Raw genomic sequence first — 57,671 nt, forward strand, 5'->3', positions numbered from 1 at the left:
AATGCTCGCTCGCGCCCACCACGAAGGAGGCAGCTGATGCGCTGGATCCACCGCGACTCGGTGATCAGGTGCAGCCACGACGGCCGGGTCCGCAACCAGGCGTCCCAGGGATGGGTCACGGTGGCCGGCGTACCCGTGCTGGTGGCCGACGACCCGAAGGGCCGGGAGATCGTCGCGTGCCCGAACTACGGCGCCACGGTCAAGCCGTGCACCGGCACCGAGGCGGTCCGGGCCGGCTACAGCGACTGGGTGCGCGTGGACGGCCGGCGGATCGTGCTGTCGCACCTGTCCGGGTTCACCAACGGCAGTCCACCCGGCCAGTTCACCTACCGGGTACGCGATCCCCGGCAGCGTTTCGTGGGGGCCGACCGGTGAGGGCGATCCGGTTCGTCGGCGCCGGCTTCGACCCCGGTCAGGGCGGCGGGCTCGGGTTGACGGCAGCCGGCGGCCTGGCGATGACCGACGGTGACGAGACCGTACGCCAAGCGCTGTTCCTGCTGCTGTCCACCACGCCGGGCGAGCGGCTGATGCGACCGGGGTACGGCTCCCGCCTGCACCGGCTGGTCTTCGCGCCGAACGACGACACCACCGCCGGGTTGGCCATCCACTACGTCCGCGCGGCCATCGCACGCTGGGAACACCGGATCGACGTGCTCGACGTCGACGCCGGACCGGATCCCGACGACCCGTGGCGGCTGGTGATCCGGCTGGACTACCGGATCCGGGCCAGCCTCACCCCCGGCCAACTGGTCTTCTCGGTCGACCTGCTGCCCGCCGACGACGACCCGATCACCGGTTCCGCCGCCGACATCGAGGAGGCACGATGACGCTGCCCGTGCCGCACCTGGACGATCGGACCTTCCTCGACCTGGTCACCGAGGCCCGGGAGCGGATCCGGCAGTCCTGTCCAGGATGGACCGACCTGTCCGCGCACGACCCCGGCGTCGCGCTGCTGGAGGCGTTCGCGCATCTCACCGAGGTGATGATCTACCGGCTGAACCAGCTGCCGGAGAAGGCGTACGTCTCCTTCCTCAACCTGCTCGGGGTGACCCGGCACCCACCGGCGGCGGCCTGGGCGGACGTCCGGTTCACCCGCACCGGCCCGGACGATGCCCCGCTGCGGATCCCCGCCGGTACCCGGGTGGCCGCCGCCCGCGGAGCCGACCCACGCCCGGTGGTCTTCGTCACCTGCGAGCCGGCGCTGCTCGCCGCCGGGCAGCGTGAGGTGACCGTCCGGATGCACCACTGCGAGCCGGTGGAGGCGGAGTTGCTCGGTGTCGGCACCGGGCAACCGGGGCAGGTGCTGCGCGCCGGGCGCGCCCCGCTGGCCCGTACCGCCGAACCGCTGGACCTGCTGCTCGGTGTCGAGGTTCCGACCGGGTCGGTGGAACTGGGCGCCGCCGCGCGGGAACACGACGGGCGCACCTTCGAGATCTGGCGGGCGGTGGACAGCTTCGCCGGGCTCAGCCCGCAGGACAAGGCGTACCTGGTGGACCGGTGCTCCGGCACCGTGACCTTCGCCCCGGCGCTGGACCTGCGGGCCGCCGACGGCGGGACGCTGACCTTCGGCGACGGCGCGGTCGCGGCGGTGCCACCGGCCGGGCGGCAGGTCCGGCTGTGGTACCGCGCGGGCGGTGGACCGGCCGGCAACGTGGCCGCCGGCACCCTGACCAGCCTGCGTGACCCGCTGCCCGGAGTGAAGGTGGTCAACCCGCTGCCGGCGGCCGGTGGGCGGGAGCTGGAGGCCATGGAGTCCGTGCTGCTGCGCGGGCCGTACGCCTTCTTCGCCCAGCAGCGCGCGGTGACCGCCCGGGACTTCGAGGTGCTGGCCACCGCCGCCGGCGGGGTGAGCCGCGCCCGTGCCTTCACCCGGGCCGCCGTCTACAGCTTCGCCCGCCCCGGTGAGGTGGAGGTGGTGCTGGTGCCGTACGTGCCGGACGGGGCGCGGCCCGGTGGCCAACTGCCGGTGGCGGTGCTGCGCGATCACGAGGTGGAGGAGGTCCGGTTGCGGGTCGAGGCGGACCTGGAGCGCCGCCGTTCGCTGGGGACCACCTGCCGGGCCTCCTGGGCGCGGTACAAGGCGGTGTCGATCCGGGCCCGGGTGGTGGTTCGTCGGGAGGAGGACGTCGACGCGGTACGCCGACGCATCCACGACCGCCTGCACCAGACGTTGACTCCGCTGCCGACCACACTCAACCCGACCGGTTGGGCGTTCGGCGAGCCGCTGCGGGCGTCAAACGTGTATCGCCTGCTGGAGCACGCCGAGCCGGGCGTGCGCTACGTCGAGTCGGTGCGGTTCGAGGTCGACGAGGCGCCGGACAACCAGGTGCGTACCCTGGCGGCCGACCAGTACCAGCCCCGCACCTGGTACGCCGGCAGCGGGGCGGTGCTGTTCCGCTCCACAAACGCGGGCGCCGGTTGGGAGCCGGCGGGACGCTTCGACGGGGAGACCGTGCAGCGGGTGGTGCCGGCCCCCGCGCCGGTGCGACCCGGCATCGTGCCCCGGGCCGGTTCGGTCGCGGTGGCGACGGTACGCGCTGGCGGCGGGTCCCGGGTGCACCTGAGCACCGACCTGGGTGAGACCTGGTCGCTGCTGGCCGACCTGGACTCGCGGGTCGGCGACCTGGCCTGGATCGACCGGGACGGCGCCGGAGCGCTGCTGGTCGCCACCGACACCGGCCTGTACGAGGTGTCCCTGCTGCCGGACGCGGTGCCGTTGCAGATCCTGGTCGATCCGGCCGACGCCGATCGGGGTTTCTACGCGGTGCGGTCGTTCGTCTCCGAGCGCGGCGCGGCCGGGGTGGCGGTCGCCGCCCAGGCCGGTTTCGGGGTGTACCTGTCCCACAACGCCGGACGCCCCGGCAGCTTCAGCCACGTGGGCCTGGCCAACGTGGACAACCGGGTTCTCGCCGTGCAGTACGACGGACCGGCCACCCTGCTGTGGAGTGGGGCCGGCGAGCCCGATCCGAAAAGGCCCGGCCAGGGGTGCTTCCGCACCCGGCTGTTCGAGTCCGACGTGAAGTGGCAGGCGCTGTCGGCGGGCTGGCTCGGCGGCACCTGCCGGGACCTCGCCTTCAGCGGTTCGCTCGCGCTGGCCGCGACGCAGAGCGGCGGGGTGCTCCGGCTGGACACGCTCGCCGCGCAGCCGCAGTGGACGTCGGTGTCGGTCAACTGCGGGTTGCCGCTGCGTGACCGGACCCGGTTCATGCCGGTGGACGCGGTCGCCGCCACCGGCGCGGCGGAACGCCTGGTGCTGGCCGGCGGGGAACGCGGCGTGCACCGCAGCGAGGACGCGGTGGAGTGGTCGGCCAGCGCCAACCAGTCGACCGCCGACGTGGTGACCGTCCCGGACACCTGGCTGCTCTGCTCCGGCGAGCACGACATCGAGGTGGTGCGGCAGGATGCGACGAGCGGCCATTGAGCGGCTGCTGCCCGCGGCCTACCAGCGGGCGGCCGGGCCGGGCAGCGTGCTGTGGGCGTTGCTGGACGTGATGGAGGCGTTGCACGCCCCAGACGAGGCGGTGCTGTCCGAGGTGGACGCGCTTTTCGCGCCGTACCGGGCACCGGCGCCGATGGTGGCGTACCTGGCCCGGTGGGTGGCGATGGACCACCTGGTCAGCGCGCCCCGGCGGGACGTCCCCCTGCCGTTGCCCCTGAATCGGCTGCGCGACGTGGTGGCGCACGGCGCGGCGCTGGCCGCCTGGCGGGGCACCCCGGACGGTCTGCGGGTCGCTCTGGAGCTGGCCACCGGGGTCACCGGGTTCGTCCTCGACGAGCCGACCGAACGGCCGTTTCACCTGGTCGTCCGGGTGCCCGCCGACGCCGTCGATCAGTTGGCGCTGGTCGACCGGATCGTGGCCGCGGAGAAGCCGGCCGCGGTCACCGCCGAGATCACGGTCGGCGACACCCCGTCCGAGCGGGCGGTCGGCCGGGCCAGCGTGCCGTCGCCGGCCGTCGACCCGTCAGCTCCCGTCTCCCCCGTTTCCGCCGCCGAGGAGCCGTCATGACCACCGAATGGACCGTCGCCGCCGCCGCCGAGCAGTTCACCCTGGACGCCCGCAACGCCGGTGAGCTCACCTTCACCGTCTCCAACCCGGGCGTCGCACCGGACACCGTGGTGTTCGACGTGGCACCCGGCGAGGGCACCCAACGGTCGTGGTTCACCGTCACCGAGCCCCAGCGGGTGGTACCGGGCCAGGGTTCGGTGTCGTTCCTGGTCCGACTGTCCGTGCCGGCGGGCACGCCGCCCCGGCGCTACGACATGACCGGGTTCGCGTACTCGGCGAACACGGCGCCGGAGGAGAGTTCCCGCTCCAGCGGCCGGGTCACCTACGAGGTGCGCGCGGTCGCGCCGCCGAAGCGTACGCCCTGGCCCTGGATCGCCGCGGCGGCGGCGTTGGTGCTGGTGGTCTCGGCGGTGGTGGTCTTCCTGGTGGCCCGCGACGATGAGCCGCCACCGCAGGCGCAGGTGGTGACCGTCGAGGCGGAGACCCTGGTGACCGGGGCTCGGGTCGAGTCGCCCTCGGGTTCCGGTGCCACCGTTCAGGTGCAGCAGAACTGCTGCGAGGTGACCTGGTCGCAGGATGCTCAGCTGTTCTTCCTCGGCCGTGCGGTCAACGACCGGGTGACCGTGACGGTGGCGCTGCCCGCCGAGGCGACCTGGCAGTTCTCGGCCGTGCTGACCACCGCGTCCGACTACGCCAACACGGTCTTTTTGATCGATGGCCGGCAGGTCGGCGCCCCGTTCCTCGGGTTCACGCCGAAGGTGCAGGTGACCGACTGGGTCGAGGTGGGTCGGGTGCGGCTCGGCCCCGGAACGCACGAGATCACCCTGGTCGTGATCGGCAAGACGCAGAGCACGAACCGCTACTTCGCCGGTATCGATCTGCTCCGGTTCACCGAAGTCGCACCGGAGGACCAGCGATGAGCGAGCGGCAGCGAGCGAATCATCAACTCAGCGCGGCGATGCCTCATGACGGCACGCAGCGAAGCGAAGTGCCGACATGAGCGGGCAGCAGAAGGCGCTGCTGGCGGCGCTGGGCGTACTGCTGGTGGTGCTGTTCGCGGTGGCGGTGGGCGCGGGTAGCGACGACCGGGGCGACCCGGCGGCCCGGCATCCACTTGTCGACCTGCTGGGGCGAGCCGGAGGTGGGCGGAGCGCCGTCGATCCGGCCGGGGTGGACGCGGACTGCGCCGACGCCACCGGGCAGTTGGTGGTCAACGGCCGCTGCGAGTTGCGCATCGCCGACCCGGGCGGGCTGCGCACCCTGATCCTGCGCGGTCCGCAGGCATTCAGCGTAAGGGCCACCGCCCCGGGCGACGCCGACTTCACCGTCACCGACGAGGTGGATCCCGCCGACGACGGCAGCGGCGCCGTGGCCCGCGTCGCCGTCGACCGAGCCACCACGGTGCTTGTGAGTTGCCCGCCCGGGTGCCTCGTCACCATCGCGCAGGACTGAGGCAGGAGGTCGGCATGGGTGCGCTGCGCAAGCCGTTCCTGCTGCTGGCGATGCTGGCGCTGGTGCTGGCGGTCGGCCTGGAGGTGGGTGCCGGGCTGTTGCTGGGCGGCGGTGACGCCGGTGCGGAGTTGGCCGGCAGCGCCGCCGACCTCGGGGTGGAGGTCGGCGACGTACGAGAGGTCAGCGAACCGTCCGGCCGTGGTACGGGTTACCTGGCGCTTGTCGACACGGCGGCGCTCTGGACTACCGGGCTGTTCTGTCTGGGTCTGGTGCTGCCGGACCGGCTGCACGGCCGGATCCAGGGCGTCGCCACCCTGATCTTCTCCATCGTTCTGATCCTCGTGGCCCTGCTGGCGCTGGTGCTCGCGTTCATCGAACTCATGATCATGGTGTCGTTGTTCCTGGCGCCGCCGTTCGGCACGCTGGCGTACCTGGCGCTGTGGGGCTTCTTCCCGGTCGGTGACGCCGCGGTGCTACTCGCGCTGGTGCTGCTGCTCAAACTCGCCTGGGCCGGGTTGCTGATCCTGGCTCAACCGAAGTTCCTGCAGAACAAGGGGCTGGTTCTGCTGATCCTGACCAGCCTGCTCTGCACGGTGCTGCTGGAGTTCCTGCACCACCTGGTGCCGGTGATCCTGGTGAGCATCGTCGACTCCGTGGGCGCCGTCGTCTTCGCGATCATCGCGATCGTCTGGGCGCTGGTGCTGCTGATCGGAGCGATCCCGGCGATCGTCAAGGCGGTGCGGGCCACGGCCGCCCTGCGCGCCGAGCCGGACCCGCACGGCTGACGGCCGGCCTGAAGGAATGAGCTGTGCCGTCAGTCGGGACCGCTGGTCTGCGTGAAAACGCCGGCGTGGGCGGCTGCCGCTGCCGCTTCGGCGGCCCGGTCCGCCATGGCCTCGTCGATGGGGTCTCCGCTGACGAGCAGGCGGTAGTAGAGCGGTGCCGAGACGGCACGGATGACCTCGGCTGCGTCCGTGTCCGGGGGCAACTCCCCGCGCCGCACGGCCTGTTCCACGCAGGGGGCCCACTCGGCGATCCGGACGGCGTAGAAGCGATGCAGAGCATCGGCGGCGCGTAGGTCGCAGGTCGCGGCGACGATGACCGCCCGGAACAGGGCACCCTGACGCGAGTCGACCAGGGTTCGCTGCACGAGCCGGGCATTGGCACGCAGGTCTCCGATCAGGCTTCCGGTGTCGGCTCTCGGCAGCGACTGCTCCGCCATGTCTGCCAGCAGGTCGGTGACCAGGCCGGCGGCCGTACCCCAGCGGCGGTAGACAGTTGTCTTGCCCACCTCGGCACGGCGCGCCACGTCCGCGAGATCAAGACGATCGAAGCCGTGCTCGACGAGTGCGTCACCGGCAGCTTTCAGCACGGCGGCGCGGACCCGGGCGGTCCGTCCTCCGGGCCGGATCGCACCGACAGCCATAACGGGTCTCCAGTTCCCTTAACTGCGATTGACTGCTAGCGTAGCCGACGCGCTAACGAAACCCCAGTTCCCTTAGCGGAAGGATTCATCGTGGAGTACCGACGACTCGGGGCATCCGGCCTCACCGTGCCCGCCCTCAGCTTCGGCGCCGGCACCTTCGGCGGGTCCGGCCCGCTTTTCGGCGCCTGGGGCAACACGGACGCCCGAGAGGCGAGACGCCTCGTGGACATCTGCATCGAGGCCGGGATAACGATGTTCGACACTGCGGACGTGTACTCCGACGGCGCGTCCGAGGAGGTGCTGGGGCAGGCGATCAAGGGCCGACGCGACGCCGTCCTGATCTCGACCAAGAGCGGTCTGCCGACCGGTGACGGGCCGAACGACGCGGGAACCTCACGGGCTCGTCTCATCCGATCGGTCGATGTGGCGCTGCGCCGACTCGGGACCGATCACATCGACCTGTTTCAGCTACATGCCTTCGACGCCGCGACGCCCGTCGAAGAGGTCATCGCGACCCTTGACGACCTGGTGCGAGACGGCAAGATCCGTTATCTCGGCGTCTCCAACTTCGCCGGCTGGCAGCTCATGAAATCCCTCGCCGCAGCCGACCGGGAGCATCGCCGCCGCTACGTGGCACACCAGGTCTACTACTCGCTAGTCGGTCGGGACTACGAGTGGGAGCTGCTGCCCCTGGGCCTCGACCAAGGCGTCGGAGCCGTGGTGTGGAGCCCGCTCGGCTGGGGACGACTCACCGGCAAGATCCGCCGCGGCACACCGCCACCGGCCACGAGCCGGCTCCACGCGACCGCCGCCTTCGGCCCACCGGTCGAGGACGAGCACCTGTTCCGCGTCATGGACGTCCTCGACGAACTGTCCCGCGAGACCGGTCGAGCGGTGCCGCAGATCGCCGTCAACTGGCTACTGCAACGGCCCACGGTAGCCACCGTCATCATCGGCGCCCGCAACGAGGCACAGCTGAGGCAGACCATCGACGCTGCCGGTTGGTCACTCACGCCGGAACAGACAGCCCGGCTCGACACTGCCAGCAGCCGCACCGCACCCTATCCGTACTTCCCTTATCACCGACAGGAAGCCTTCGCCAGGCTCAACCCTTCGCCGGTCGCGACCACAGCCTGAACGCAGACCCAAGCCAGGGAGGCGGCAACAACCCTGTAGTTGCCGCCTCCCGCAGGCTGGACACCGCAACAACCCTGATGTTGCTGCGTCGGCGGCGGGGCGGCGTCCAGGGGGCGGTGGTCGAGATCCTGGACGCCCACCTTTTGCTTACGGCGGATATGGTTGCCCCGTGATCGGGCTCGGCCTGCTCTGGTACCTCGTCGGCGTGTTGGCCGACGTCGGTGCCACCAGCATGCTCTCCGGCACGGCGGCGGTGACCGGCGTGCTGCTGGCCGCCGTGCTCGCCGCCGGGGTCCTGCTCACCGGGGCGGTGGCCGATCCCGCCCTGCGGGTCACCCGTCGGATGCTGCGGGAGCGCTCCGACCGTACCGGGATACCCCGCCACCGCGATCCGGACGCTGCCGGCCGAGCTCGGCCCAGAGCCCCCACCGCCGCGACCCTCGCGGTCGCCTGAGCGCCTCTCCACTCACCCACCTCTGCCGCTCGTCGGCGACCGCTGGTGACCGTTCCTGCTCACATCAGCCTCAGGCCGTATCGAGGGGTGTTCCATGTCCATGATCTACCACGCCATCTCCGAGATCCTGTTGTTCTGGCACGCCGCCTGGCAACGGCTGCTCGGCGACGCGTCCGCGCTGGGCACCGACTGGTCCTGGGTGCTGGGCATCGTCTTCCTGGTGCTCACCGTCCGGATCATCCTGTTCCCCGTCTTCGTCAAGCAGATCCGGTCGCAGCGAGCGATGCAGGCGTTGCAGCCGAGGCTCGCCGAGCTCCAGGCCCGGCACCGCGACGACCGGGAGACCCTACAGAAGGAAATGGTCGAGCTGTACCGGGTGGAGAAGGCCAACCCGCTGATGGGTTGCCTGCCGATGCTGGTGCAGATCCCGGTCTTTCTCGGCCTGCTCCACGTGTTGCGACATCTCAAGCCGACGATGCCGGAGCACCTGAAGACGCTGTACGGCTGGTCGGTGACCCAGTTCGACAGCGCCTCGTCGGCCACGCTGTTCGGCGCCCCGATCGCAGGTTCCTTCGGCTCCAGCGGGCAGGAACTGGCCCTGCTCGGCGCGGGCGGCGCGACGGTCAGGATCGTGGCCGCCGTGCTGATCGCGACGATGATCGCCACGACCTACCTGTCCAGCCGTCAACTGATCCTGCGCAGCGGCTGGGCCACGGACCCGCGGCAGCGGCTGGTGCAGCGGCTGATGCTCTACGGCATCCCCGCCTCACTGCTCGTCTCCGGACTGATCTTCCCGATCGGCGTGATCATCTACTGGGTGACCACGAACCTCTTCTCGCTCGGCCAGCAGACCTGGATGCTGCGCAGGTACCCGCCACCCGCTACCGCGACGACCGGTCCGGGTACGCCGGCCAGCACGCCGACGGCTGCCCCGACCCGCGACGGGGACGCAGCTGGCCGTCCGGCCGCACCGAAGGTCGGGGCGAAGCCGACCAACCGCCGCCGGAGGCGGGCCACCTGAGTCACGGGGCAACCGCGCGGCGGACGTGCACCAGGGCAGTTCCCGATGATCGGGAACTGCCCTGGTGCAGGCGGTCGGCCACCATCGCGGCGGTGGCCGGTCAGCCCGGATTCAGCTGATCTCGGCGGTGGTCCAGCGGGCGGAGGCGTTGGTGACCGGCGCGACTTCGCCGACGAGCGTGGTGGACGCCTCGACGTCACGGCGCGCGCTGGTGCCGATCCAGAGGTCCACGTCGCCGGGCTCCACCACTCGCGTCAGCGTCCGGTCGGAGAAGGCCAGCCGGGTGGTGGGGACCGTGAAGGTGACCGTGACGGACCGGCCCGGCGCGAGGTGCACCCGTTGGTAGCCGAGCAGCTGCGCCACCGGTCGGGTCACCGACGCCACCAGGTCCCGGCCGTAGAGCTGCACCACGTCGTCGCCGGCCACCGCACCGGTGTTGGTGACGCGTACGCTCACCGTCAGCGCCCCGTCGGTCGGCGCCGTGGCCGGCACCGTCAGGTCCGTGTACCCGAACGTCGTGTAGGACAGGCCGTGACCGAACGGCGCCGCGGGCGTCGCCAGCAGGTTGGTCACCTCGTTGCCGTCGCCGAGCGTGGGATGCAGGTACGAGTACGGCTGCGCGCCCGCCGACCGGGGCAGACTGACCGGCAGCCGTCCCGACGGGTTGACCCGCCCGGAGAGCACACCGGCGATGGCGCCCGCCCCCTCCTCGCCGGGGAAGAACGTCTGCACCACCGCCGCGCAGCGGCTCAGCGCCCAGTCGATCGCGTACGGCCGGCCGGTGAGCAGCACCAGCACGACGGGCCGGCCCGTCGCCAGCACCGCCTCGACCAGGTCCCGCTGCACACCGGGCAGTTCCAGGTCGTCCCGGTCGCAGCCCTCGCCGACCGTGCCGCGACCGAACAGTCCCGCGTGGTCGCCGACGACCAGTACGGCGACATCCGCCGCAGTGGCCGCGGCGACCGCGGCGTCGAAGCCGGAGCGGTCGTCGTCGTCCACCTCGCAGCCGCGGGCCGAGGTGACCAGTTCGGCACCGAACTCGGCGCGCAGCGCGTCGAGCACCGTCGGCACCTCGATACCGGCCTCCACGTCGGGATGCTGCACGAGCACGTGGTTGAGGAAGGAATAGCACCCGAAGAGGGCACCCTGCCGGTCGGCGTTCGGCCCGATCACCGCGATCCGCCGGCCCGCCGGCAGCGGCAACGCGTCCTGGTTGGCGACCAGGACTATCGACTTCTCCGCGAGGCTGCGGGCGATCGCCCGGTGCTCGGGCGAGTCGAGGTCGACCACCGGGGCGGGCTCGTCGGTGAAGGTGGCGTCCAGCAGCCCGAGTTCCAGCTTCTGCCGCAACACCCGCAGGACCGCCTGGTCGATCACCGACTCCTCGATCCGGCCGGCGCGCACCGAATCCGCCAGGGTCAGGTACGCGTCACCGGTCGGCAGCTCGATGTCGACACCGGCGGTCAGCGCCTGCACGGCCGCGTCCGCGTGGTCACCGGCGACCTGGTGCAGCAGGTTCAGGAACGCCACACCGTAGTAGTCGGCAACCACCGTGCCGTCGAAGCCCCACCGGTCCCGGAGCAACCCGGTCAGGATCGTCGGATCGGCGGCCACGGGCACGCCGTCGATCTCGGCGTAGGAATGCATAACCGAGCGGGCGTCGCCGTCGAGGATCGCCATCTCGAACGGTACGAGCAGCACGTCGGCGAGTTCACGCGGACCGGCGTGCACCGGCGCGAAGTTGCGCCCGGCGCGGGAGGCTGAGTAGCCGACGAAGTGCTTGAGCGTGGCATGCACGCCCTGCGACTGCAGGCCGCGCACGTACGAGGTGCCGAGGGTGCCGACCAGGTAGGGATCCTCGGCGATGCACTCGTCGACCCGCCCCCAGCGGGGATCGCGGATCACGTCGAGCACCGGGGAGAGCCCCTGGTGGATGCCGAGCGCCCGCATCGACGCCCCGATCGCCGCAGCCATCTCCGTGACCAGGTCGGGGTCGAAGGCCGCCCCCCACGCCAGCGGGGTCGGGAAGGTCGCCGCCTTCCAGGCCGAAAGCCCGGTCAGGCACTCCTCGTGCACGATCGCCGGGATGCCGAGCCTGGTCCCCGTCACCAGGTCGGACTGGAACTTCCACAGCCATGACGCCCGCGATACGGCCTCGACCGGCCGGGTGCCGTAGGCGCGGGTGAGGTGACCGAGCCCGTGCCGGGAAAAGTCTTCGAGCCGGCCGATGTCACCGAACTCGCCCTGCAACGGCGCGACCGCCTCGCCCTCCGCCTTCTCCCAGAAGCCGACGAGCTGTGCGATCTTCTCCTCGATCGTCATCCGACCGAGCAGTTCTCGCACGCGCGTCTCGCCATCGGACCCGTACCGGTCGGGCCGGCCGTGGCCCGATCCTGTCTGGGCCGGCACTGTCGCCGGCCCGCCCACGACCTCGCGGACCTCAGTCATGCTGTGTTACCCCTTTTGTGTTCGTGCCGCTGCCGCTCAGCCCTTGACCGCGCCCTGGAGGCCACCGACGATCTGCTTCTCGGCGAACGTGAAGAAAATAAGTGCCGGCAGCATCGCCAGCGAGGTGAAGGCGAGGATGCCCGCCGTGTCGGAGGTGTACTGGCTGGAGAAGTTCTGCACGCCCAGCGGCAGGGTGTGCAGGCTCGCGTCGCCGAGCACGAGCAGCGGCAGCAGGAACGCGTTCCAGCTGGTGACAAAGGCGAGGATACCGACGGTGACCAGCGCGGGCCGCGACAGGGGCAACAGGATGCGCCAGAGGAAGCCGAGCCGACCGGTGCCGTCGATGGCCGCCGCGTCCTCCAACTCCCGGGGGATGGCGGTGAGGAACGGTCGTAGGATCACGATCGTCAGCGGCAACGCGAAGGCGACCTGCGGCAGGATAACCGCGTAGTACGAGTTGATCAGGTTCAGGTCACGCAGCATCAGGTAGAGCGGCAGGATCGCCGCGCCGGCCGGGAACAGCAGGCCCAGGGTGAAGAAGGTGTAGAGCACCTCACGGCCGCGGAAGGTGTAACGGGCCAGCACGAACGCGGCGCAGACCCCCAGCACCACGACGCCGATCGTGGTGCCCAGGGACACCACGGCGCTGTTGAACACCTGCCGCCAGAAGTCGCTCTGGGTCAGCACCCGGGAGTAGTTGTCCCAGACCCACGGGTCGGGCAGCCCGGCCGGGTCCGCCACGATCTGCGGCGTGGTGCGGAAGCCGCCGACGATCACGTACACCACCGGGGTGATCGACACGGCGGCGACCGCGAGCGCCAGCGCGTAGGTGAGGGGATTCCCCCACGAGATCGGCCGGCGCTTGGCGGTCGGAGACAGAACGGCGTTCGCGGCCACGATCAGTTTGCCCTTCTGGTGATGGCGCCCTCGATGTCGCGACGCAGGAGGAAGCGCTGGAACAGCACTGCCGCGACGAACGAGATGGCGAACAGGATGACCGCCACCGCGTTGCCGTAGCCCCACAGGCGAGCGAAGAACCCGTTGTCCACCATGTACGTCGCCATGGTGGCCGACGCGCCCAGCGACCGGACCGCAGGCACGGAGGTCACCCAGATCACGTCGAAGACCTGCAGCGAGCCGATCATGGACAGGAACATCCAGATCCGGATCGTGGGCCCCAGCAGCGGCAGCGTCACGTGCCGCTGGATCTGCCACCAGCTCGCGCCGTCGATGGCGGCGGCCTCGTTCAGCTCCTGCGGCACGTTCGACAGACCGGCCAGCAGAAGGATGATTGCGAAACCGACGTACTTCCAGGTCAGGACGGCCAACATCGTCCAGATAACGATATCGAGATCGGCGAGCCACGCCTGTACGAGGCTGCCCAGTCCCAGCGACTCCAGCATCGCGTTGACCGTGCCGGCGTCGGACAGCAGCAGCTTCCACATGATGCCGACGGTGACCTCGGCCAGCACGTACGGCACGAAGGCCAGCAGGCGGAACAGCGTACGGCCCCGGAAGTTGCGGTTGAGCAGCAGGGCGACGCCCAGCGCGATGGGTCCCTGGATCAGCAGTGACCCGAACACGATGATCGCGTTGTTGCGCAGCGCGTCGATGAAGATCGGGTCCTGGAAGGCCAGGACGTAGTTGTCGAAGCCGACATAGTCGGTGGGCGGTCCGACGCCACGCCAACGGAACAGGCTGTAGTAGAAGGCGAAGCCCATCGGGACCAGCACGAACATCACGTAGACGATCACGGCTGGTGTCGTGAGCCCGATGATCTCGTACCACTTGCGTCGGGTCTCGGCGGCCCGAGCGGACGAGCGCCGGGCAGGCCGAGGTCCCGCCGGCGGCGCGGATGCGCCGCCGGCGAGGTCCAGGGTCGGGTTGGTCGACGTCACTTGCGCGCGGCCGCCTTCATGGCCTCGACAACCTGCTCAGGGGTGCCGTTGCCGGCGAAGATGGCGACGATCGCGTCGTTCATCGCGTTACCGACGGTGCTACCGAACGCCGTGTCCAGCCAGAGCTGCACGTAGGTGGCGCTGGTGGTGGCCTCCAGGATGGACTTCAGGGCCGGGTCCTTGACGCCGTCCTCGGCGCCCTTGGCGACCGGCAGGCCGGTGCCGGTCTCGGCGTAGCCCTTCTGCACCTCGGGGCTGACGATGTACTTGAGGAACTCGACGCACTCGGCCGGGGCGTTCTTGGCGCAGGCGAAACCGTCGCCGCCGCCCAGGGCCGCCTTCGGGTCACCGGCGGAACCGGTGATGGCGGGCACCGGGAACCAGCCGATGAACTTGTTCAGCGCCTCCTGGTCCTCGGTGACGGTGTCCAGGGTGCCCTTGTTCCAGTCACCCATCAGCTCCATCGCCGCCTTGCCGTTGGCCAGCAGGCCGTTGGCGCTGGTCGGGTCGTTCTGGCCCGGCGTGGCGATGAAGTTGGGCTGGAACGGCTCGGTGTCGATGAAGGCCTTCAGGTCCTGACCGGCCTTGACGAAGCACTGGTCGTCGAAGACGTTCTCGAGGGAGGCCTTCCGCAGGGTCTCCACCGAGCAGGCACGCAACGCGAAGTTGTACCACCAGTGCGCGGCGGGCCACTTGTCACCGGCGCCGACGGCGATCGGAATGACGTTGATCGCCTTGAGCTTGGTGACCGCGTCGTTCAGCTCGTCGAAGGTGGTCGGCGGAGCGGTGATGCCGGCCTGCTGGAACAGGTCCTTGTTGTACCAGATGCCCTCGATGCCCATCCGGTACGGCAGGCCGTACTGCTTGCCGTCCACCTGCCAGATCTCGACCGCGCTGCCGATGTTGGCAACCTCGTCCTTGACCTGGTCGGTGATGTCCTTGAGGTAGTCGGCCTCCACCTGCTCGCGGATCTCGCCGCCGCCCCACGCCTGGAAGATGTCCGGCGGGTCGTTGCTCAGCAGCGCGGCGGGGAGCCGGGTGCGCTGGAGCTGGTTGGTCTCGATGCCCTCGATCTCGATCGTGACCGTGGGGTGCAGTGCACTGAAGTCCTTGGCGACCTTTTCCCAGTAGGTCTTGCCGGGACCATCCTGGGAGGCGTTGTGCCACCAGGTAAGCGTCACCGGGTTCTTGTACAGCTCGCTCTCGGCAGGCGCCTCGTCCTCACCGCCGCCACCGCAGCCGGCGACGAGTAGTGCGGTTGTCATGGAAAGCGCTAGAAAGGTGGTTGCACGGCGCTTTATAGCCATCGATGTCTCCTCGACCAGTCAGTCGGGTGCTCGGCCTGAGCGAGTTTTTCAGTCGGGTAACCCAGTGTCAATCGGTGTCGATAACGTTTTCGACTCGTCTCCGTAACCGGCCCGATCGCCCTCTATCATCATCGACGTGGCGTTTCCCCAGCGTGTCAAGATGTCGGACGTAGCCCGCACGGCCGGCGTCTCCGTGGCGACCGTTTCCAAGGTGGTGAACGGCCGTTACGGAGTGGCACAGGCGACCGTGGAACGGGTCCAGCAGGTCATCCGTCAACTCGGCTACGAGGCGAGCCTCGGTGCGCAGAGCCTCCGCAGCCACCGCACAAACGTGCTGGGCATCCTGGTCGCCGAGTTCGAGCCGTTCTCGACCGAACTGCTCAAGGGCGCCAGCGTGGAGGTCGCCGGCACCGGCTACCAGCTACTGGCGTACTCCGGCGGCGACGGCGCCGGTACGGCCGTCGGTTGGGAACGCCGCTCGCTGGCCCGGTTGTCGGGCACGCTCATCGACGGGGCCGTGATCGTCACACCGACAGTGGTGGAGACCAAGCAGGGCTTCCACGTCGTGGCCGTCGACCCGCACACCGGCCCGTCGGGGCTGCCGACCGTCGATTCCGACAACTTCGCCGGTGCCGTCCTGGCGACCAACTACCTGTTGTCCCTCGGCCACCGCCGCATCGGGCACATCAGCGGACGCCGCGACCTCGAATCGTCCCGGTTGCGCGAGGCGGGCTTCCGGCAGGCAATGGCCGACGCGGGCGTGACGGTGGACGAGCGGCTGGTGCGGGTCGGCGGGTTCCGCATCGAGAGCGCCGCGGAGACCGCCGCCGAACTACTCTCGTTGCCCGACGGCCCGACCGCCGTCTTCGCCGGTAACGACCTCTCCGCGATCTCCACAATCGACGTCGCCCGGAGCATGGGCCGGTCGGTCCCCGACGACCTGTCCGTGATCGGCTTCGACAACATCCCGGAATCAGCGCTTGTCAACCCGCCACTGACGACGATAATGCAGCCGTTGCAGCGGATGGGCGCCGAGGCGCTGCGGCTGCTGGTCGACCTGATCGCCGGCGTCGAGCGGGACACCCACATCCGGCTGCCCACCGAACTTGTCGTCCGCTCGTCCTGCCGTCCGCTGCGTGATTGATCGGCCGCCCCTTTGCCGCTTCTCGCGCCATCTGACGGTCTGCTCCCCCGCCGACGGTATTTCCCGGCCCCGACCCCGCTCTGTATTTGGCGTAACCAGGTCGACACCGGAGCGTAACGAGCCGGGTCGACCACGGCTCCGTCGATGGGAGACACCTGTCATGAGCAGTGTAGGGAGACGGCTCCGCCGGGCCGTGTGGGTCGGGTTCGTGGGAGCGGCGCTGACCGGCCTGTTGACGACCGGCGCAGCCGCCGCCGTGCCGGTCGGGCACGGGTCGGACCGCGCCACCCCGGTGGCCCGCACCGACGTCCACATCCGGGATGTCGCCGCCGACACCGGAGTCCAGCCGCACTCGCTCGACCCGCTGTGGGCCAGCCCCGACATCAAGGTCTGCCCCACAGCGGTGGAGTGCGCCGTGAGCCAGAACCCGGTCGTCGGCGCGACCAACTACATCTTCGTCAAACTCCGTAACCCGGGCCCGTCCGGCTCGGGCTCGGTCAACGGCGTGCTACAGGTCTACCGGACGACGCCGGGTGGCGGTGCGGTGTGGCCCATCCACTGGACCAGGATCGGGGCGGCCTCCGTAGCCGCCGCACCCGGCGTCACCACCGTCACCATCCCGTGGAAGGGAGTCCCGGGACCGGGTCACTTCTGCCTGCTCGCCCGCTGGGTGTCGAACTCCGACCCGATGACCGTCGAAGGTCCGGACATCAGCACCAACACCCGGAGCAACAACAACCTCGCGTGGCGCAACGTCGACTCGGTCCAGCTCACCCCGGGTGCCGGCCCGACCGTCCGGCCCTTCGCGATCGGCAACTCGCTCACCGTGCCGTCGCGCAACGAGGTGCTCTTCGTGGCGGCCGAACCATTGCAGAACATCGGTGGCCGGGTGATCGTCGACCTCGGCCAGGACTTGTTCGAGCGCTGGCGTGCCGGCGGCGCGGTCGGCACCGGGGTACGGCCGATCGGCAGGACCCAGGTGGAGATCGTCGACACGACCTGGGCCAGCCTGGGCAACCTCCTGCTGCAACCCGGTGAGCGGGCGCAGTTCTCGCTGATCTTCACAGCCCAGGCGGAAAGCGACGGGGAGATGTGCCTCGCCGTGGTCCAGTTGGGCCCGGACAGCAGCGGGACGATGTCCGACCTGGGCGGTGTGCAATATCTGATCACCTCCCTGAAGGAGTAGTCCTCCAACGCCGTGTGCCGCGGGGGTCGGGAACCGTCCCGGTTTTCGATCCCCGCGGTGTCAGCGCAGGCAGACCCAGTCGGTCACCACGCTGAACCCGCCGGAGCGGGCGTGCAGTTGGACCGGGCCCGGCGGTGGGAGACCGAGCGAGAAGAGACCCACGGCGTCGACAGAGGTCTCCTCGTAGGTGCCGTTCGCGGTCCGGGCACTGACCCGGCCGCCGTCGACCGGACTGAGCTGCCCGACGATTCCCGTACCGCCGATCTCGATCTCCACCACGATCGGGCCGCCCCGGAAGGACAGGTTCCGCGTGGAGCCGGCCGACCGGGTGGCCACCGCGCCCGGCTCACAGGCCGAGTCGAAGACCAGCTCGGCGACGGTGGGCTGGGCGCCCACCGTACGCCAGGCGAAGGCCGCCCGGGCCGCCCGGAGGTGCTCCTCGGGGACCTCGCCCGCGTCGCCGAGCGCCGCGCGCAGCTCCGCGCCGAGCGCGGCGTCATCGGCCGGCGGCCACTGCTCCATCACGCTCACCCCCCTTCGTCCCGTCCCCCGGGTGAGCACCAACGTACGGCGCGAGCGCGGCACAGGCACGAAGCCGACGCAGGCAACGCGCCTGGGTCGGCCCGATGCTGCCGACCGGTACGCCCAACCGCTCGGCGGTCTCCCGATAGCTCAGCGGCGGATCGGCCGTGAGCATCGAGAGCACCTGCTGGCAGCGGGGTGGAAGCTGGGCGAAGCCCTCCCGCAGGGCCCGCCGCCGCTCGGCACGCAGCAGGTCCTCGTCCGCTGCCGGCGACGTGCCGTGGTACGCGTCGAGGGCGCCACCGGACGGGTCGACGGGTTGGGTCCGCCGGCCGAGGCGGGACATCCGGTAGCACTCCCGCCGGGTGGTGACGGCCAGCCAGCCGGCCAGCGCCTCCGGTCTGCGCACCTGATCCAGATGTTCCACGAGCCGCAGCCAGACGGTCTGGTTGACATCCGCGGCCTCGGCCCCAGCCAGGTCGTGGCCGCGGATCACCGCGTAGACGAGCGGGGTGTAGCGGCGAACCAGCTCGGTCCAGGCCGACTCGTCACCGTCGGCTGCGGCGGCCACCAGAACCGCGGCACCGCGCTCGGTCACCACAACGTGTCCCGGGAACTCATTCGACGAACACGCCGTAGTCGGGGTGCCAGGACGGTGTCGCCAGCAACGCCAGCCGGGCCTCGTCGGCGCTCAGGTCACCGGCGGTCATCAGGGCGGCGAGCCGACCGGAGACGTGGGCAGCCGCGAACGAGGTGCCGGCCCACGTCGCGAAGCCCTGGAACACCCGGGTCGGACGATCGGGCAGCGGCAGTCGACCCGCGACGTAGGTGCTGTCCCGGCGGCCGACGGCACAGGCGTCCACCCACGACCCGAATCCGCTGTCTTCCGCCGGCACCAGGCCGGCAGGACCCGGGGCGAGCGCGGCCACTCCCACGACGCGGTCCAGCGCGGCCGGCCAGACCGGTCGGTCGGTGCCGGCGTTACCGGCAGCCGCCACCACCGCGGTGCTCGGCGGCAATCCGGCCACGGCGTTGGCAAGTGGCATCGAGGGCTGGTCGTCGAGGGTGAAGCCGCCCAGCGAGAGGTTCACCACCGACACCTCGGGCGTCAGCCGTCCCATGGCCGCCACCACCATGGCCTCGTCGCCGATCCCGGTCGGCGCCAGTGCCGCCTCCGGGTCGACGTGTACGCCCGGCGCGGCCTGCCGCACCACCCCGGCGACGAACGTGCCGTGACCGCCCTGCACGGCGAGCACGTCGGCGTACAGGTAGAGCGGGTCCTCGTCGTCCGGCTCCGGGAGATACCCACCGCCCAGCCAGGACGGGTGGTAGTCGCCGGCCTTCCGCCAGATACCGGTGTCGCAGATACCCACCGTCACCCCCGCTCCCTCGCCGAGCCGGCTCGGGTCGGGCGGTGCGAGCTCGGCGGCCTCCCGAGGCGGCGTACCCGGGTTGCCCATGATGTTGCCCAGGCCGACCAGCACATGGTGCGGTTGGACCCGGGGTGCCGGTTGCCCGGGCCACTGTCGTGGGTCACGCAGCCTCGTCACGATTGAGGGAACATCGGTCTCGGCGACGAACCGCAACCGGGTGACTCCCGCGAAGCTGTCCGCGATCGTCACCGCGTGGCCGCGGGCCCTCAGCCAGGCCGCGACCCGCTGGGCGTCGGCGGTGGCGGCAAGCAACTGCCGGGGCCGGTAGAGGAAGTGCCGGCCGGCGGCGAGGTACCGCCGCACGTCGGGATCGGCGGTCAGCGCCTCCTCGAACGCGAGCTGGTACGCCTCGTCGTCAGCACGGTCGTGCTGGGTACGCGCGTAGGTCGGACGTGACCCTGCGCCGAACGGTAACGCCGCCGCGGCCAGGGCGGATGCCGCGAGCAGTCGCCGACGCGACGGTCGGCCGGTGAGGGTGGCGCGGTCAGGACGCACGGATCCTCCAACTGTGCGGGGGGCGGCACGCCCACCGGTGGCGGGCGCGCGACCCCCGCGAACCTCACCAATTCTTCCAATCAATCGTTGCAAGTCAATGAGGTGATCGCCCGTAACGGCCTTCCGTAGCGCCATTCGTCGGCGTTGACGGACGAGTGTGGATGCTGAATTCTCTGACCATGCCTGACCGCACCGGTAGCGGTGCCGGAACCGCCCAGGCGGCTCTCGACCTCGTCCAACGCTGTCCGCGCGAGGCGATCACGATCGCCACCGGGGTCCTCACCGGGATTCCCGCCGATCGCGACGAGCGCGCCACCGCCGAGCGGGCCATCGGTCTGGCCCTGCGGGAACTAAACGATTTGTCCGGTGCGCTTCGCCACCTGCGCCGGGCGGTCCGCAGCGCCGGCTCCGCCCGCACCGAGGCGCTGGCCCGGATGAGCCTCGGCTACGTACTGGCCAACGCCGGCCGTACCGCGGCGGCGCTGCGCGAGGTGACCGCCGCGCTGCCCGAGCTGACCGGCGCCGATGCCGGACGCGCCCGAATGCAGCGGGGCGTGGTGCTGCACTACCGGGGGCTGTACGACGACGCGGTCCGCGACTACGGCCAGGCGATCGACATCGCCCAGCGCGAGGGTGACCGCCTCCTGGAGGCACGGGCTCGCAACAACCGCGGACTGCTCAACGCCCACCGGGGCACCGCCGACGGCACCGACGATCTGGACCGGGCGGCGGCGGTGTTCCACGGCCTCGGCCTTGACCTGGCGGCGGCCGACGCCCGCTGGAACGGTGGGATCGCCGCCGGGCTGCGCGGTGACGTCGCCGCCGCACTGCGCTGTTTCGCCGCCGTCGGCGAGGAGTACCAGCGGCTGGCCGTGCCCCGGCCGGCGCTGCTGCTCGACCGCTTCGAGCTGCTGCTGTCGGTGCCGCTTGTCGACGAGGCGGTGCAGGTCGCCGCCACCGCCATCCGGGAGTTGCGCAGTCGGGGAATGGCCTCCGATCTCGCCGAAGCGCTGCTGGCCCAGGCTCGGGCCGCGCTGCTCGCCGGTGACCTGGACACCGCTACCGGGTCCGCCGCGGCGGCACGCAACCGGTTCCGTCGCCAGGGCCGCCGTACCTGGGCAGCCTTCGCCCGGCACGTCGAGCTACGCGCCGAGTTTCGCCGGGGCACGCGGTCGGCCGCGCTGCTGCGGGCGATGGCGCGCACTGCCGACCAGCTCGACGCCACCGGCTGGCCGGATCCCGCCCTCACCACCCGCGTCGACGCCGGACTGCTGGCGACGGAGTTGGGCCGGACCGGACGTGCGACGGCGCTGTTCGCACAGGCCGCCCGTAGCCGCGGTCGCGGCACCGCCCCGCGACGTGCCCGAGGTTGGTACGCCCTGGCGTTGTCGCGTCGGCTCGGCGGTGACGAGGCCGGTGCGGCCCGCGCACTGCGGCGCGGCCTGGCCGTGCTCGACCGGCACCGCACCTCGCTGGGCGCCACCGAGCTACGCGCGCACAGCGGGGTGTACGGGCAGGAGCTGGCGGCCGAAGGACTGGACATCGCGGTCCGGGCCGGCGCACCGGGCCAGGTGCTGGCCTGGGCCGAACGGTGGCGCGCCAACGGGCTACGGATGCGCCCGGCGCTGCCGCCCGATGATCCCGACCTGGTCGCTGCCCTCGCCGAACTTCGACTGGTCAGCGGCCTGCTGGAGGAGGCGGTGCTGGCCGGACGGACCGTGCACAGTTTGCGCGAGCGGCAGACCCGGCTCGAACAGCGCATCCGGGACCTGGCCCGGCGGGCGCCGGGCGGTACTCAGGTGGTGGCACCACCGGGTGTCCGGCGCCTGGCCGACCGACTCGGCCCCCGCGTCCTGGTCGAACTCGTGGCCCACGGCGACCGGCTTCGGGCGGTGCTGCTCCGCGACGGCCGCGCCAGCCTGCACGACCTGGGTCCACTCGACCAGGCGGCCCAGCTGGCGCACTGGCACCGGTTCGGGCTACGCCGGCAGATCGTCGGCGGGGACTCGGCCGCCGCGCGAGCCGGCGCCGAACACGCCGCCGCGGCGCTCGACAGTCAACTCTTCGACCCGATACGGCGGCAGGTGGCCGACCGTCCGCTGGTGATCGTCCCGGTCGGCCCGCTGCACGGCGTCGCCTGGGCCGGGTTGGCCACCTGCGCCGGCCGGGCCGTCACCGTCGCCCCGTCGGCCACCGTCTGGCTCAGCGCCGAGCAGCGCGAATGGTGCACCAGGGCACCGGTGCTGGCCAGCGGTCCACGCCTGCCGGCCGGGCGGGCCGAGGTCGTCCGGCTCGCCCGGGTGTTGCCGGCAGCCCGGACGTTGACCGGGGCGGACGCCACCGTCGCCGCGCTGACCTCGGCGATGGATCGGGCCGCGCTGGTGCACATCGCGGCGCACGGCGCGTTCCGGGCGGACAACCCCCAGTTCTCCACCCTGGAACTCGCGGACGGGCCGCTGTTCGCGTACGAGTGGGAACGGCTCACCCGTCCGCCGTCCTGTGTGGTGCTCTCCGCCTGCGAGTCCGGGCTGCACGGAGTCCGCCCGGGCGACGAGATCATGGGCTTCGCCGCGGTGCTGCTGGCGCTGGGTACCCGGTGCCTGATCGCCACCGTGCTACCGGTGCCGGCGGAGCCCACCACAGCTCTCATGGTGGACCTGCACCGACGGATGCGAGCCGGTACCCGGCCGGCGCAGGCGCTCGCCAGCGCCCAGCGGGTGTTCGCCGCAGGCGGCGACGACACCGCGCGGGCCACCGCGGCGGCGTTCGTCTGCCTCGGTGCCGACTGACGGGTCATGCGTCGGGTTGACCGGACCCGGTTCAACCACCCGCGGCGGCCAGCCCGGCAGCGCTTTCCGGGTCGAGCCTGCCGTCGACCACGATCACCTGGTGACGGCCGTGCCGGCTGGTGCCGGCGGGGATGGTCAGCGTCCGCGCGAAGGCGTACGCCACGCACACCCCCGGGTACATGGTGGTCCGGACGAACCACCGGTCCCCCGGTCCGAGGCCGCTGAAGATGAGGGTGTACGCCCCGCCCTCGGGGGCCTGCCCGCGCAGCGCCACCCACGGTCGGTCGCAGCCGTTGACCGCCTCCTCGCCGGTCAGCTCACCGGCGAACACCTCGGGCGGTTCGGTCGCCACCGCCCGCCAGAAGAACCCGCCGTAACCGGCGCCGCCGGGGCGCCCGTTGGTGGCCGGGCTGCCCAGCACGATGTCCCGCTCGGCGGGTGCGGTGAGGGTGCTGGCGAGGTCGAGTCGCCAGGCGCTCGGGTGGCCGGACACGGCCGAGGCGCTGATGGTGCGCCGTTCGGAGAGCAGCACGTCACCGGCCGGATCACACCAGTGCAGCCGGTGGTCGAGCCGGTCGGGCGTCCGCTCCTCCCAGCCCACGTGGACGATGCGTCCGTGGTCGCCTCGCCAGGTGTATCCGACGTCGCGGACGTAGGTGCGCCCGCCCCAGAGGTTGGTGCCGGCGACGTCCTGCACCGCCACCGACGCGCCGAGGTGCCAGACGTGGTCGGCGGGCAGAGCGTCGGTGACCGGGGTGCCGGCCAGGGTACGCACCGGGTGCAGGTACGGCCGAGGCCCGTGTTCGGCGCCGAGGTCCGGGGCGAGCACGTAACGGGCCACCGGCGCACCGCCGACCAGCAGGTGCGGGTCCGCGCGGCCCTCGGAGGCGTCATCGGTGGTCCGGCCGAGGGTTCCGTCCCGCCCGTTCACGACAGCTCCACCTGGGTGACCGGCCGGCGACGGGCGACGGCGTGCACGGCGGCCAGCGCGTACCCGGCGAGGATCGGCACCGCGACCGGGGTGACCAGCACCCCGACCAGTACGGCCACCAGACTGGTCCCGGCCAGCGCGGCGCAGTTCGCGGGGTGGTCGAGGCAGGCGCGGGCCGCCCTGGTGACCGCCGACCGCCACCCGGTGCCACCGGTGCGCCCCACCTCGACCACGATCGCGGCGGCGTAGCCGAGCAGGGCCGCTGCCACCACGCTGGTGACAGCCAGTCCCACCGCCCCGCCCGGGACCCGACCGGTGGCCAGCGCCACCAGGTTTGTGACGAGCAGCCCGACGCCGCCCAGTCCCAGCAGGGTGACGGGCAGGCCGGGCAGCAGTCCCCGGCCGAACCGCGACATCGTTCGGCGGGCGGTCGGCCAACTGCCCGTGTCGAGCCAGTCGTGCAGCGCCGCGCTGGCGGCGCCGACGGCGGCGCCGGCGGTCAGCACCGGTGCCGAGGCGAGCACCGTCAGGATACCCAGCAACGCCAGGTCGGCAGCGTCGCGTACGGTGTCGCGCCAGTCGCGGCGCTGGTCGCCCCGCTCGTCAGCCCTTGAGTCCACTGGTGTTGATCCCCTCGACGAGCATCCGTTGGAAGGCGACGAAGAACAGGAAGACCGGCAACAGGGACAGCACCGCCATGGCGAACATCGGCCCCACGGCACTCTGGCTGGTGGAGTCGATGAACAGGGTCAGCGCCACCGGGACGGTGTAGTCGCTCAACTCGGACAGGAAGACCAGTTGCCGGAAGAAGTCGTTCCAGGTCCAGATGAACGAGAAGATCGCGGTGGTGACCAGGGCCGGACGGCTCAGCGGCAGGATCACGTGCCGGAAGATGCCGAACGCGTTCGCGCCGTCGATCCGCGCCGCCTCGTCCAGCTCGCGCGGGATGCCGCGCATGAACTGCACCATCAGGAAGACGAAGAACGCCTCCGTGGCCAGGAACTGCGGGATCAGCAGCGGCAGGTAGGGCCATTCCCCGCCGACCAGGCCGAGGGTGCGGAAGAGGATGTACTGCGGCACGATCAGCACGTGTCCCGGTAGCAGCAGGGTGCCGATCATGACGGCGAACCACAGCCCCCGCAGCCGGAACCTCAGCCGGGCGAAGGCGTACGCGGCCAGCAGGCAGCTCACCGCGTTGCCGACCAGGGTGAGCAGGCTGACCATGGCGCTGTTCAGAAAGAAGCGGGCGAAGCTGACGTCGAAGTTGGTCCACCCGTCGGTGTAGTTGCCCGGGGTGAAGTTCCGGGGCAGCAGACCGATGTTGTTGACGATCTCCTCCTGCGACTTGACGGAGGTGCCGATCATCCAGAACAGCGGGTAGAGCACGACCGCGACGATGGCCAGCAGCACGACCAACCGGAGCCAGGAACGGCTGCGTGGGCGTTGTGGACGGGTCGCCACGGTCGGGGCGACGGTATCGGCCACCATCAGCGATCCTCCCCGTCGGAGTAGTGCACCCAGAACCGGCCGGTGCTGAAGAAGATCACCGTGATGATCGCGATGGCGATCAGGAACACCCAGGCCATTGCGGAGGCGTAGCCCATCTCCAGGTTGGTGAAGCCGGTGATGTAGAGGTTGAGCGTGTACATCAGGGTCGAGTCGACCGGCCCGCCGGTGCCGTTGCTGAGCACGAACGCGGCGGTGAAGCCCTGGAACCCGTTGATGGTCTCCAGCACCAGGTTGAAGAAGATCACCGGGGAGAGCATCGGCAGGGTCACGTTGACGAACTGTCGGAACTTGCCGGCACCGTCCACCGCGGCGGCCTCGTACAGCTCCGTGGGCACCTGCTTGAGCCCGGCCAGGAAGATCACCATCGGTGCGCCGAACTGCCAGATGGCCAGCACCATCAACGTCTCAAGCGCCCAGTCCGGGTCGTTCACCCAGGGCTTGCCCTGAATGCCGAAGAGGGCGAGGAACGAGTTGAACGCACCGTCCCGGTTGAACATGTTGACCCAGACGATGGCCAGGGCCACACTGCCGCCGAGCAGCGACGGCAGGTAGAACAGGCCGCGGAACAGGCCGACGCCGCGCCAGGCCCGGTTGAGCAGGAGAGCCACCCCGAGCGCCGCGGCCAGTTTCAGCGGTACGGCGATCAGGGCGAAGCTGAGCGTGACCCGTACCGAGTGCCACCACGAGGTATCGCTTGTGAACATCCGTTCGTAGTTGGCCAGCCCGACCCACTCCACCTCGGACCACGGCGTCAGGATGTCGTAGTTGGTGAAGCTGAGGTAGAGCGACAACAGCATGGGTATCGCCGTGATGCCCATCAGACCGATGAGCCAGGGCGACAGGAAGACGTATCCGGCCAGACCTTCCCCGTGCCGGATCCGTCCGGTCCCGCGCCGGTTGGCGTCGGGCCGGACGGATCCGGTGCCGCGTCGGGTCGGGTCGGGCGCCGTGGTCAAGGCCACGAACTGCTCCTCTCCGGGTGGTGCGGCGGGTCAGGAGGCGATTGCCGCCTTGCACGCCTCGACGAACTGGGCGGCGGACTCGGCGGGGGTGGCTCGGCCGTACTGCGCGTTCTCGGCGGCCTTGATCAGCTCGGCGCGAACCTTGCTGTGCCCCTTGATCGGCACCTGGGGCGCCTCGCCGAACGTCTTGGCCAGCTCGGTCTCGACGGCGATGGACTGCTTCATCGCCTCGTCGGTGGTGTCGTCGCTGACCACCCGGCGCAGGTCCAGGTTGGACGGCAGGCCCCGGTCGGTGCCGAGCAGCTTGACCGCGTCGGCGTCGTTCGCCAAGAAGTTGATCACGTCGACCGCGATGTCCGCGTTCTTGCTGCCCCGGAAGACCGACCAGTACATCGAGGCGCGGGCCCACTGGCCGCTGGGGTCACCCGGGTAGGCGATGACGCCGAGCTCGTCGGAGGTGTTCTTCTTCAGCTCGGGCATCTGGTTGACCCACACCCACGAGGTGGCGGCCTTGCCGGTGACCACCAGCTGCTTGGTGATGTCGGTGGCGTTGCCCTCGTGGATGACGTCCGGGGTGGGGGTCGCGCCCCGCTCGCGGGCGTCCTTCCACAGCTCGAACCACCTGGTCACGTCCTCCACGGTGAAACCGAGGTCGTTGCCGGAGTACAGATCCTTGCCCTGCTGGCGCAGCCACACCCAGAACGCCTTGTCGATGGCGCTCGCGTCCATCGTGCCGGGGACACCGGTCTTCTTGCTGACCTCCTCGGCCCAGGCGATGTGCTCCTCCCAGCTCATGCCGGTGGTCGGCTCGGGCAGGCCGTTCTTGGTCACCAGCGTCTTGTTGTAGACCAGCCCCTGGGTGTTCTCCCCGGCGGCCAGGCCGGCGAGCTTGCCGTCGACCACGCCGTACTGGAGCAGGCTGGGCGGGAACTTGGAGGTGTCGAGGTCACCGGACTCCTGGTACGGCTTGAGGTCCAGGGTCGCGTTGCGGGCGGCGTACTCGGTGAGGAAGTTGTCATCGATCTGGAAGATGTCGGGCGGGTTGCCGCCGGCGGTCAGGGTGGCCAGCTTGTCGAAGTAGCCCTGGTTGGCCTGCCATACCTTCTCGAAGACGACGTCCGGATTCTTCTGGGTGTAGAGGTCCAGCGCCTGCTCGGTGAGCTGGGCCCGGGCCTCGCCACCCCACCAGAAGATCGAGATGGTGGTCTTGCCGTCGGACGCTGCGTCGTCGCCGCAGGCCGCGGCCGCGCCGACCAGCGGCAGGGCGACGACCGCGGCGACCAGGCCGCGCAACAACCGGCGGCGCAGCAGGGGGGTACGGTAGGTGCGCCCGTCGGGCGCGCTGGCGGTGGGGTGCGTTGCGGGGTGCATGTGCGCTCACTCCTTGGCGTTAGGAGGCGACCACGTCACCGGCGGCCACGACCGGGTTGCCCGGGTCCGCACGGCGATGCGGGCCCGGGCCAGCGGCAGCGGTTCCGGGACGTTCCCGGCCGGCGTAGGGGCCCGGCGCGGTGGAGTCGCGGATGACCAACTCGGTCTGGAGCATTACCTGTGCGGTGGTACGACGGACGCCGACTGCCACGGTGGCACCGCCGCCCCGCGCGGTACGCGGGAAATCGGTGTCTTGTTGCAGCAACATGTCGACGGCCGTCCGGCCGGCGGCCGCGGTTGGCGTGGCCACCGTCGTCAGCTTGGGGCGGGTGAGTCGGCTCAGGGAGATGTCGTCGACACCGACGACACTGACCTCCTGTGGCACCCGCACCCCGAGTGCGTCGAGCCCTTCGAGAAGCCCGATCGCCATCAGGTCGTTGTAGGCGAGCACGGCGGTGACGCCGGCCCGGCGGACCTGCTCCGCCTGGGCGAGGCCGCCGGTCTCGGTGGGCGGGTTGGGACCGAGCACGGTCAGCTCCGCTCCCGCGGCCCGGGCGGCGGCGCTGGCGGCACGCCGGAGCTCCCGGCTGGTCCACGAACCACGTGGACCGCCCAGCAGCGCCATTTCCCGGTGACCCAGCCCGGCGAGGTGCTCGATGGCCGAACGCGCGCCTTGCCCGACGTCCATCAGCACGCACGGCAGCCCGGCCAGCTGTCGGTTCACCACCACCAGCGGCACCTCCCGACTGAGCTGCTCGATCAGGCTGTTGCTCATCCGGGGGCTGCACAGCAGCACCCCGTCGACCTGCTTGGCCAGGGCGTGGACCAGTTCCTCCTCGGCGGCGGCGTCCTCGTTGGTGTCGGCCACGAAGACGTGGTAGTCGCGGTGGCGAGCCTGGCTCTCCGCCGCCTTGATCAGCGGCGGGAAGAAGGGGTTGGCGATGTCGGCGATGATCAGCCCGATGTTGTGGGTGCGGCCGGTGATGAGTGCGCGGGCGGCGCGGTTGGGCCGATAGCCCAGATCCTCGGCGCACGCGAGCACCCGTACCCGGGTCTCGGGGTTGACCAGATGGGGTGCCGAGAAGGTGCGGGAGACGGTGGAGATGTGCACGCCGGAGGCCCGGGCGACGTCCCTGATGGTGACTGGCATCCAGGCCCCCTTCGTCGATGTGTCGGCGGTCACGGGTGCCGCCAATTAATGCAAACGGTTGCGCCAGTGTCAACGGTGGATGGTTACAGCTGTGTTTCGGTGGGCCACACGTCATGCCCTGTTAAGCCCATCAAACGGGGCAAAGGCCGCCGATTTTCGCGCCCTCGTTGACGCGAGCCGATCGACCGTGGTTACTTCAGTGCAAAGGTTTGCAGAGAGATCGAGGAGGGTCGGTCCGTGTCACCGCAATCCGGCAGGCGGGCCCGGTACGCCGTGGTCGGCACCGGCGCCCGCGCCGAGATGTTCGTCCGGGGGCTGGTGCGCGACCACGCCGACACCGTCGAACTGGTCGCCTTCGCCGACGTCAACCAGACCCGGATGGACGCCCACAACCGGTGGCTCGGTGAGCTGGGCCACCGACCCGTGCCGACCTACCACGCCGGCGACTTCGCCACGATGCTGGCCAAGGAGCACGTCGACGTGGTGTTGGTGACCTCCGTGGACGTCACCCACGACGAGTACGTGGTGGCTGCGCTGGAGGCGGGCTGCGACGTGGTCACCGAGAAACCGATGACCACCGACGCGCCGCGCTGCCAGCGCATTCTCGACGCGGTACGCCGCACCGGCCGGCGGGTGACGGTGGCCTTCAACTACCGCTACAACCCGCTGCACGAGCAGCTGCGCCGGCTGCTGGCCGACGGCGCGGTCGGCGAGATCGGCTCGGTGCACTTCGAGTGGCTGCTCGACGTGCGCCACGGCGCCGACTACTTCCGCCGCTGGCACCGGGACAAGGCCAGCTCCGGCGGCCTGATGGTGCACAAGGCCAGCCACCACTTCGACCTGGTCAACTGGTGGCTGGACGCCACACCCGTGCAGGTGTACGCCGCCGGCCGGCTGTTCTTCTACGGTGCCGCCGGCCGCCGGCACGGCTACGCCCGGGACTACGACCGGGCCCACGCGTCGCCGGCCGCCGACGACGACCCGTTCGCGTTGCGGCTGGCCGAGCACCCCCGACTGCGCGAGTTGTACCTCGACGCCGAGGCCGAGGACGGCTACCACCGGGACCAGAACGTCTTCGCCCCCGGGGTCAGCATCGAGGACGACATGGCGGTGCTGGCCACCTACTCCACCGGGGCGACCATGACCTACCACCTCACGGCGTACGCGCCCTGGGAGGGATACCGGGTGATGGTCAACGGCAGCCGGGGCCGCCTCGAACTGGAGGTCACCGAGAGCGAGTTCGTCAGCCCGGCCGCCGCCGGTGCGCTCAAGGGCGCCGCACTGCACGGCGACCAGGCCGCCGACGAGGGTGGCGCCGCCACGCTGACCCTGCGCCCCTTCTGGTCACCGCCGCAACGCATCGAGGTCGACGGCTACACCCGGCACGGGCACGGCGGGGCGGACGCTCGGATGACTCAGGTGCTGTTCGGTGGCGTACCCGATCCGCTGCACCGCGCGGCCAGCGCTCGCGACGGGGCGCTGGCCCTGCTCACCGGCCTGGCCGCCAACCGGTCCTTCGAAACCGGCGCACCCGTGCGGGTCGCCGACCTGCTCACCCTCGACTGACACCGACCACAGGAGCCGCTCCCCGTGCCCACCTCGACCAGACCCGACCTGCTCCTCCCCGCCGAGCCGGGCCAACGCGCGCTGGCCCGCGAGCTGTACGCGCTGGTGGCGCAGTTGCCAATCATCTCCCCGCACGGGCACGTCGATCCGGCGCTGCTGGCCGAGGACCAGCCGTTCCCCGACCCGTCCCAGCTGCTCATCGTGCCCGACCACTACGTGACCCGGATGCTGCTCAGCCAGGGCGTCTCCCCGGGTGAGCTGGGGGTGCCCAGCCGCGACGGCAGCCCGGTGGAGACCGACGGGCGGCGCATCTGGCGTCGCTTCGCCGACGGGTGGCACCTGTTCCGGGGCACGCCGTCACGGCTGTGGCTGGAGCAGACCTTCACCGAGGTGTTCGGCGTGCACACCCGACTCACCCCGGGCACGGCCGACGAGGTGTACGACGCCCTCGCCGCCCGGCTCGCGGAGCCCGACTTCCGGCCGCGGGCACTGTTCGAACGGTTCAACATCGAGGTGCTCGCCACCACCGAGTCGCCCCTGGACGATCTGGGCCGGCACGCCAAGCTCGCCGCCGACGGCTGGGGCGGTCCCGGCGGGCGGGTGGTCACCACCTTCCGCCCGGACAACGTGGTCGACCTGGACTTCGAAGGCTGGTCGAGCAACGTCGACCAGCTCGGCGAGATCACCGGGGAGGACACCGGGACGTACGCCGGCTACCTGGCCGCCCTGCGTTCGCGCCGGGCCGCCTTCATCGCCGCCGGCGCCACCTCGTCCGACCACGGCCACCCCACCGCCCGTACCCTCGACCTCGGTGCGGACGCGGCGGCGCTGTTCGACCGGGCCCGGCGGGGCGCGGCGGAACCGGGCGACGCGGAGGCGTTCCGGGCGCACATGCTGCTGGAGTTCGCCCGCATGTCGCTCGACGACGGCCTGGTCATGCAGTTGCACCCGGGGGCGGTGCGCAACCACAACCGGTGGCTGCACGCCCGACACGGCCGTGACGTGGGTGGCGACATCCCACAGGTCACCGAGTACGTGCACGCCCTCGCCCCGCTGCTGGACGCGCACGGCAACGACCCCCGCCTTCGGGTGGTGCTCTACACCCTCGACGAGGACACCTTCACCCGGGAGCTGGCACCACTGGCCGGTGGGTACGCCGCGCTGCTGCTCGGTGCCCCCTGGTGGTTCCTGGACTCCCCCGAGGTGCTGCGTCGCTTCCGCGAGTCGGTGACCGAGACGGCCGGCTTCTACAACACCGCCGGGTTCGTCGACGACACCCGGGCGTTCTGTTCCATCCCGGTCCGGCACGACGTGGCGCGCCGCGTCGATGCCGGCTTCCTGGCCCGGCTGGTCGCCGAGCATCGGCTGCCCATGGACGAGGCCGCCGAGACCATCGTCGACCTGGCGTACCGCCTGCCGAAGCGGGTCTTCAAGTTCGGAGAAGAGTCATGACCAGCATCACCGAGGTGACCGTGCACGACGTACGGTTCCCCACCGCCGCCAGCGGCGACGGCTCCGACGCGATCAACCGCGGCGACTACTCGGCAACCTATGTGGAGTTGAGCACCGACGACGGGCCGACCGGCGCCGGCTTCACCTTCACCAACGGCCGTGGCAACGAAATCACCTGCGCCGCGGTCGACGCGCTGGCCCACCACGTACGAGGGCGGACGGTGCAGGAGGTCACCGTCGAGCCGGTGGCGTTCTGGCGCTCGCTCGTCGCCGACGTGCAGCTGCGGTGGCTCGGCCCGGAGAAGGGGGTCATCCACATGGCCACCGGCGCGCTTGTCAACGCGGTGTGGGACCTGCGGGCCAAGCTGGCCGGCAAGCCGATGTGGCGCTACCTTGCCGAACTGCCCACCGACGAACTGGTGGCCAATGTCGACTTCCGGCACATCACCGACGCGCTCACTCCCGACGAGGCCGCCGCCATCCTGGACAAGGGGCGCGACGGGCTCGCCGACCGGCTGGCGCTGCTGGAACGCGAAGGCTTCCCGTCGTACACCACCTCGGTGGGCTGGCTCGGCTACCCCGACGACAAGGTCCGGGCGCTGACCCGGGAGGCGTACGCGCAGGGGTGGCGGGCGATGAAGATGAAGGTCGGTGGCCCGCCCGCCGACGACCTGCGGCGGGCCCGGATCATCCGGTCGGAGATCGGCCCGGACGCGCTGCTGATGATGGACGCCAACCAGGTCTGGGACGTCGACGAGGCGATCACCAACATGACGGCGCTGGCCGAGGTTGACCCGTACTGGATCGAGGAGCCGACGCACGCCGACGACATCCTCGGCCACGCCCGGATCGCCCGGGCGATGGACGAGCTGGCCGGCGGGCGGTGCCGGGTCGCCACCGGCGAGGTGGCCGCCAACAAGGTCATCTTCAAGCAGCTGTTGCAGGCCGAGGCGATCGGCGTGATGCAGATCGACGCCTGCCGGGTCGGCGGGGTGAACGAGGTGCTCGCCGAGATGCTGCTGGCGGCGAAGTTCGGGGTGCCGATCTGCCCGCACGCCGGTGGTGTCGGCCTCTGCGAGTACGTGCAGCACCTGGCGATCTTCGACTACCTGCGGGTGGGCGCCAGTCTGGAGGGACGGATGGTGGAGTACGTCGACCACCTGCACGAGCACTTCGTCGACCCGGTACGCACCCGCGACGGGCGCTACCTGCTGCCGGCCGCTCCCGGCTACAGCGCCACCATGCGCCCCGAGTCGATCGCCACCTTCCGCTTCCCGGACGGTCCGGCATGGCGGTGACCGTGGGCGCGTCCCGACTCGGGCTGGGCGCGGTACGCCGGTTGCCCGCGGAGGCCCGTCCCCTGATCCGTCCGGGCGCCGTCCCGGCCGGTGTGGTGCACCTCGGGCTCGGCGCCTTCCACCGCGCCCACCAGGCCGTCTACACCGAGCAGGCGATCGGCCTGGCCGGCGGCGACTGGGGCATCATCGGCGTGGCCCCCCGCAACGCGGAGATGGTGGCGACCCTGGCCGCCCAGGACAACCTCTTCAGCGTCAGCACACTCTCCGCCGCCGACCAGCACACCCGCGTGGTCGGAGCACTGGCCGGGGTGCGACTGGCCGCCGCCGACCCGCAGGCCGTGGTGGCCCTGCTGGCCGACCCGGCGATCCGGGTGGTCACCCTGACCGTGACCGAGAAGGCGTACCAACTCGATCCGGCCGCCGGCACGCTGCGACCCGACACCGACCTGGTCGCCGACCTGACCACCGACCGGCCACCCGCCACCGTGCCGGGGCTGCTGGTGCGCGGCCTGCTGGCCCGCGCCACCGCCGACGCGGGGCCAATCGCCCTGGTCAGCTGCGACAACCTGCCCGCCAACGGCCGCCGGCTGCGGAGCCTGGTGACCCAGTCCCTGGCGTACGCCGGCATCTCGCGACAGGTGCTGGACTGGGTCGAGGGGCAGGTCGGTTTCCCGGGCACCATGGTGGACCGCATCGTCCCCGCCAGCACCCCGGAGACCCTCGCCGCGGCCCAGCGGGCACTCGGCGTCGAGGATCTCGCGGCGGTGGCGGCCGAGCCGTACACCCAGTGGGTGATCGAGGACGACTTCCCCGGCGGTCGGCCGGCGTGGGAGCGCGCCGGGGCGGTGCTCTGCGCGGACGCGGGGCCGTGGGAGCGGCTGAAGTTGCGCGCCCTCAACGGCGTGCACTCGGCCACCGCGTACCTCGGCGCGCTGGCCGGCTGCGAGACGATCGCGGAGGCCCTCACGCTGCCGCACCTGGACACGGTGCTGCGCCGGTTGATCGCCGAGGACGTGGCCGCCAGCTTCGTCCCCCCCGACGGGATGGACGTGGTCGGCTACGGCGAACAGGTGCTGGAGCGCTTCGGCAACCCGGCGATCCGGCACCGCACCCTCCAGGTGGCGATGGACGGGTCGCAGAAACTGCCGCAGCGCATCCTGCACACGGTCGCCGACCTGCGCGCGGCCGGGCGGCCGGCCCGGTGGGCGGCGCTGGTCGTCGCCGCCTGGATCCGGTTCGTCCAGGGCAGCGCCGACGACGGTCGCGCCCTGCCGCTGGACGACCCGCTGGCGGAGCGGATCCGCGCCGCGCTGGCCGCCGCGCCGCAGAGCCCGGCGGGGGCGGTGGAGGCGGTGCTCGGCCTCGACGAGGTCGTGCCGCCCGAGGTGGCCGCCGACGCGCAGGTCCGCGCCGACGTGGTCGCCTGGCTCACCGACCTGCATCAGCACGGTGCACGCGCCACCCTGGCCGGTGCGGTGTGACGAGTCCCCGGGTGGCGCTGGTGGGGGCGAACGGCCACGGGCGCTGGCATCGCCGCGTCATCGGGCCGCTGCACGAGGCCGGCCGGGTACGCCTGGTCGCCCTGGTCGACACCCGGCCGATCGAGTGCGAACCGGCGGCACCGGTGCCGGCCGGCGTCCCGGTGTTCACCGACCACCGGGCGATGATCGCCGACGTCACGCCGGACGTGGTGGTCATCTGCACCCCACCGCACACCCATCTGCGGATCGCCCGGGACGCGCTGACCGCCGGGGCGGACGTGCTGCTGGAGAAGCCGCCGGTGCTCTCCACCGCCGAGCACGAGGAACTGTCCGGGGCGGTGGCCACCACCGGCCGGATCGTGCAGGTCGGATTCCAGGCGCTCGGTTCGGCGGCGCTGACCGCGCTGACGGACGCGGCGTCGGCCGGGCGGATGGGCGCGGTCAGCGGCATCGCCACGGTGGCCGCCTGGCAGCGCCCGGACGCCTACTACGCCCGCGCGCCCTGGGCCGGGCGTCGGCTGCTCGACGGGCGGCCGGTGCTCGACGGTGCGCTGGCCAATCCGCTCGCGCACGCGGTCATGCAGTGTCTTGCGGTCGCCGAGGTGATCGGCGGCGGGCCGGTGGAGCCGGTCAGCATCGAGGTGGAGCGCTACCGGGTGCGGCCGATCGAGGTGGACGACACCGCAGCGCTGCGGGTGCGGCAGCGGCACGGTCCGCCGATCGTGGCCGCGGTGACCCTGGCCGGCGAGGACTTCATCGCCGGCGAGGTGATCGTGACCGGCGACGCCGGACGGGCGGTGCTGGAGTACCCGACCGATCGACTGCTGCTGCCCGGGGAACCCACCGCCCGTGCGGTGCCCGGCCGGTGCGGGCTGCTGGAGAACCTGCTGGACCACCGGGCCGATCCGCGGGTACCGCTGATCGCGCCGCTGGCCCGGACCGCGCCGTTCACCGCCGTCCTGACCGCCCTGCAGGCGGCACCCGAGCCGGCGCTGCTCGATGGTGCGCTGGTGGACGCTGTCGGCGCCGGCGCGCAGCGGGTGCTGCGGGTGCGCGGCGTCAACGAGGTGCTACGTCGGGTGGCCGACGAGGGCCGACTACCGTCGGAGCTCGGCGTGCCCTGGGCGATTACGCCTTGGCGAACCGAACCGATCGATCAAGAATAGGAGGCATCACCGCAACAAACTGCAAATCTCCGGTCCAGACAGGATCGAAGACGCAGCGATGAACAGCGGTTTCCCGACCAGCACACGTCGGGACGATGCCACTCGACACAATTAGCTGCAACAAATCTGCACATCATTAATATTGACCCTCGTAAAAACCTGAACGTAACCTTCGTCATTAATAAGAAACAACGACGAAGGAAACGGAACGAGCCGATGCGCAGACTTGCCGCCGCCGCGGCATCGACAATTATCGCCCTGACCGCCCTCCCCGCCGCCGCCCTGGCGCAGCCGTCGAACGACGCGGGGGTCGGCAGCCATCACGAACGGGGCGACCGCACACCACTCTCACCGATGGCCCGACAGCTCGGCCGGCAGGCCCTCCCGGCCGGTGACGGCTGGGCCGCCGCCGGTCCCGGCACCACCGGAGGCTCCGCCGCCTCGGCCGATCAGATCCACGTGGTGAGCAGCCGCGCCGAGCTGGTCGCCGCGCTCGGCGGAGACAACGCCACGAACGCAACGAACGCCACCGCCAAGATCGTGTACGTCAAGGGTGGTATCGACGGCTTCGAGGACGCCGACGGTCGGCTGCTCGACTGCGCCGACCTGGCTGATCCCGGGTACTCGCTGGAGGGGTTCCTGGCCGCGTACGACCCGGCGGTGTGGGGCCGGGTGACGCCGAGCGGGCCGCTGGAGGAGGCTCGCCGGCGCTCGGTGACCAACCAGACCCAGCAGACCCAGATCAACGTAGGCCCGAACACCACGATCATCGGGCTGCGGGGAGCACGCCTGACCGGGCTGACCCTGATGATCGACCGCGCGTCGAACGTGATCGTCCGCAACATCACCTTCGACGACGCCCGGGACTGCTTCCCCGCCTGGTCCCCCACCGACGGTGAGACCGGAAACTGGAACTCGCAGTACGACCTGGTCTCGGTGCGCCGCAGCGAGAACGTCTGGATCGACCACAACACCTTCACCGACGGCGACAACCCGGACAGCGCCCAGCCCGTCTACTTCGGACGGCCCTACCAGGTGCACGACGGCGCGTTGGACATCACCCACACCGCCAGCCTGGTCACCGCATCCTGGAACCGCTTCGTGGGACGCGACAAGCTGATGCTGATCGGCTCGTCCAACACCGTCGGCCCGGATGTCGGCCGGCTCAACGTCACCCTGCACCACAACCTGTTCGACGGCGCGCTTCAGCGGTTGCCGCGGGTCCGCTTCGGCCAGGTGGACGTCTACAACAACGCCTACCGGCTCGGCGGTGACGGCTTCCAGTACGCCATCGGCGTCGGTGTCCAGTCGGCCGTGCACGCCGAAAACAACCACTTCACCCTCGACGCGGGCGTCACCGCCACCGACCTGCTCTACAACTGGGGCGGCACCGCGATCACCACCCGGGGCAACTGGGTCAAGTCCGCCGGCGCACCGTCCCGCCCGGTGGACCTGGTCGCCGCGTACAACGCCGCACACGACCCCGACCTGAGTCCTGACGCCGGCTGGACGCCGACGCTGCGGCACGGACCGGTACTGCCGGCCCCGCTGGTGCCGCTGGTGGTCGGCCCACTCGCCGGCGCCGGACGCCTACCGCTGTAACCCCCACTCCACCACCACCAACCAGGAAAGGTGAGACGAGGATGAGACGACCAGTCACACTCCGACTCCTCGCAGGACTGGCCGCCACCGCCACGGGAGCCGCGGTCTGCGTGGCCCTGGCGACGCCGCAGGCGTCAGCCGCGGTCGGCAGCGCCACCGGCTTCGCGACCGGCAACGGTGGCACCACCGGCGGCGCGGGCGGACAGACCGTGCGCGCCACCAGCGGCACCCAGATCCACGCGGCCCTGTGCAACCGGGCCAGCAGCAGCACCCCGATCACCATCCAGGTCGAGGGGACCATCAACCACGGCAACACCACGAAGGTGTCCGGTTCGAGCTGCAACACGGCCGACGACGTGATCGAACTCAAGCAGATCAGCAACGTCACGATCCTCGGGGTCGGCAACGGCGCCGTCTTCGACCAGATCGGCATCCACATCCGCGAGGCCAGCAACATCATCATCCAGAACGTCACCGTCCGGAACGTCAAGAAGTCCGGCTCACCCACCTCCAACGGCGGAGACGCCATCGGCATGGAGTCCGATGTCCGTAACGTCTGGGTCGACCACGTCACCCTGGAAGCCTCCGGCGGGGAGTCGGAGGGCTTCGACGGGCTGTTCGACATGAAGAACAACACCCAGTACGTGACGCTGTCCTACAGCATCCTGCGCAACTCCGGTCGGGGTGGCCTGATCGGATCCAGCGAGAGCGACAGGTCCAACGGCTACGTCACGTTCCACCACAACCTGTACGAGAACATCGACTCCCGTACGCCGCTGCTCCGCGGCGGCATCGCCCACATCTACAACAACCACTACGTACGCCTCAACGAGTCCGGAATCAACTCCCGGGCCGGGGCACGCGCCAAGGTGGACAACAACTACTTCCAGAACTCCAAGGACGTGTTGGGCACCTTCTACACCGACGAGGCCGGCTACTGGCAGGTCAGTGGCAACATCTTCGACAACGTGACCTGGTCCTCGCGTAGTGGCGACACCAACCCGGCCGGCCCCAACCCGACCTCCAACACAAGCGTCAGCATCCCGTACTCGTACCGTCTCGATGCGGCCAGTTGCGTGCCGAGCATCGTCAGCCAGACGGCCGGCGCGAACAAGGGCATCCGTACCTCCAACGGCAACTGCACGCCGCAGAGCCCGACCGCCGGGCCGACCAGCCCGACGCCCGGTCCGACCACCACCACCCCGCCCCCGACCAGCAACCCGACGCCGACGCCGAGCCAGCCCAGCGGCACCAACCTGAGCATCGGCGCCGGCTCCGACGGCTCCAGCAAGGCCAGCGGCACCAGCTACGGCGACGTGCGCGACGGCAACATGAACACCGCCTGGTCGCCGAACGGCACCACCGGCCAGATCTCGATCAAGTGGGGCTCCGCCACCACGGTGTCGAAGATCAACATTCGGGAGGCGTCCGGCTCCGCCGGCACCATCCGTAACTGGCGGGTCCTGAACCACGACACCGGCGCGGTGCTGGCCTCCGGCACCGGCGCGGGCGTCATCAGCTTCGGGTCGACGTCACTGCGCAAGATCACCTTCGACATCACCAGCTCGACCGGCACCCCGCGGGTCGCCGAGTTCGAGACGTACGCCAGCTAGCACCTGCACCGACACGGTGGGAGCCGTCGACACCCGACGGCTCCCACCAGTGTTCTTCCCGCCAGTAACTCCGGCCCGACGCACGGCCCGGCCAGGGGCCGCCGCGCGACGGCCCCGGGCGCCGGTGCGCGGCCGTGGCCACCGGCCGGAGCACGACCGTGATCGCGTACGGCAGAATCTGCGGGCGATGCACGCGGCGACCATCCTCACCGCGCTCGCCGACCTGGCCCCGGCCGGTGCCGAGCGGATCCTCGACGTGGCCGGAACCGGCCGACCGCTGGTCTGGCTGCCGGAACCGCACCGGGGACCACGCGGCGCGCGACTGGACCGGCTCGCCGCGCTGGACGCCCTGCACCGCGACGAACGGATCCTCCGCCTCGGGCTGGCCTTTCTCGTCGGCACCGCCGACCTGGACGGCGCGCGGCGACGAATCCGACTTCCGCTGCTGGCCCAACCAGTACGCCTGCACCGCGGCCGACGCGACTACCGGGTCGTGCCGGCCGGCGACCTCGAACTGACCCCGCTCATCGAGGACCGGGAACTCGCGGCCCGGCTGGAGGCCGCACCGGGGCTGGCCGGGCCCGGCTGGCTGACGGCCCCCGGCACCACCGCCTGGATCACCGCGGCCGCCGAGGCCGCCGGCGTGAAGGTGGCCACGGTCCGCTCGCGACCGCCGCGCGGCATCGACGACGACGTCACCGGGGTCGCCGCGGCAGCACTCTTCGTGACCCGCGACGTGTTCGCCGGTCGCCTCCGCGACACCCTGTTGAGCTGGGCGAGCCGTCCCGGGCTGGCGGACTCCGCCCTGAGCCGGCTCTATCTCGGCACCGACGGCGACGCCGATCCGGTCGCAGCCGGCCCCAGCGACGAGGGCGAGGTGCTGTCGCCCCTGCCGCTCAACGAGGCGCAGCGCGACGTGATCCGGCGGACCCGGACGGCACCCGTGGTGGTGGTCTCCGGCGCGCCGGGCAACGGCAAGAGCCACGCCCTGGTCGCCGCCGCGCTGGACACCGTGGCTCGCGGTGGGTCGGTACTGGTGGCCACCCAGTCGACCCACGCCGCCGAGGTGCTGGGGGAACTGTTGCGCCGGCATCCGGGTCCGCCGCCGGTGCTCTTCGGCGACGCCGAGCGGCGCGGAACCATCGCCACCGAACTCGCCGGTGGCGTCGCCGTCGGCGTGGACGACGCACAACTGCGCCACGACACCAGCGCCGTGTCGGCCGCCCGAGACCGGGCCGACGGGGTCCGGGCCGGCATCGCCGCCGTGCTGGAGCAGGAACGCCTCGCCGCCACCCTGCCCGACTGGCAACCACTGCTGCCCGCCCTGAGCCACGACGCCCCGGCGGTGTTCGAGCCGGACACCGACCTCGACGCGATCCATGCCGCCCTGCACGCCGCGAGCCGGAGTGGCGACGGCTGGTGGTCCCGGTGGCGCCGGTCCCGCGCCACCCATCGACTCCACCGGCTCACCGGCGCCGGCCCGGCCGTACCCGTGTCCCAGCTACGGGCGGCCGTGGACGCCGCACACGCCGTACGTGCCGCCGCCCGACTGTCCGCCAACGGCGGCACCGACCTGGCCGCCGCCTGGCGGGCGTTGGCCGAGGCGGACGTCGCGCTCGCCCAGGCGGTCGGCACGGCGCTGCGGAACCAGACCGCCAGCGCGCGACGCTGGACCGCGGACGCCCGGCGCGCTGCCAGCGGTCTGGGTACCGCCCTGCGGGCCGGACGCAACCGCCGCCGGGAACTGCTCGCCACGCTGGACGCCGAGGCGCTGGTCCGGGCGCTGCCCCTGTGGGTGGGCACGGTGGCCGACGTCGAGGATCTGCTGCCACCGGCAGCCGGCATGTTCGACCTGGTGGTGCTCGACGAGGCCGCGCACATCGATCAACTACGAGCCGCTCCGGTGCTGGCCCGAGCCAACCGGGCGCTGGTCGCCGGCGACCCACGGCAGCTACGGTTCGTCTCCTTCGTCGCGGACGCCGACGTGACCGCGACGCTGCACCGGCACGGCCTGGACCGCTACGCCGACCGGCTCGACGTACGTCGGGTCAGCGCCTTCGACGTGGCGGCCGGCGCCGCACCCGTGACCTGGCTCGGTGAACACCACCGCTGCGCGCCGCACCTGATCGGCTTCTCCGCCCGCCGGTTCTACGACGACCGGCTGGAACTGGTCACCCGGCACCCCGGCAACGAACGGGCCGACGCGATCGACGTGGTGCCGGTCGCCGGTGCCGCCGTCGTCGACGGCGTCAACCAGGCCGAGGTGGCGACCGTGCTCGACCTGGTCGCCACCCTCGCGGCCCGCCCCCCGCAGGGCGGCGTCGCGGTGATCAGCCCGTTCCGAGCGCAGGCCGACGCGGTGGAGGCGGCGCTACTGTCGGCGTACGACGTCGACGAGATCGAACGGTTGGGCCTGCGTACCGGGACGGTGCACGCGTTCCAGGGCAGCGAGGCGGACGTGGTGATCGCCACGCTCGGGCTGGTCGACGAAGACCCGCCGGCACGGCACCGGTTCGTCGCCGAACCGAACCTGTTCAACGTCCTGGTCACCCGGGCCAGGAAGCAGCTCACGGTGGTCACGTCGCTCCGAGCCCCCGAGGGCATCATCGGCGACTACCTCCGGTACGCCGAACAACCGCTGGACGCCACCCACGCCGGACCGCCGGGCACGACCGGGGCGGGAGCCGCCGAGCCGGCCCCGTGGATCCGGGCGCTCGCCGTCGAGCTGACCCGGCTCGGACTGACCGTACGGCCCGACTACCCCGTCGGCCGCTGGCGGGTAGACCTCTGCGTCGGCGACGACGGCCCGGTCGGTTTGTTGTGCGGCGTGCACCCGGACGGCGTGGCCGCGCACGTGGAGCGGCAACGCACCCTCACCCGGGCCGGCTGGCGACTGTACGACGCTTTCGCCAGCCACTGGGCCGACGACCCGATCCGCGCTGCCCTCGACCTCGCCACCCGCATCCGCGACGACGCTCACCGATAGCCGAACCTGACCGGCTCCTTGAGGACGGCCACCGCAGAGTCCACGTCGGCGAGCCGTGCGGCAAGCGTGGCGGTCGCCAGCCCTGGCGGCAGGGCGGCACTGAACTTGAGCCCCGCGAGGGCCTTCTCGGTCACCTCCGGCAAACAGAGCCGGTTCGACGCGTCGGCCGTCGCCGTACGCCACACGTCACGCTCCAGATCCGAACGCAGTCGAATGGCAGCGTCGTCGTAGCGCTGGTTCGGATCGGCGAGGCCGTCAAGAGTTGCGATCAAGGTGGCGTTGGCCCGAAAACCAGCCCAGGTCCACCAGCGGATCTCCCCCTCGCGGTCCCGAACGATCGTCGTGCCGCCCGGGTGAACGAGGGATTCCGCTTCCTCCCGCAACTGCGCCAACCGGCTTTGGGCTCGTTGCGTAAGCCGGACCGAAGGGTCGGCCCCGAGTAGCACGTCGCGCATGGCCCGCATCATGTCGTACGACAAGCCCTGCGGTGTGCCGCCCGTCATCCAGAGCGCCTTCCCACCGCCCTCGGCCGGCTCGACGAAACAGCGGCGCCGTTTCCAGTCGATGTATGTGACCCGCCAACTGCGCCCGCCCAGTAGAAGCAGCCGGGGGCCCTCGACCCGCGCGGTCAGCAGTGCTGGATCGGTACGGCCGATCTCGGTGCGACCGGAGAGCACGGTGAACTGCGGTGGCGCGGTGAAGACCGCCAGCATGTCCATGAAGTGCCGCCGACCGAATCGCAACTCGGCCTGCGGCCCGATGAACAGCATTCCAGAATCTGAATCAAGGTAGCCGTGTTCGACCAGGTGCCGAACGATGAGGTCGGCGCTCTTGTCGAATGGTGCAAGTCCGTTCCACTCCTCAGCCCACAGTTTGTCGCCGATCCGGTGACGTTGCAGGGCCAGCGCGAGAACCTGCTGCGCGATGATGTGTCGCGGTTCGGCTGGCGGAACAACCGCTTCCACCCAGCCTTGTCGCCAGAGCAGCGCCAGCGCGCAGGCGTGCAGGAGCCCCTCGCTGTCCAGGGCCAGAAAAAGACAGTTGCGGGTGCTGCCGGGCCGCCGCCCGGTCCGGCCGATGCGCTGGAGGAAGGCGGCGACACTGCGCGGTGCGCCGATCTGAATGACACGGTCGAGGTCTCCGACATCGATGCCCAGTTCGAGGGTGCTCGTCGCGACGATGACGCAGTCCCTCTCCTGAGCGAACGCCTCCTCCGCCTGCCGCCTCTCCTCAACGGCGAGTGAGGCGTGGGAGAGGAACGTCCTGACTCCCAGGGCACGCAGCCGCTGTCCGAGATCCTCCACCAGCGCCCTGGAGTCGCAGAACACCAACCGCTTTTCACCACGATGGAGTGCGGCGATGACCCGGGCCGCATTGTGCACCGAGCCGACGTAGTCCAGCTCGACGTCGTCTGACGCCACTGCGGTGACCGGCGCGGCCAGGTGCGGAGCGACTACCCGGGCAGGCCGCTTGTCCCAGCCTGAGCCCTGCAACCAGCGCAGCAGATCGTCAGGGTTGCCCACCGTGGCGGAGAGGCCGATCCGCTGAATCGGACGGCCGGCAACCCGACCGAGCCGCTCCAGGACGGCCAGTAGGTGCCAGCCACGGTCGTCCCCCGCGAAGGCATGCACCTCGTCGATCACGATCGCCCGTACGCCGCGAAAGAACTCCTCGTGGTCCACGGCCCCGCTCACCAGCATCGACTCGATCGACTCAGGGGTGGTGAGCAGGATATCGGGCCGCTCCCGCAGGATCGTGCGGCGTCGCCCCATGGTCACGTCGCCATGCCACAACGCCGCCCTTCGCCCCAACCAGCCGGCATAACGCTCGACCCGAGGCAGCAAATTGTTGAGCAGTGCCTTCAGTGGGCATACGTAGAGCACACTCGTCCCGGACCAGTTCTCCTGCGCCATCCGGGAAAGCAGGGGAAACATCGCCGCCTCGGTCTTGCCGCCAGCGGTCGGCGCAAGCAGCAGCGCGTCGTACCCGTCGAGCAGCGGCCGCACGGCAGCCTCCTGTAACGGCCGGAGCGCCGGCCACTGCAACGAGTTCACCACATGGTGCAGTACAACCGGGTGCAGTAGGCGTGCCCCATCCATCAACGCTCCACGCCAACTTCGTCGAGGCGTGCTAGAAGCTTCCGGCTGAGCGACTCGAAGTCCTGGTAGCAGCGCTGAACGAGGGTCTGTGTGCTGCCCAGGGCGCCGTCTGCCGACCGGAGATCAAACATGGGCTTACGCGCATCGTGCGCCAACGGCATAAGACTCTGGTAGTTACGCAGGGTCGCGATCTCGTACGTTCCGTCGCTGGTCGTACGCTCCAGCACGGAGTTGGCGAAAACCGTGGGAACCCTCTCCAGCCACCGCTGGTACGCCTTGACCGGGCGATCGAGCCTCATCTTGGGCTGCATCACCACGTACCCGAGCGGTGTCATGGTGCCTCGCGGCGCTGGAATGTCCGGCGGCACATGCTGGAGGACGTTGCTCTGCCAGATACGCCGCCACTCCCTGAGTGCCGGCCCCAGGTTGCGCAGACCACGCAGTGAGAACAGGTCCGCCGCCAGCGGCATCAGCACCGTGTCTGCCGCAAGAAGCGCGGCACGGTTGATGGCACCCAGGTTAGGACCAACGTCCAGCAGCGCAATATCTGCGCCAGTCCGCGTCCCCGCGTCGCGAATCAGACGATAGAAGGCAGTCGTCGTCCGAAGGGCCGCATGATCACCGATCAAGCTGTTGGGCCAGGCCGCGGACAGCTTGTCTTCAAAGGCACTGAGATTCAGATCCCCTGGAACCAGCGATAGCCCATCCGTGATCACAACCGGATCCGCAAAACGAACGTCCCCCAATCCTCTCATGATGGGCGCGACAGCCGAGGCGACGGTTCCAGATGCGCCGTTGACACGCAGCAGGAGTTTCTGCTGTCCGTCGAGCAGCGGCCAATCAACCTGATGGTTCTCCTGCCAGAGGGTCGCGAGCTCGTCCTCGTCAAGGAAAGCTGCTGTCAGGTTCGACTGTGGATCCAGGTCGACAGCCAGGACTCGGTGTCCGAGACGCTGGAGCATGTGCGCCAGGTGGTATGTGAGGGTGGTCTTGCCAACACCACCCTTGTTGTTGAAGAGCGCAACCGAAATCATGCTGCACCTCTGAGCATGACGGTCCAGGACGCGTCCTCGATAAGGAACTCGGGCGGTGGATTGCCGTTCCTGGCGAGCGCAGCTCTGATCCGCCCGATGCCGCGACCGAACTGATTGACGTAGCCGAGCGATTTCATCGCGGCGGCAAGCGAGGGGTTGCGGTAGTCGTTGACGCGGTCGAAGTTGTCGGCCCGGACCTGCCCGAATGGCCCGCCGGGGTTGGTGACCTCGATCCGGTCATCGAACCACGCAACGCGCACCGGAGCATTCGACGACTCGTAGTTTCGGTGCATGAGCGCGTTCATGCAAACCTCCCGGAGTGCGTCGAATGGATAGTTCGGCCGGGCCTCTTCGCGAAAGCCGCTCACCTCGACCAACCGGGTCCTCAGGTGGCCTTTGAGCAGACTTTCGAGGCGCTCGGCGGCGTTGATGACGTTGAGCCGAAGTTCCTGCTCGTCCAGCACCGCGCCGCCGACGTCCGTCCCCTCGTACCGCACGAACTGCACGTACGCCCCTGGTATGCGGTTGGTGGGGTCGACACCGACGAGCAGCAGGCCGAGCACTGTCGGTGCGCCGCTGAGGTCGGCAAGCCGCAGCGACGCAAGCTGCTGTTCGGTAGGACGGTGGTTCTCCGCCAGCACGGTGGGGTCGACGGCCTGCCGAAGGTATTCGGTCTGGAACAGCTCAAGATCGAGTTCGTCCAGCTTTCCACCGACCACCGGACGGACATCGAAGGGGGTGTCGTAGGCTCGCCGCCGCTCGGTCAGAATCCGCTCGTCGTCGCTGGTGGCCGCCCGGGTGGACGGACCGGGACGGACGTAGACGACGTTGTCGAATCGGACGGGCGGCGTGTGCGCGGCATTCACCCGTACCCGGATCACCGGCTTCCCCCGGTACGGCTCGACGGTGACCACGATCGAGGGACGGTCGAGGATGCGCCCCTCATCCCGGATGCTGGTGAAGGTTAGCAATGCTTCGTCCGAGGTGTCGACGCCGTTGACCGGCTCGCCGTCCCTGTCGACTCCGACAAGCAGGTCGCCCCCGCCCACCTGCGCAAGATCATTGGCAAGCGCACAGATCGCCTTGCGGATGGCGTTGCGGTCCCTTGCCTCCCGCTTGAACTCAAGGGCGGCCGTCTCCTGCGTTCCGAGCAGGTCGGCGAGGTCGGTGCTCATGATCTGATTCTCGCCTACAGATCGAGTGAAATCTCGTCAGCCCTGGTCGCGTTGCGTTCCACGTCGGTCATCTCGGCGACGGTCAGGGTGAGTGCGTAATGCTGCCGAGGGTCAAAATCGGTGAACTGGTCGACTCGGTCGAGCACCTCCCCCACCAGCTTCTTGACGAACAGGCGAGGAGCCACCCCAACCTTGCCGCCGAGCCCGCCCGCAACGGCCTGCGCCAGCTCCCGAAGGTAGTCATCGTCGACGACGGCCCGGACCCGATGCGGTACTGCCGACCCGTCGGCGTACAGGTCCCGAACCCGGGTGCCCAGCTCGACGAGGGAGTCGACGGTGAAGCCGGCGAGCCGGATCTGCACCGCGCGTGGGTTGTCGAACCGCGCGTCGGTGGTGAAGTCCACCGCGAGCCGCTGGGCCAGCGGGGCGAGCCGCTGCGCCCCCTGCGGCCCTTCGTAGAAAGCAGGGGTTCCGGTGATCACCAGGTACAGCCCAGGAAAGCGGCCGGAGTACACCTCGTCGATCAACTGTCGCAGTGCGTTGAGGGCCTTGTCACGGGCGTCGGAGCGAACCCGTTGGAGCGTTTCGACCTCGTCGAGCACCAGCAACAGACCGGGATGACCGCTGTCACGCAACACCGCGAGCAGACCCTGTAGAAAGCTGAGCGCCGCGAAGTGGTCGAGATCGCCGCGCACGCCGGCCACCCGTCGGGCGGAGGCTGCGACATGTGGCTGGCCGCCGAGCCAGGCCAGCACCGCGTCAGCGGTGGCCGGATCGCCTCCGAGTGCGGCGGCACGATAGCCGCGGAGCGCGGCGGCAAAGGCGGGGGCGCTACGGCTGACCATGGCCAACCGTTGGTCCAGCAGAGCATCCACGGCCTTGTCGAGGGCGCCAGCGTCCTCCGCCGCGACCGCACCGGCAGCGAGGACGTCCTCTTCCAAGGCGTAGAACCATCCGTCGACCACCGCCCGCAACGCACTCGGCGGAAACGTGGCGGTGCTGAGCCGCTCGGTCAACCGTCGGTAGACGGTCTCCAGTTTGTGCAGCGGCGTCTCGTTCTCCGAGATCTGCACCTCGGCGGTGGCGAAGTTGGCCCGTTTCGCCTGCTCCGCGATCCAGCGGGTGAAGAAGGTCTTGCCGGAGCCGTACTCACCGCGGATCGCCTTGAACACCGAGCCGCCAGCGGCGACAACGCTCAGGTCCTCCCCCACCGCGGTCACGAACCGGTCCAACCCGACGGCCAGGAGGTCAAGGCCGGCTGCGGGAACGGCACCACGACGCAGCGCGTCGATGACCTGCCGCCGCCGTACCGGACTGACGTCGCTCACGCGGCACCTGCCGGAAGGCCGAACTGGGTACGCAACAGCGCGATGTCCAGCCGGACGCTGCGCCCGTCGTCAATCTGCGACAGCACCGGATAGTTGTCCACGTTGAAGATACGCTGCAGGGTGATGACGAAGCCGCCTGCCCGAGCCGGTAGCTCACCGGCCCGCTGCGCCAGGACCGCCGTCGACAGCACACCCTTGGCCTCGACCAGTGCCCGGACCGCCGCCTCGATCTTTCCCGGATCGACGCGGCGTGGGGTCAGCGCATGCTGTGCCTGGAACAGCTCGGTGGCGAGCAACGCCGCAACCAGGTCGACGGCAGCCGGTCTCGCGGTAGAGGCCGGCGTCTGCTGAGGCACGTCGAACAACGCCTCACCGACCACCACCGGGGCCTTCCTGCGGGGCCTGGATGCTGGCGGTGGGACCGACACCGCGTCGGCAGGAGTCTCCGGGAGTTGCGCTTCCCACCACTCGGGGGGACGCTCCTGCACCGGTGCCCATCCCCTCGGCACGTCTGCCACGTTCGGCACCAGATAGGCCAGCAGCGGGATGGTGACTTCCGCGAGCGCGGCACCACCGTGGTAGCCGGCCCTGCTGGGCCGGTAGCGCAACGACGGATCCCAGAGAGCGACGATCCGCTGCCCGTCGGCGACCACTCGCGGCCCCCTCAGTTCCACCTCTCCTGACCCGGCCGGGCTCGGGCCGGTGCGGTGCCGGGCCGAGGCCGCGTCGTCCGTCTTCACGTGCTCGCCGCCGTGTTCGAGGACATGCCCGTGGTCGCTGGTGATGAGGACCGCGCGGCCGGATGACCGGGCAAGATCGAGCAGGCTGCGCAGAAAGCCAAGATCGCTGAGTTGCCAGCCGGCCTCGTCACCTTCGCGGCCATTGGCCAGCGACTCGTCCACTGTGTTGATCACGACGGCGACCAGGCGTCCCGGGTCGGCCATCGCCTCGGCGAGCTCACCGGCGAAAGCCTCCCCGGCCCCGCCACGGGAGGGTCCCTTGTGGAAGACGCATGCTCCGGGGCCCCACCGTCCCTGCGCGAACATCTGCCGCTCGGTGGCCTGCGTGCCGGCACGCAAAGCTCCGGCGAACAGGGAGGTACGGGACACCGCCGTCAGAGTGGGCAGCGCCGCGACCAGCGCACGGCGTTGCCCGGTGCCCGCGCCGGCGAGCGGGTCGTACTCGACCCAGTGCTGGGACAGCTCCTCGGCCAACTCGACGGCCACGGCGGCGCTCATCCCGTCGAGCACCACGAGCAGTACCGGCCGCTCGGCTCGGATCAGCGGGTCGACGACCCGTGGGAGCAGGTTTTCCACGGTCAGCAGGTCACCGTCGTTGCCGGGGCCGGCGGCGGCCCACGCGGCGAGCCGATTGGCGAAAGCACGGTCGAGCTCTCGTCGTCGTTGCTGCGCTCGGTCGAACACCGTCCGGAAGGCGCGCTGAAGCTCCGGGTGCGCATCCTCACCCGCCCAGACGTGGTTCAGTGCCCGGTCGACCCAGCCCCATTGGCCGATCTGCCGCCGCAGCCCGTCGGCGACGCTCGCCGGGGCCTCGACCTCGGTACCGAGCCACCGGACGAGTCGCTGCGCCATCCTGACCCGGAGTACCCGCTCCGCCTCCACCTGCGCCAAGCGGTGTTCGGCAAGCTCGTCAACGGCCACGTTCAAGGCGGTGCCCGAACGGCCTACTGTCAGTGCCTGTGCCGCCGTGGTGAGCCGCCGGGTGAAGCCGGTCCGCAGGATCGGGCTGTGATCGACGCTACCTGCCGCTTTGAACTGGACGACCAGTTGCTCGGCCCGATCGAGCAGCGCGTGGCCCTGCCGCCGGACCCCGTTGTCCCGGTCGGTCAGCATCGCGCCGACCATCTGCACCGCCGCTTGGGCAAGTCCGCGGATCGCGGCGTCGTCCTGTAGACCGCCGAAGTACTGGTCGACGCGCCCCTGTGCCCGTACCGCCTCGGGCATCTGATTGCTCCAGAGCGCTTCGCAGAGCAGGCCCAGTGGCAGCGCGTCGCTGCCACGGCCGGCGTCGACGAGCGCGAAGAGCGCACGGGCCGGCCCGCCGAACCTCTCGACCAGCCAGGACGCGAGGCCGGTGCGCTCCTCCGCCCGGAGCAGAGTAAACGCCTCGACCGCACCCGGCTCGGCGCTCCACCGCAGCAGCGTGGTCACGTCGAGGTCGTCGGGCCCGTGTCCTCGTCGGTCGAGACCGAGACGAACAGCGGCAAGGTGCCGCAGCGCCACCTCGCGGGTGAGGACGGTGGTGGCCAGTCGCGGCCAGCCAGCCGGTGGCATCGCGTCCAGCAGCGCCGGCCCGGCCCACCGTTCCGATTCAAGTGCGGCATCGGGCACCTGCGCGCCGAAGGCGTCAACAACCAGATCCCATGGTTCGACAGTGATGACACGCTGACGGAAAACGCGACTGCGCACCCCGTGTCCCAGGCTTGTTTCCGGGATGTCCGTGAGCAGCACCAGCACCTCATCACCACGGTCGGCGACGAGGTGATCCCAGATAGCGAGTAGCGAGACGCACGGCACGATCCGAGCTTGTCGTCCGTCCGGCAGAGCCAACACCGGATCGTGGGACCAGGTGGGTTCCGCGGCAACGACCATGGCCGGGTACGCGTCACCGTTGCCGTGCCGGTCGAGTTGCTGCGCCACCTTCTGGCTTAGCGCGACAGGATTGATCCGCAACGCGTGAGTGGGCGCGGTTGCCGACGTCACGACACCACTCTCCAGCTCACCTCGATAGTCGCGTCGCCATGGGCCTCGGCGAACCTGCGTAGGTCGGCCAGCACCTCGTCGATTCCGTTCACTTGCGTACGTCGGCTACCCCCGGCGGTCGTCGGCGTACCCGCCGTCGCGGCGCCGGAGCCGCCGCCCGTGCCGGCCTCCGCACCACCACCCAAGCCGGTGCCCGCCCGGCTACCCCCGCCACCTCCGGTGGCCTCGCGCAGCAACGCGGTGGCGTCATTCTGCGCCCGCTTCAAAGCCGGCAACAGCTGTGTGGTCAGTTCGTCGGCCTGCGCGGCCCGACGGAGTTCGGTCAGAATCGCCGCACCACGAGCTGCGTAGGGAGCGGGCAGCCCGGCGATGATCTCGAAGGTGTCCCAGGGCGCGGCGGCGAGTGCGGCGGTCACCTGAGCGGCGCTGCTGATGCTCCTGCCGGTACGGTCGGCAGGTCCGGCGAGTTCGGCCTGCGCCAGCCGTTCGACCGTCTCCTTCGCTGAGCGTCCGGTAGTCAGTGCGTCGAGCAGGTCGGCGGCCGCGCGCGCGGTGGCGAGGCGACCCGTTTCCCGGTCGAGCCGCAGTTGGTCGGCGTGTGCGTCGAGCTGGCTGGCGAGTTGGTGGGCGGCGACGCGGTGCCGGTTCGCCTCGGTGACCAGGTCCCGGCCGAAGATCGCGACGAGACGGCCTCGACGCAGGTCCAGTGGCCGGAGACCGAAGATCGCCACGGCGCGAGCGTGGGCGGACTTCCAGTCCTCTTCGCTGGGCAGGCTCTCCTCCCGCAACGTGTACTCGGAGGTGATCCGGCCCGGCTCGGGTGCCGGGGTGACCTGGCTGCCATGCAGGTGGAAGGCCCGGTCGGTCTGCTCGGCGAAGGTCGCCACGACGAGTTGAGCGACGATCGGGTCGAGGCCACGCGGCTTCGGCTCGTCGATCCAGCGCAGCAGGTCGGCGACCCGCAGCTCACCGGTGATGCCCTCGCTTGCCGCCTTCTGCTGAAAGTGCTGGACCCACTCCCCCTCGGCGACGAAGGCCGCCTCGTGCATCGTGCCGAGCCGCAGCGGGTTGGCGATCCGGCGCATCGTCAACCGGTGTGCCCGGTCGACCTCCACCCGCCCTTCGGGCGACTCGACCGCCCGCTGGACGTACCCGAAGACGGTCTTGACGTCCGGCGGTCGCACCGGGTCGCCCTTACGGTCCGGGTCGAAGTCGGGATGGGCCGGATACTGGTGGGTGAGCATCTGGTCGCCGATGCTGCGCAGCGCATCGTTGAAGGTGGCGCCCATCGGCAGTTTCGGCTCCAACGCCCGGGTCAACGACTGCAGGTGGTCATCGAAGCCGAGCTGCACGTCCGTCGGCTGCTTCGCGGCCAGCCCGTACGCCTGGCGCAGCACTCCGTGCATCTTGGCCAGCAACGCGCTGCGCTGATTGGTCAGGGCGGCGTGCGCCCGCCGCCGGTCGTCCGGGTTGAGATGTTCAGCGTGGCTGTCGAAGCGCTGCCCCTCGAGCAGCTTGTCGATGATGACGAGCTTGCCCAACTCGTTCCGGCGTTCCACGGTCAATGCCGCGGGGATCCAGCAGACGGTCTGGGCGTGCATGCGGGAGGTAAGGTCCTGCACCCGTTGCCGGTCATCGGCCGGCCCGTGACTGCCGTCGTCGAACGGGTAGTCGACGATTATCCGCCAACCGTCCCGGGCACTCGGATGGAACGCCTCGTCGCGGATGTCGTTCGGGTCGCGGACGTTGCCGTAGACCAGCTCGATCGCGCGACGGCTGCCTCGCCAGGTCAACCCGGCCTCGGCAAAGAACGAGTCGGTCCAGGCCACGCCGAGTTGCTGCCACAGCAGCCGTTGGACAAGGTGTTTGCGGGCGCCTTCGTTGTCGTAGTGCTTGGCGGTGGCGAGCACGCTGTCGACATCCACACCGACAAGTTCCAGCGACACCACCGGATCGTCACCCTCACCGATGCGGATCTCGGCGAACTGGCCGGCCCAGTCGGCGACCTTACGCGCTACCTGAGCCACCTCACCGCCGGGAATCGGGCTGGTGATGCTGCCGTGGTTGAGCGCGGAGAGTCGACGGGCGGTGAGGTTACGCAGCGCCGGCACGCTGGGGGCGAGAGCGGCGAGCAGCAGCGTCTTGATCAGACGGTCGTCGCCGGTGAAGGCGCGAAGCCGCCCGGCCACGTCGCCGGCCGGTTGATCACCCCGTCGGACCGCGTCGAGGTCGTCCTCGGTGAGCCCGTACCGGCTGAGCAGGTACGGGCGCAGCTTGAGGTCGTACAGCTTCTGAGCCATCTCGAACTCGGCCTTGAGTTTCTCGGTGAAGGGCTGATCACCACCTCCACTGATCACGTCGTAGAGATCCCCGAGCGGGACGAGTTGCCCGAGACGCAAGGTGTCGCGCCGGTCGACCAGGAGCTGTCGCATCAGCTTCAGCGCGGTCCGGGAGCGTTGCAAGGCGCTGGAGACGTGCACCAGCGTCGAGAGAAACGCGGGGCTGAACGGGTACGTTGACCGGAAGGCGTCGATGTCGGCACCGCTGCCCGAGTCGGTGCCGAGCAGGGTGTCGAAGACCTCCCGGCGCACCTTCGTGGTGGCGTCGAAGGCCCGCGAAATCGCCTCGCCGGCCTCGGTGGTACGCGGCTTGAGCAGACGGCGGCGGGCGATCTCCGGAAGGTTGCGGTCCTCAAGCTTGATCACGTCGAACCGACCGCTGGCCAGGTTGAGGGTGTCCTGGTAGCTCAGCTCGTTGGCGCCGACGACCTCCTCGCCGACCAGCTCGCGCAGGTCACGCTGGCGGGCGATGAAACTGATCACCGGGATTGGACGGCGGGTGTCACCGCCCTCGACGAAGTTGGTGATCTTCTGGATCTCCCGGGACACGAACTGCTGGTCACCGATGGAGTTGGCCAGCCAGAGAATCAACTCGTCGAGGAAGAGGATCAAGCCGTGGTAGCCGAGTTCCTTGGCGTGCCGACTGATCTCGGTCAGGCCACGGTCGAGCGAGACGAACGCCTCAGCGTCCTCCCGAGCGTTGCTGAAGAAACCCTTGTTCCAGCTGGTCAACAGGTCGTTGACCAACTTGCGGCGCAGTTCGTCGGAGTACGCACCGGCGAACGCCTCGTCCAACCGTTCCGGCGTCCAGAACCTCTCGCTCTCACCCCACTCGTCCTCGACGTCGCCACCGGGCAGCCCGGCGATGAACTGGCCATCGCCGATCTTCTCGCGCAGTGAGGCAGCCTGCTCCAGCAGCGCGTCGGTGCGGTGCACCGCCGGGATGGGCGCCTCCGGATGCAGCACGCGCACCCGGTCGACGTAGCCGCCGAGCACCCGCTGCTCCAGCGAGCGAGCGTCGAGCAGGTGGTACGGAATGAGCAGGAATCGCCGGCCGTCCAGCCAGACGCTGTGCTTGGCGACTAGCGGAGCCAGCTCGTCTCGGCCCCGGGCGGCGGGTTCGCCGCGCAGCAACGCGTGCAGCACCGCCATGAAGTGCGACTTGCCGGAACCGAAGGAACCGTGCAGGTACGCGGCCTTGGAGGCCTGCCCCTCGACCGCGGAGCGGATCAGCCCGAGCGCTTCGTCGAAGTTCCCCAGCAGTCGATCCGTGATGACATAGTCACGCAAGGTCGCATCAGCGTCGGCGACGCTGTCGGCGAGCTTGAGCACGAAGTCGCTTGTGCTCGTGCGTTCAGGAATGTCGATGACGTCGCGAAGCAGCGGAGCGGAGGCGGGCGAGGACATGCCGCTACCGTACCGACGAACGACCGCGGCCTTGCCGCAGGCACGCGACCTTGTGAGGCAGATAGACCCTTGGCTCGCTTGGTTTAACCGAGAAATGGAATCCCGTCGGCCGCAGGAGGACACGGAACGGCCGATCATGGGGTGGACATGCGATTACCTGACACGGTAGGGCATCATGCGACCGCTGGTCGCCGCCTTGGACCGCAGCAGGGTGGGCTGCCTTAACGTGGCCGATTCGGTCGGTTGAGACAGCTACCTGCCAGCCGCACGAGAGCGACGACGATCGTGCCGACAGCGGCAACGGCGGCTGTCGCCGTCGCCTCGCCACCGATCAGCGCGAGTACGACCAGGACGACGAGCGCGATCGCGCCAGTCACAAGCGTTCGAGTGATGACCGCCTCGGCCAACTCATTCCCCTTGGCCTTATCCACCCTGCCCATCAGCATCTCCCGACCCTCACCGCCACGACCAGAACAGCAGACGAGGGGCGCCAGGGGCTCCAGTTCATGCACCAAACGAAAGATGTTTGCGTGAGGCGGTATTCACGGCGGACATTCGACGGTGAGGATGTGGCGGGGGGATGCCATGGGCGGCGAACTCCAGTGGTCGGCGCTTCCGGAGGCCAGACAGGCAGCTGCCGTGGGCGACTTCGGCACGCTGCTGCGTGTCGCTCGTACCGCGGCGCGGTTGACCCTGGCTGAGGCCGGTCAGCGGTGCGGCTACTCGGCGGCGACGTTGTCCCGGATCGAGCGGGGCCGGCAGCGGCTGACCGACGTCACAGTCCTGCGACGACTGGCAGCGATCTTCGACATTCCACCCGAACTCTTCGGGCTCACGGACATGAACGGCCCCGCAATCCACCAATCCGCCCCGCCGATCGATAAGGTGCGCGGTAAAGCAGCGCGGCGCGAGGTGGGAGAGGATTCGGTGCGACGGCGTGAGGTGCTCGGCGGACTGGCCGGCCTGGTCGGCTCGACGCTCGCCGGAAGCACGCCTGCCCCGACCCCGCCCGACCGGGTAGTTGCCAGCCTGGAGGACATCCTCCTCGGTCACTGCCCGCCACCGAACCGCCCGATCGACCCTGACTGGCTGCGGACCATGCTCACCCATGCCTGGTCCGATTTCCGCGCATGTCGCTACACCAGGCTCTCAGCTCGGCTGCCACAGTTGGTTTCGGCCGCAACCGCCAGCCACTCGTTGACGACCGAGGGACAACGCCCAAGCGCCGCCGCCACCCTCGCCCGGACGTATCACCTGACCACTCAGGTGCTGGTCAAGCTGCACGAGGACGGAATGGCCTGGTCAGCGATGGACCGCGCCAGGCATGCGGCCCGGGAGGCCGACGATCCATTGCTGTACGCCGAGACGGCACGCATGACCGCGATCGTGCTGCGACGCACCCGTCACGGGCAACGGGCCCAGCAAACACTTATCGACGCGGCGCAAGACCTCGACGAATCGACCCGGCTCAGATCGCCTCAACAGGTTGCTGCCTACGGCCGGCTGTTGGCGACGGCCGCCTACACGGCCGCGCTCACGGATCGTCGAGATACCGCCCGGGAGTTGCTGCAGGAGGCCGACGAGGCGGGGCGTCGCAATGGCGACCGCGGCGAGTTCGCTGACGTCGACGTGATGCTTTACCGGATCAGTGTCGCCCGGGTGCTCAACGACTTCGGAGCAGCTGTGCAGTACGCCCGCGAACTGCGCCCCGATCAGCTGGGCACCGTCGAGCGACGCGCCCGCTACTGGGAGGACTATGCCCTGGCGTTGCACGGGCGTGGGGCGTACACGGAGTCGTTCCGAGCGCTGCTGGCCGCCGAGCGGATCGCGCCGCAGGAAGTCCGGTACCGCCCATGGGCGCAGCACCTCACCGTGGCCCTGCTCAACGCAGATCGCCGGCAAGCGCTACCCGACCTGAGGAACTTCGCTGTTCGCATCGGCACGCCGCTGTAGAACCCAACCTTTACGCTCCGCCATCCGGAACGGACGTGACCCGAAGACTGTCACTGGTCAAGAGCGGCAGGGACATCTCACTCTCGGCCGTCGAACAGCGGCTGTAGGCAGTCGAGCAGCATGGCGGTGTCCACGTTTCGCGGCAGGTCCAAGCGAATGTCGATGCCCGGCCCCTTGGCCGTCAACACGACCACTTGCCGCTCGTCGCGCAGCCGCCAGTTTCTGATCGCGGTGACCAGCGCGCCCAGCTGCGGCTGCACGGAAGCCAGGGTGGCGAGATTGGCCATCACGGCAACCCCCTCCACTGCCAGCGTGATGACGACGCCTACCCCACGAATGCCCTCGTACGGCAGGTCGACCTCGTCCAGCACCTCGGCTGGCAGTTGCAGTCTGACGACGCTCATCGTTCTCCTTTGATCCGCGAGGCGATCTGCTCCTGCATGTCCCCGTCCAAGGGATGCAGACTGGCACTGGCCACCGCGCCGCAGAAGTATCCCTGCACGTGGTGAATGCCGAGATCCCAGATCTGTCGCAGGCTGACCGGTGCCTCGTCGTCGTACCCCTCGACCACGACGGCACGCGGGTGGGGCGCGTCTCCCTGGTCTCTGGCATAGCGCGCCACCTGCGCCACCAGCCGCAGCTCGTCCACGGCCAGTGGGTGGTGCAGCACAGCCCGGTCCACCTTGATCTGGGTGAGCCGTAGTTCGGCCATCCGCGCCAGTGATGCGTGTCCGACCCCGAAGTCGTCGACGGCGAAGTTGATGTGCAGCTTCTTGGCCAGTGCGGTAAGTCTGCGATGGAAGTAGTCCAGCGGCTTCTGCGGCCAGTCCTCGCCCGGCCCCGGCTCGATGGGATCCTGCTCGGAGATCTCCAGGGTGAGTGTCCCGGGGTTGACGTCCGCCTCAGCGAGCGCCTTGCTCACCTGCTGCAGGTAGGCGTCGCGGAGCAGCGAGCGGACCGCGACGTTCACCGACAGCGGTTTGATGCCCTGCCAGCCGGCGGCACCGGCGGCCTCGGCGTACGACCGGATGGCCTTCGACACGAGCAGAGCGTCACGTTCGATGATGAAGCGGTCGCCCCAGTCGTACGCCATGCGCAGCGCCGCGAGCGGTGCGCTGATTTCCCGCTCGTTGCGGCGGGCCAGCGCCTCGAAGCTGTGCACGCCGACTCCAGCGGGGTGCCTGCTCAGCTCCACCACCGGCTGGAACACCATGGTCATGGAGTCGATGAGCTTCTGGTAGATGGTGAACGCGTACTCGTACACCGGCGCGGGCAGGCGTCCGAACGCGATGCGCAGCGCGGTCATCACCGTCATCTCCGACTCGACGGGATCGTCGACCGGGTCGGAGTCCCACACTGCGCGCAGGATCACCGCGAGCGGCTCCCCCATCTCCAGTTGCGCGGGGGCCGGGTTGACGACGGCGAGGGCGACGACCCGCTCGTCCACGTACTTGACCGGGACGCAGAGCATCCGTCGCCGGCCACCGTCGGAGACCACATGGCCCGGCATCGAGGTGCGGTACTGCACGGCTTCGTCCGCGGCGAGCTCCAGCATCGGCCGGAACAGGTCCCGGTCGAACCGCGCCGTCTTGTCCATCACCCGGAAGTCGTCGCCGATGAACTCCACCACCGCCACCGAATCCGCGTCGACGGCGTACCGGATCAGTTCCACCCGCTCGGCGGGGCCGCCCTGCTGGGCGTGGTACCTCGGTCGATTCAGGCCACGAAACATCCGGCCGAGCAACTGCATGATCGAATTACCGTGGTCTTCGAGCGGATTCTTGCAGGGACGGATGATGCCAGGGTT

Annotated in this window: 46 protein-coding genes (2 of these 46 cut by a window edge); 23 read left to right on the forward strand and 23 right to left on the reverse strand. The window is 70.2% G+C overall.

What is annotated here, in order from left to right; translation table 11 throughout:
- From Vse01_RS03195 to Vse01_RS03230, 8 genes are all read left to right on the forward strand, one after another.
- On the forward strand, nt 1-37 hold the 3' portion of the coding sequence (locus tag Vse01_RS03195; RefSeq protein WP_093402633.1) for a phage baseplate assembly protein V. It extends 1,559 nt beyond the left edge of the window; 37 of the gene's 1,596 nt are visible here — the last part of the coding sequence; its start codon lies off the left edge, out of view; the stop codon is at nt 35-37.
- Nucleotides 37-375, forward strand: a complete 339-nt coding sequence (locus Vse01_RS03200) for a hypothetical protein (protein ID WP_093402632.1) — start codon at nt 37-39, stop codon at nt 373-375. The genes Vse01_RS03195 and Vse01_RS03200 overlap by 1 nt, the downstream gene beginning before the upstream one ends.
- A complete protein-coding gene (locus Vse01_RS03205) occupies nt 372-827 on the forward strand; it encodes a GPW/gp25 family protein (protein WP_093402631.1) in 456 nt (151 codons plus the stop codon). Before Vse01_RS03200 ends, Vse01_RS03205 begins: the two co-directional genes overlap by 4 nt.
- Nucleotides 824-3,421 (forward strand): putative baseplate assembly protein, encoded by a 2,598-nt coding sequence (locus Vse01_RS03210; protein WP_093402630.1) that lies wholly within the window; start codon nt 824-826, stop codon nt 3,419-3,421. The genes Vse01_RS03205 and Vse01_RS03210 overlap by 4 nt, the downstream gene beginning before the upstream one ends.
- Nucleotides 3,402-4,007, forward strand: coding sequence for a phage tail protein (locus Vse01_RS03215; protein WP_093402629.1), 606 nt, complete (start codon nt 3,402-3,404; stop codon nt 4,005-4,007). Before Vse01_RS03210 ends, Vse01_RS03215 begins: the two co-directional genes overlap by 20 nt.
- A complete protein-coding gene (locus tag Vse01_RS03220) occupies nt 4,004-4,927 on the forward strand; it encodes a hypothetical protein (RefSeq protein ID WP_093402628.1) in 924 nt (307 codons plus the stop codon). Before Vse01_RS03215 ends, Vse01_RS03220 begins: the two co-directional genes overlap by 4 nt.
- 76 nt (nt 4,928-5,003) lie before the next feature.
- Complete coding sequence (locus Vse01_RS03225; protein WP_093402627.1) at nt 5,004-5,459, forward strand: hypothetical protein; 456 nt, start codon at nt 5,004-5,006, stop codon at nt 5,457-5,459.
- A gap of 14 nt (nt 5,460-5,473) precedes the next feature.
- Nucleotides 5,474-6,244 carry a hypothetical protein gene (locus tag Vse01_RS03230; RefSeq protein WP_093402626.1) on the forward strand — a complete coding sequence of 257 codons (771 nt, stop codon included), beginning with the start codon at nt 5,474-5,476 and terminating at the stop codon, nt 6,242-6,244.
- 29 nt (nt 6,245-6,273) lie between these two features.
- Here the strand turns inward: Vse01_RS03230 and Vse01_RS03235 are convergent, their stop codons facing one another.
- Entirely contained in the window at nt 6,274-6,885 is a 612-nt protein-coding gene (locus Vse01_RS03235) for a TetR/AcrR family transcriptional regulator (RefSeq protein ID WP_093402625.1), read from the reverse strand.
- Between the two features lie 90 nt (nt 6,886-6,975).
- Here Vse01_RS03235 and Vse01_RS03240 point away from each other — a divergent pair, with 90 nt between their 5' ends.
- The 3 genes from Vse01_RS03240 (at nt 6,976) to yidC (ending at nt 9,497) form a co-directional block, all read left to right on the forward strand.
- Nucleotides 6,976-8,022 carry an aldo/keto reductase gene (locus Vse01_RS03240; RefSeq protein ID WP_093402624.1) on the forward strand — a complete coding sequence of 349 codons (1,047 nt, stop codon included), beginning with the start codon at nt 6,976-6,978 and terminating at the stop codon, nt 8,020-8,022.
- Between the two features lie 169 nt (nt 8,023-8,191).
- A complete protein-coding gene (locus tag Vse01_RS03245; RefSeq protein WP_093402623.1) occupies nt 8,192-8,476 on the forward strand; it encodes a DUF6412 domain-containing protein in 285 nt (94 codons plus the stop codon).
- A gap of 94 nt (nt 8,477-8,570) precedes the next feature.
- A complete protein-coding gene (yidC, locus tag Vse01_RS03250) occupies nt 8,571-9,497 on the forward strand; it encodes a membrane protein insertase YidC (protein WP_093402622.1) in 927 nt (308 codons plus the stop codon).
- A 111-nt stretch (nt 9,498-9,608) separates the two neighbouring features.
- Here yidC and Vse01_RS03255 read toward each other — a convergent pair whose 3' ends face one another.
- From Vse01_RS03255 to Vse01_RS03270, 4 genes are all read right to left on the reverse strand, one after another.
- The gene (locus Vse01_RS03255) at nt 9,609-11,840 is read right to left on the reverse strand and encodes a beta-xylosidase/alpha-l-arabinosidase (RefSeq protein ID WP_232511129.1); all 2,232 of its coding nucleotides are present in this window, start codon (nt 11,838-11,840) and stop codon (nt 9,609-9,611) included.
- Nucleotides 11,841-11,981: 141 nt separating this feature from the next.
- The gene (locus Vse01_RS03260) at nt 11,982-12,848 is read right to left on the reverse strand and encodes a carbohydrate ABC transporter permease (protein ID WP_093402815.1); all 867 of its coding nucleotides are present in this window, start codon (nt 12,846-12,848) and stop codon (nt 11,982-11,984) included.
- Complete coding sequence (locus tag Vse01_RS03265) at nt 12,845-13,843, reverse strand: carbohydrate ABC transporter permease (RefSeq protein ID WP_093402620.1); 999 nt, start codon at nt 13,841-13,843, stop codon at nt 12,845-12,847. The genes Vse01_RS03260 and Vse01_RS03265 overlap by 4 nt, the downstream gene beginning before the upstream one ends.
- On the reverse strand, nt 13,840-15,108 hold the full coding sequence (locus tag Vse01_RS03270; protein ID WP_232511128.1) for an ABC transporter substrate-binding protein: 1,269 nt from the start codon (nt 15,106-15,108) through the stop codon (nt 13,840-13,842). The genes Vse01_RS03265 and Vse01_RS03270 overlap by 4 nt, the downstream gene beginning before the upstream one ends.
- Before the next feature lie 202 nt (nt 15,109-15,310).
- On the opposite strand from Vse01_RS03270, the gene Vse01_RS03275 reads away from it, so the two are divergent.
- Together Vse01_RS03275 and Vse01_RS03280 are read left to right on the forward strand one after the other, a co-directional pair.
- Complete coding sequence (locus Vse01_RS03275; protein ID WP_170863354.1) at nt 15,311-16,294, forward strand: LacI family DNA-binding transcriptional regulator; 984 nt, start codon at nt 15,311-15,313, stop codon at nt 16,292-16,294.
- A gap of 160 nt (nt 16,295-16,454) precedes the next feature.
- Nucleotides 16,455-17,480 (forward strand): hypothetical protein, encoded by a 1,026-nt coding sequence (locus Vse01_RS03280; protein WP_139233109.1) that lies wholly within the window; start codon nt 16,455-16,457, stop codon nt 17,478-17,480.
- 60 nt (nt 17,481-17,540) lie between these two features.
- Here Vse01_RS03280 and Vse01_RS03285 read toward each other — a convergent pair whose 3' ends face one another.
- The 3 genes from Vse01_RS03285 to Vse01_RS03295 are packed head-to-tail and all read right to left on the reverse strand — an operon-like array spanning nt 17,541 to nt 19,930.
- Nucleotides 17,541-18,002 carry a hypothetical protein gene (locus Vse01_RS03285; RefSeq protein WP_093402616.1) on the reverse strand — a complete coding sequence of 154 codons (462 nt, stop codon included), beginning with the start codon at nt 18,000-18,002 and terminating at the stop codon, nt 17,541-17,543.
- Nucleotides 17,977-18,600 (reverse strand): RNA polymerase sigma factor, encoded by a 624-nt coding sequence (locus tag Vse01_RS03290; protein ID WP_093402814.1) that lies wholly within the window; start codon nt 18,598-18,600, stop codon nt 17,977-17,979. The genes Vse01_RS03285 and Vse01_RS03290 overlap by 26 nt, the downstream gene beginning before the upstream one ends.
- Nucleotides 18,601-18,619: 19 nt before the next feature.
- A complete protein-coding gene (locus Vse01_RS03295) occupies nt 18,620-19,930 on the reverse strand; it encodes a S8/S53 family peptidase (RefSeq protein ID WP_232511127.1) in 1,311 nt (436 codons plus the stop codon).
- A gap of 179 nt (nt 19,931-20,109) precedes the next feature.
- Here Vse01_RS03295 and Vse01_RS03300 point away from each other — a divergent pair, with 179 nt between their 5' ends.
- A complete protein-coding gene (locus Vse01_RS03300; RefSeq protein ID WP_093402614.1) occupies nt 20,110-22,719 on the forward strand; it encodes a CHAT domain-containing protein in 2,610 nt (869 codons plus the stop codon).
- A gap of 31 nt (nt 22,720-22,750) precedes the next feature.
- Here the strand turns inward: Vse01_RS03300 and Vse01_RS03305 are convergent, their stop codons facing one another.
- From Vse01_RS03305 to Vse01_RS03330, 6 genes are read right to left on the reverse strand one after another with little or no spacing between them, the layout of a single operon-like run.
- Nucleotides 22,751-23,650, reverse strand: a complete 900-nt coding sequence (locus tag Vse01_RS03305) for a DUF6807 domain-containing protein (protein WP_170863353.1) — start codon at nt 23,648-23,650, stop codon at nt 22,751-22,753.
- Nucleotides 23,647-24,270, reverse strand: a complete 624-nt coding sequence (locus tag Vse01_RS03310; RefSeq protein ID WP_093402613.1) for a hypothetical protein — start codon at nt 24,268-24,270, stop codon at nt 23,647-23,649. Before Vse01_RS03310 ends, Vse01_RS03305 begins: the two co-directional genes overlap by 4 nt.
- Nucleotides 24,254-25,138, reverse strand: a complete 885-nt coding sequence (locus Vse01_RS03315; protein WP_093402612.1) for a carbohydrate ABC transporter permease — start codon at nt 25,136-25,138, stop codon at nt 24,254-24,256. Before Vse01_RS03315 ends, Vse01_RS03310 begins: the two co-directional genes overlap by 17 nt.
- Nucleotides 25,138-26,121 (reverse strand): carbohydrate ABC transporter permease, encoded by a 984-nt coding sequence (locus Vse01_RS03320; protein WP_093402611.1) that lies wholly within the window; start codon nt 26,119-26,121, stop codon nt 25,138-25,140. Before Vse01_RS03320 ends, Vse01_RS03315 begins: the two co-directional genes overlap by 1 nt.
- A 30-nt stretch (nt 26,122-26,151) precedes the next feature.
- Nucleotides 26,152-27,492, reverse strand: coding sequence for an ABC transporter substrate-binding protein (locus tag Vse01_RS03325; protein ID WP_093402610.1), 1,341 nt, complete (start codon nt 27,490-27,492; stop codon nt 26,152-26,154).
- 19 nt (nt 27,493-27,511) lie between these two features.
- A complete protein-coding gene (locus tag Vse01_RS03330) occupies nt 27,512-28,642 on the reverse strand; it encodes a LacI family DNA-binding transcriptional regulator (protein WP_093402812.1) in 1,131 nt (376 codons plus the stop codon).
- Nucleotides 28,643-28,879: 237 nt separating this feature from the next.
- On the opposite strand from Vse01_RS03330, the gene Vse01_RS03335 reads away from it, so the two are divergent.
- The 8 genes from Vse01_RS03335 to Vse01_RS03370 all read left to right on the forward strand — a co-directional run bounded on the left by Vse01_RS03335 (nt 28,880) and on the right by Vse01_RS03370 (nt 41,806).
- Nucleotides 28,880-30,208, forward strand: a complete 1,329-nt coding sequence (locus tag Vse01_RS03335; RefSeq protein ID WP_093402609.1) for a Gfo/Idh/MocA family protein — start codon at nt 28,880-28,882, stop codon at nt 30,206-30,208.
- A gap of 24 nt (nt 30,209-30,232) precedes the next feature.
- Nucleotides 30,233-31,660, forward strand: coding sequence for a glucuronate isomerase (uxaC, locus tag Vse01_RS03340; protein ID WP_093402608.1), 1,428 nt, complete (start codon nt 30,233-30,235; stop codon nt 31,658-31,660).
- Nucleotides 31,657-32,958 (forward strand): enolase C-terminal domain-like protein, encoded by a 1,302-nt coding sequence (locus Vse01_RS03345; protein ID WP_093402607.1) that lies wholly within the window; start codon nt 31,657-31,659, stop codon nt 32,956-32,958. The genes uxaC and Vse01_RS03345 overlap by 4 nt, the downstream gene beginning before the upstream one ends.
- Entirely contained in the window at nt 32,949-34,439 is a 1,491-nt protein-coding gene (locus Vse01_RS03350; protein ID WP_093402606.1) for a mannitol dehydrogenase family protein, read from the forward strand. Before Vse01_RS03345 ends, Vse01_RS03350 begins: the two co-directional genes overlap by 10 nt.
- Complete coding sequence (locus tag Vse01_RS03355; protein ID WP_093402605.1) at nt 34,436-35,605, forward strand: Gfo/Idh/MocA family protein; 1,170 nt, start codon at nt 34,436-34,438, stop codon at nt 35,603-35,605. The genes Vse01_RS03350 and Vse01_RS03355 overlap by 4 nt, the downstream gene beginning before the upstream one ends.
- A 216-nt stretch (nt 35,606-35,821) precedes the next feature.
- Nucleotides 35,822-37,207 carry a pectate lyase family protein gene (locus Vse01_RS03360; RefSeq protein WP_093402604.1) on the forward strand — a complete coding sequence of 462 codons (1,386 nt, stop codon included), beginning with the start codon at nt 35,822-35,824 and terminating at the stop codon, nt 37,205-37,207.
- Between the two features lie 41 nt (nt 37,208-37,248).
- Nucleotides 37,249-38,820 (forward strand): pectate lyase family protein, encoded by a 1,572-nt coding sequence (locus Vse01_RS03365; protein WP_093402603.1) that lies wholly within the window; start codon nt 37,249-37,251, stop codon nt 38,818-38,820.
- 187 nt (nt 38,821-39,007) lie between these two features.
- Nucleotides 39,008-41,806, forward strand: coding sequence for an AAA domain-containing protein (locus Vse01_RS03370; protein WP_093402811.1), 2,799 nt, complete (start codon nt 39,008-39,010; stop codon nt 41,804-41,806).
- Here Vse01_RS03370 and Vse01_RS03375 read toward each other — a convergent pair.
- The 7 genes from Vse01_RS03375 to Vse01_RS03405 form a co-directional block, all read right to left on the reverse strand.
- The gene (locus Vse01_RS03375; protein WP_093402602.1) at nt 41,797-43,905 is read right to left on the reverse strand and encodes a DEAD/DEAH box helicase; all 2,109 of its coding nucleotides are present in this window, start codon (nt 43,903-43,905) and stop codon (nt 41,797-41,799) included. The genes Vse01_RS03370 and Vse01_RS03375 overlap by 10 nt on opposite strands.
- Nucleotides 43,905-44,939: a ParA family protein gene (locus tag Vse01_RS03380; protein ID WP_093402601.1), complete on the reverse strand. Its 1,035-nt coding sequence runs from the start codon at nt 44,937-44,939 to the stop codon at nt 43,905-43,907. The genes Vse01_RS03375 and Vse01_RS03380 overlap by 1 nt, the downstream gene beginning before the upstream one ends.
- Entirely contained in the window at nt 44,936-46,114 is a 1,179-nt protein-coding gene (locus tag Vse01_RS03385; RefSeq protein WP_093402600.1) for an ATP-binding protein, read from the reverse strand. The genes Vse01_RS03380 and Vse01_RS03385 overlap by 4 nt, the downstream gene beginning before the upstream one ends.
- Before the next feature lie 14 nt (nt 46,115-46,128).
- A complete protein-coding gene (gene brxD, locus Vse01_RS03390; protein ID WP_093402599.1) occupies nt 46,129-47,442 on the reverse strand; it encodes a BREX system ATP-binding protein BrxD in 1,314 nt (437 codons plus the stop codon).
- Nucleotides 47,439-50,165 carry a BREX-2 system phosphatase PglZ gene (pglZ, locus tag Vse01_RS03395; RefSeq protein WP_139233108.1) on the reverse strand — a complete coding sequence of 909 codons (2,727 nt, stop codon included), beginning with the start codon at nt 50,163-50,165 and terminating at the stop codon, nt 47,439-47,441. Before pglZ ends, brxD begins: the two co-directional genes overlap by 4 nt.
- On the reverse strand, nt 50,162-53,911 hold the full coding sequence (gene pglY / locus Vse01_RS03400) for a BREX-2 system ATPase PglY (RefSeq protein WP_093402597.1): 3,750 nt from the start codon (nt 53,909-53,911) through the stop codon (nt 50,162-50,164). The genes pglZ and pglY overlap by 4 nt, the downstream gene beginning before the upstream one ends.
- 221 nt (nt 53,912-54,132) lie before the next feature.
- Nucleotides 54,133-54,423 (reverse strand): hypothetical protein, encoded by a 291-nt coding sequence (locus tag Vse01_RS03405; RefSeq protein ID WP_139233107.1) that lies wholly within the window; start codon nt 54,421-54,423, stop codon nt 54,133-54,135.
- 73 nt (nt 54,424-54,496) lie between these two features.
- On the opposite strand from Vse01_RS03405, the gene Vse01_RS03410 reads away from it, so the two are divergent.
- Nucleotides 54,497-55,864 (forward strand): helix-turn-helix domain-containing protein, encoded by a 1,368-nt coding sequence (locus Vse01_RS03410; protein ID WP_170863352.1) that lies wholly within the window; start codon nt 54,497-54,499, stop codon nt 55,862-55,864.
- Between the two features lie 77 nt (nt 55,865-55,941).
- Here Vse01_RS03410 and Vse01_RS03415 read toward each other — a convergent pair whose 3' ends face one another.
- Nucleotides 55,942-56,268: a hypothetical protein gene (locus tag Vse01_RS03415; RefSeq protein ID WP_093402594.1), complete on the reverse strand. Its 327-nt coding sequence runs from the start codon at nt 56,266-56,268 to the stop codon at nt 55,942-55,944.
- On the reverse strand, nt 56,265-57,671 hold the 3' portion of the coding sequence (locus Vse01_RS03420; RefSeq protein ID WP_093402593.1) for an EAL domain-containing protein. 783 nt of this gene lie beyond the right edge of the window; the window shows 1,407 of its 2,190 coding nt (coding positions 784-2,190); its start codon lies beyond the right edge, outside the window — the gene reads right to left on this strand; it ends in the stop codon at nt 56,265-56,267. The genes Vse01_RS03415 and Vse01_RS03420 overlap by 4 nt, the downstream gene beginning before the upstream one ends.

The organism is Micromonospora sediminimaris (genome assembly GCF_016863575.1).
Taxonomy (GTDB): domain Bacteria; phylum Actinomycetota; class Actinomycetes; order Mycobacteriales; family Micromonosporaceae; genus Micromonospora; species Micromonospora sediminimaris.

What these genes read in the sequence shown, in the direction of transcription:
- Vse01_RS03375 (WP_093402602.1), bottom strand. Translation starts at nt 43,905, where the DNA reads ATGGATGGGGCACGCCTACTGCACCCGGTTGTACTGCACCATGTGGTG.
- Vse01_RS03350 (WP_093402606.1), top strand. Translation starts at nt 32,949, where the DNA reads ATGGCGGTGACCGTGGGCGCGTCCCGACTCGGGCTGGGCGCGGTACGC.
- Vse01_RS03220 (WP_093402628.1), top strand. Translation starts at nt 4,004, where the DNA reads ATGACCACCGAATGGACCGTCGCCGCCGCCGCCGAGCAGTTCACCCTG.
- Vse01_RS03365 (WP_093402603.1), top strand. Translation starts at nt 37,249, where the DNA reads ATGAGACGACCAGTCACACTCCGACTCCTCGCAGGACTGGCCGCCACC.
- Vse01_RS03315 (WP_093402612.1), bottom strand. Translation starts at nt 25,138, where the DNA reads ATGGTGGCCGATACCGTCGCCCCGACCGTGGCGACCCGTCCACAACGC.
- pglY (WP_093402597.1), bottom strand. Translation starts at nt 53,911, where the DNA reads ATGTCCTCGCCCGCCTCCGCTCCGCTGCTTCGCGACGTCATCGACATT.
- Vse01_RS03330 (WP_093402812.1), bottom strand. Translation starts at nt 28,642, where the DNA reads ATGCCAGTCACCATCAGGGACGTCGCCCGGGCCTCCGGCGTGCACATC.
- Vse01_RS03410 (WP_170863352.1), top strand. Translation starts at nt 54,497, where the DNA reads ATGGGCGGCGAACTCCAGTGGTCGGCGCTTCCGGAGGCCAGACAGGCA.
- Vse01_RS03215 (WP_093402629.1), top strand. Translation starts at nt 3,402, where the DNA reads ATGCGACGAGCGGCCATTGAGCGGCTGCTGCCCGCGGCCTACCAGCGG.
- Vse01_RS03200 (WP_093402632.1), top strand. Translation starts at nt 37, where the DNA reads ATGCGCTGGATCCACCGCGACTCGGTGATCAGGTGCAGCCACGACGGC.
- Vse01_RS03270 (WP_232511128.1), bottom strand. Translation starts at nt 15,108, where the DNA reads ATGACAACCGCACTACTCGTCGCCGGCTGCGGTGGCGGCGGTGAGGAC.
- Vse01_RS03235 (WP_093402625.1), bottom strand. Translation starts at nt 6,885, where the DNA reads ATGGCTGTCGGTGCGATCCGGCCCGGAGGACGGACCGCCCGGGTCCGC.
- Vse01_RS03300 (WP_093402614.1), top strand. Translation starts at nt 20,110, where the DNA reads ATGCCTGACCGCACCGGTAGCGGTGCCGGAACCGCCCAGGCGGCTCTC.
- Vse01_RS03225 (WP_093402627.1), top strand. Translation starts at nt 5,004, where the DNA reads ATGAGCGGGCAGCAGAAGGCGCTGCTGGCGGCGCTGGGCGTACTGCTG.
- Vse01_RS03360 (WP_093402604.1), top strand. Translation starts at nt 35,822, where the DNA reads ATGCGCAGACTTGCCGCCGCCGCGGCATCGACAATTATCGCCCTGACC.
- Vse01_RS03285 (WP_093402616.1), bottom strand. Translation starts at nt 18,002, where the DNA reads ATGGAGCAGTGGCCGCCGGCCGATGACGCCGCGCTCGGCGCGGAGCTG.
- Vse01_RS03415 (WP_093402594.1), bottom strand. Translation starts at nt 56,268, where the DNA reads ATGAGCGTCGTCAGACTGCAACTGCCAGCCGAGGTGCTGGACGAGGTC.
- Vse01_RS03325 (WP_093402610.1), bottom strand. Translation starts at nt 27,492, where the DNA reads ATGCACCCCGCAACGCACCCCACCGCCAGCGCGCCCGACGGGCGCACC.
- Vse01_RS03230 (WP_093402626.1), top strand. Translation starts at nt 5,474, where the DNA reads ATGGGTGCGCTGCGCAAGCCGTTCCTGCTGCTGGCGATGCTGGCGCTG.
- Vse01_RS03210 (WP_093402630.1), top strand. Translation starts at nt 824, where the DNA reads ATGACGCTGCCCGTGCCGCACCTGGACGATCGGACCTTCCTCGACCTG.
- Vse01_RS03275 (WP_170863354.1), top strand. Translation starts at nt 15,311, where the DNA reads ATGTCGGACGTAGCCCGCACGGCCGGCGTCTCCGTGGCGACCGTTTCC.
- Vse01_RS03370 (WP_093402811.1), top strand. Translation starts at nt 39,008, where the DNA reads ATGCACGCGGCGACCATCCTCACCGCGCTCGCCGACCTGGCCCCGGCC.
- Vse01_RS03280 (WP_139233109.1), top strand. Translation starts at nt 16,455, where the DNA reads ATGAGCAGTGTAGGGAGACGGCTCCGCCGGGCCGTGTGGGTCGGGTTC.
- Vse01_RS03385 (WP_093402600.1), bottom strand. Translation starts at nt 46,114, where the DNA reads ATGAGCACCGACCTCGCCGACCTGCTCGGAACGCAGGAGACGGCCGCC.
- yidC (WP_093402622.1), top strand. Translation starts at nt 8,571, where the DNA reads ATGTCCATGATCTACCACGCCATCTCCGAGATCCTGTTGTTCTGGCAC.
- Vse01_RS03380 (WP_093402601.1), bottom strand. Translation starts at nt 44,939, where the DNA reads ATGATTTCGGTTGCGCTCTTCAACAACAAGGGTGGTGTTGGCAAGACC.
- Vse01_RS03345 (WP_093402607.1), top strand. Translation starts at nt 31,657, where the DNA reads ATGACCAGCATCACCGAGGTGACCGTGCACGACGTACGGTTCCCCACC.